We start from the raw sequence: 57671 nt of genomic DNA, 5'->3' as shown, positions 1-57671 counted from the left end.
GTAATCTTTTTTGCCGGGGGCGCTGCGCTTACGCGCGCCTTCGGAGTCATCATATTGCCCGGCGGCGCTGCGCTTGCACGGGCCTACGGTTTTGTAGGCCGGGTAAGCGAAGCGCCACCCGGCGTTTTTTTGAAGTAGCCAAAACTATGTCCGAAACCAAAAACGAATTAGAAACCCTGCTGGAGCAGGCGGCGACCGAACCCGCCCATCGTCCGGCATTTTTCCGCACGCTGCTGGAATCCACCGTCTGGGTGCCGGGCACCGCGGCGGAAGGTGAGCAGGTCGTAGAAGACAGCGCGCTGGATCTGCTGCACTGGGAAAAAGACGACGGCACCTCGGTGATCCCGTTCTTTACCTCACTGGAAGCCCTGCAGGAAGCGGTAGAAGAAGAACAGGCGTTCGTGGTGATGCCGGTGCGCACGTTGTTTGAAATGACGCTGGGGCAGACGCTGTTCCTCAACGCTAAATTGCCGACCGGGAAAGAGTTTACTCCGCGCGAAATCAGCCATCTGATGGGTGACGAGGGCAACCCGCTCAGCACTCAGGAAGTGCTGGAAGGGGGCGAAACGCTGCTGCTGTCTGAAGTGGCTGAACCACCCGCGCAGATGATCGATTCGCTGACCACGCTGTTCAAAACGCTCAAGCCCGTCAGGCGCGCGTTCCTCTGCTCTATTAAAGAGCGCGCGGACGAGCATCCGGTACTGCTGATTGGTATTGAGGCGGACGGCGATATCGAGGATATCATTCAGGCGACGGGAAGCGTGGCGACCGACACGCTGCCGGGCGATGAGCCGATCGATATCTGCCAGGTGAAGAACGGTGAGAAGGGCATCAGCCACTTTATTACCGAGCACATCACGCCGTTCTACGAGCGTCGCTGGGGCGGCTTCCTGCGCGATCTCAAAACCAACCGCATCATCTGATTACAGCGGGGTGAATGTCACCCCGTTGCTTCCAGCAGCAGTAAATCCATCAGCAGCACCAGATTCGACTCAAACGACGTCACCCCCGCGGCTTCGGCGGCGTAGTGTACCGCTTCGTCATAGAGGGCAAAGTGCACGTCCGCCATCCCCGCCAGCGTATTGGCCGAGGCGCGGGTAAAGGCAACGATTGTCATGCCGACGTTTTTGGCAATCCGCGCTTTATCCAGCACCTGCTCCGTTTCGCCGCTGCGCGAGACGGCAATAAAAACCTGATAGCGTGCGGCATTGCTGAGAAAAATATTTCGGCTGTCTCCCGGCCCGGAGATAAACGCCGTTTTGCCCAGAACTTGCAGCTTCTTGGTCAGATACTCCGCAAAAAGATAGGAAAACCCGGCGCCGTAGAGAAAGAAGCTCTCTTTCTGGCGCAGCAGGTCGGCAAACTGCTGGCGTTTGTCGTGGGTGACCCACTGAAAGGTGTGCTGATAGTTGGCGATAAACTGATTAAACAGCGCCGGGAGTTCTGGAAGGGATTGCCCCTGGGCGGCAATATGCGGCGTGTCGGAAAGCAACTGCTTGCAGTGCCAGATAAACTCGCTAAAGCCGCTGAACCCCAGCTTTTGGCTCAGCCGCATGATGGTGGCGGTCGAAACAAACGTCGCCTGCGCCAGCTCGCGCACCGTGATGTTGCCCACCAGCAGCGGATGCTCCGTGAGGTGGGCGAGGACGCGATACTCCGCGCGGGTCAGCGATGCCCCGCGCGTTAACAGCGTGGCCAGGCGGTTATCCATTATTTCGCGGGTTCGACAGGCAGATCGTCCCGCGCACCCCATTCGCTCCAGGCACCGTCGTAAAGCGTGACGTCGTTCGCGCCGAGCGTGGCGAGTGCCAGGATCACTACGCAGGCCGTTACGCCGGAGCCACAGCTGGCAATAATCGGACGATGTAAATCCACGCCTGCACGGTCAAAAATGGCGCGCAGCTCGTCGGTGGTTTTCAGCTCGCTCTCAAACACCAGATCGCCCCACGGCACGTTCAGCGCGCCCGGAATATGTCCGCGCTTCAGCCCCGGACGCGGTTCATCCGCTTCGGCATTAAAGCGCGGAGCAGGACGGGCATCGACGATTTGCGCCGTTTTTTCATGGCTCACGACCAGCACGTCGGTCAGGCGTTTCACCACGTGCGCGTCGAACGTGGCATCGAATTCGCCTTCCGGCAGTGTCACGTCGCCCTGCTGAAGCGGCAGCTCGTCGCGCTTCCAGCCCGCAAGCCCGCCCGCCAGAATCGACACTTTTTCCACGCCGAAGTTTTTCAGCATCCACCACGCCCGCGGGGCGGAGAAGAGGTTACCCTCATCGTAAACAACGAGGTGTTTGTCTTTGCTGACGCCCAGCTCGCGCATCGCCACGGAAAATGCTTCCGGGCGCGGCAGCATGTGCGGCAGGGGAGAGGTGTGGTCGGAGAGGGCTTCGATATCAAAAAATACCGCGCCAGGCAGATGTCCGGCACGGTATTCACCGGGCACGTCGCGATGCTCTTGCCCCGGCGGGGCCATACGTGCGTCAATAATCTGGACTTCCGGATCGTCGCCGTGCTCAATCAGCCAGTCGGCAGCGACGAAATATGAGGTGGACATAGGTTGCCTCCGTTCTTTTCCGTAAAAAAGGATTGTCGGTGTTTTTTCTGACACCGACAAGCAAACCACGTTCAACTCGCGAGCAAGCCCCTATTTTTTCACCGGTTCGCCGTCCTGCCAGGCTTTTTGCAGCGCAGGCCAGTAGTCGCGGTTGGCTTCAATCATCTCATCCAGAATCGCTTTCGCGTGCTCCATGGTCGGCACGGTGCGGTTGAGGGTGAACGCCTGCAGCGCTTTCTCATAGCTGCCCTCGATAGTTGCCTCCACCAGCAGCTGTTCCGAGGCGAGCTGCTGTTGCAAAAGGGTCTGATGGAACAGCGGCACCTGACCGACGCGAATCGGTTCCGGGCCTTCGGAGGTGATATAAGCGGGCACTTCCACCACGGCATCGTAAGGCAGGTTGGTAATCGCACCGCGGTTTTCCACCATCACCAGATGGCGGCTCCGCAGGTTAAAGGCCAGTGAGCAGGCGACGTCAACGATAAATTCACCGTGGACGCCCACGTGGAAGGCATCCGGCAGGATCCCGGTGCGCTTATACTCTTCGGCTGCGGCGAACAGTTTTTTCTCGCGCCCGTCCATCACTTCATTGGCGCGGGTATAGTCCGGGTTCTGATGCTCCACAATCTGGTTTGGCATCAGGTAGTACTGCAGATACGGGTTCGGCAGATACTCCGGGAAGTTGTCCATGATCGGCTTAATGTTGCGCCAGGTTTTTACCCACGACGGATCCGAATGCTGCGGGTCGGTTTTGGCCGCATCTTCCGTCAGCAGGCCAAACTTCGCGATATGTTTGCGCAGCTCCGGCAGCATGTCCTCGCCGTCCACCAGCACGCGGGTAAACCAGCCGAAGTGGTTCAGACCGAAGTAGTCGACTTCGAGCTTGCGGCGATCGACACCCAGAATGGCGCCCATATTGCGCATGGCAGCCACCGGCATATCGCAGATGTTCAGCACCCGCGCATTTGGCCGCAGGCGACGCACGCCCTCCGCGACGATCGCCGCCGGGTTGGAGTAGTTCACGATCCAGGCTTTCTCATGCGCGTAGCGATCGACCAGATCGATAAGCTCGACCATCGGCAGGATCGTGCGCAGCCCGTACGCCAGCCCGCCGGGTCCGCAGGTCTCCTGCCCGACCACGCCGTGACGCAGCGGGATCTTTTCATCCTGCTCGCGCATCTTGTACTGGCCGACGCGCATCTGGGCGAAGACAAAATGTGCGCCGCTGAAGGCCACTTCCGGGTCACTGGTGACGGTAAATTTGATGCTCTGGCTGTGGTCGCGAATAACCTTCTCTACGACGGGTGCAATGGTGTTCTGACGCGCCTCGTCGATATCGTAAAGGCGAATTTCGGCCAGCGGGAAATCCTGCAGGCGCACCATCAGGCTTTTCACAATACCCGGCGTGTAGGTGCTACCGCCGCCGGCAATCGACAGGATAAATGGGGGTGTAAACATCTTTAGCTCCTTTCAGAGAAACGTCTCAACGGCTTCTCGCATTTTTTTGACGTGCAGCCCGTAGACCACCTGAACGTTGTTACCTTGTTTGATAATCCCTTTCGCGCCAGTCGCCTTCAGGCGCGGCTCGTCGATGATGGCGACATCCTTCACCGTGACGCGCAAGCGGGTGTAGCAGTTATCCACCACTTCAATGTTTTCCCGGCCGCCCAGCCCCACCACGATGGACTCGCCCAGCCCGTCGTTATTGCCTTTGGCCTGGTACTCCTGCTTGCTGTACAGGCGCGTCTCCTTATCGTCATCCTCACGGCCGGGCGTCTTCATGTTGAAGCGCAGGATCAGGAAGCGGAACACCACAAAGTAGAGGGCGAACATGATCAGCCCGACCAGGAGGTACATCGGCCAGTTGGACTTCTCCGTGCCGAGCGGCAGGTTGTAGAGGATGAAATCGATAATCCCGTTGGCGCCGATGGCGTGAACGCCCAGCAGCGAGAACAGCATCATGCCGATGCCGGTCAGCACCGCGTGCACCACGAAGAGCAGTGGGGCGACAAACAGGAAGGAGAACTCAATCGGCTCGGTCACGCCGACCAGCAGCGAAGTTAGCGCCGCCGGGATCAAAATGGCTTTCGCAATGGCTTTACGCTCCGGCTTCGCGGTCATGTACATCGCCAGCGCGGCGGCAGGCAGGCCGAACATTTTGCTGATGCCACGCGCATCCCACACCACGGTGCTGCTGAGCTGCTTCACGTCCGGGCAGGCCATCTCGGCGAAGTAGATATTGCGCGCGCCCTGATAGGTTGCGCCGCATACCTCCTGCGTACCTCCAAGTTCGGTATAAAGGAATGGGGTATAAACCAGATGGTGCAGGCCGGTGGGGACCAGAATGCGTTCCAGGAAACCGTAGATTGCTACGCCAAACGGCCCGGAGCCTTTAATGGCCAGCGCCAGGGCGCTAATGCCGTGTTGGGCAAATGGCCACAGTTCACTCATCACCACGCCGAGCAGCATGGAGACGGGGAGCATGACGATAGCGACAAAACAGTGGCCGGAGTAAATCGCCATCGCGCCGTTAAACTGCACGCCGGAGTATTTGTTGTAGAGATACCCGGAGAGCGCGCCGGTCAGGATCCCGGCGAACACGCCCATCTCCAGCACCTGCACGCCCAGCACCATGGTCTGTCCAGCCGCTTTCATCTGCTCGGCAGGCGCAAGCGCGCCCTGTAGCTGCAGCGTGACGTTCATGGCGTTGATGAACACCACAAAGGTCACCAGCCCAATCAGCGCGGCATAGCCTTTATCGCGCGTCGCCAGACCAATCGGGATACCGACGGCAAATACCAGTGCCAGGTTAACCAGTACCGATACGGCAGATTTCGCGATGAGCTGGCCGATATTCTGAATCAGAGGATGGCCAAGAAACGGCAGGTACTCGGCAAGATTGCCGTTACCCAGCACGTTACCAAAGGCGATAAAAAGACCGACAATCGGTAAGATAAGTACCGGTCCGTACAATGATTTTCCGAAATTTTGTAGGGCGTTCACGGCTCGTTTCATGGCTTTCTCTCTTATTGAACCGCGCACTCGGGGTGCGTCATGGTCATAAAACTAGCAGTCTTCAGCCGTGCTTATCCAGCTATCTTCTTGTTTTAAAAACAAATGACGTGAAAGGTAACATGTGACGTTATGTGCTGTGATCGCGGTTCCATCACGGCGTAGCGGCGTGATGCCATTCTGCGAGGCGCTTTCCAGATTCTAAAATTGGACTTTTTGTATTAACGAAACTTGCGGATAATACTTATCCGGACGACGACCAACAGGCTCCATGGGCCAGGGACAAAGGATGAAACCGTTTCGCTTAGCCGCGATATCTCTCGCGCTGCTCACCACGTTTACGCTTGTCGGTTGTGATAACAGCGACGATAAGTCTCAGGCTGCGGCTCCCGCGGCATCCACCGCATCAACACCGAAAGCCGCGGAAAAGCCCAATGCTGAAACGCTGGCTAAACTCGCCGCCCAGAGCCAGGGAAAAGCGCTGACGTTGCTGGATACCTCTGAAGTTCAGCTCGACGGTGCCGCCACACTGGTGCTGACCTTTTCTGTTCCGCTGAATCCCGATCAGGATTTCGCGAAAACAGTGCATGTTGTGGATAAGAAAAGCGGCAAGGTTGACGGGGCGTGGGAACTTGCGCCTAACCTGAAAGAGCTTCGACTGCGCCATCTGGAGCCTAACCGCAGCCTGGTCGTCACCATTGAACGCGACCTGCAGGCGCTGAATAAAGCGACCTTTGGCATCGATTATGAAAAAGCCTTAACCACCCGGGATGTCGAACCGACGGTCGGTTTTGCCAGCCGCGGCTCACTGCTGCCGGGTAAAGTGGTGGAAGGCCTGCCGGTGATGGCGCTCAACGTTAATAACGTGGACGTGAACTTCTACCGCGTGAAGCCGGAGTCGTTGGCTTCCTTTGTCAGCCAGTGGGAATACCGCAATTCTCTGACCAACTGGGAATCCGATAACCTGCTGAAGATGGCGGAGCTGGTTTACACAGGTCGATTCGACCTTAATCCGGCGCGCAATACGCGCGAAAAATTGCTGTTGCCCCTGAAGGATATTAAACCACTCCAGCAGTCTGGCGTTTATATCGCGGTCATGAACCAGGCAGGGCACTACAACTACAGCAACGCCGCAACGCTCTTTACCCTGAGCGATATCGGCTTATCCGCTCACCGCTATCACAACCGCCTGGACATCTTCACTCAGAGCCTGGAAAACGGTGCGGCGCAGTCCGGCGTGTCCGTTACGCTGCTGAATGACAAAGGCCAGACGCTTGCCGAGGCGAACAGCGATGCCGACGGTCATGCGAAGCTTGAAACCGACAAAGAAGCCGCGCTGATCCTGGCCAGCAAAGATGGCCAGACCACGCTGCTTGACCTCAAGCTGCCTGCGCTCGACCTGGCGGAGTTCGACATCGCAGGGAGCCCTGGCTACAGCAAGCAATTCTTTATGTTTGGCCCACGCGATCTTTATCGCCCGGGCGAAACGGTGATCCTCAACGGCCTGCTTCGCGACAGCGACGGAAAACCGCTTCCCGATCAGCCTGTGAAACTTGACGTGCTGCGTCCGGATGGACAGGTCGCGCGTACGATTGTCGTCAAGCCAGAAAACGGACTCTATCGTTTTAACTATCCGCTGGACAGCGGGGCACAGACCGGTATGTGGCATATTCGCGCTAACACCGGCGACAACCTGCAGCGGCTGTGGGACTTCAACGTTGAAGACTTTATGCCGGAGCGTATGGCGCTCAACCTGACCGGGCAAAAAGCCCCGGTATCACAGCAGGATAATGTCGATTTTAACGTGGTGGGGTACTACCTGTACGGCGCGCCAGCTAATGGCAATTCGCTGCAGGGCCAGCTGTACCTGCGTCCGCTGCGTGAGGCGGTGGCTACGCTGCCGGGCTTCCAGTTTGGCGATATCGCCGAGGAAAACCTGAGCCGCAGTCTGGATGAAGTTCAGCTTACGCTTGATGAGCAGGGGCGTGGACAGGTTTCTACCGAAAGCCAGTGGAAAGAGGTGCATTCTCCGCTGCAGCTGATCCTGCAGGCCAGCCTGCTGGAGTCCGGCGGCCGTCCGGTAACGCGTCGTGCTGAACAGGCTATCTGGCCGGCGGCTGAACTTCCGGGGATTCGTCCGCAGTTCGCCAGCAAGGCCGTTTACGACTACCGCACCGACACCACCGTCAACCAGCCGATTGTGGATGAAAACGGCAACGCCAGCTTCGATATCGTTTACGCTGATGCCAGCGGAGCGAAAAAGGCCGTTTCCGGGTTACAGGTTCGTCTCATTCGCGAGCGTCGGGACTACTTCTGGAACTGGTCTGAGAGCGAAGGCTGGCAGTCTCAGTTCGATCAGAAAGACCTGGTTGAAGGTGAGCAGGAGCTGACCCTCAAGGCCGACGAGACGGGTAAAGTCACCTTCCCGGTGGAGTGGGGCTCATACCGTCTGGAAGTTAAAGCGCCTGATGAGATGGTCAGCAGCGTACGTTTCTGGGCAGGGTATAGCTGGCAGGATAACAGCGACGGCACCGGTGCTGCGCGCCCTGACCGCGTGACGCTGAAACTGGATAAGCCAGCCTATCAGCCTGGCGACACCATCAACCTGCACATTGCCGCGCCGGCCGCAGGTAAGGGTTATGCGATGATCGAGTCCAGCGAAGGACCGCTGTGGTGGAAAGAGATCGACGTACCGGCAAACGGGCTGGATCTCTCCATTCCGGTAGATAAAGCCTGGAAACGTCACGATCTCTACCTCAGCACGCTGGTGGTTCGTCCTGGCGATAAATCCAAATCCGCCACGCCGAAACGCGCGGTTGGTCTGCTGCATCTGCCGATGGGTGACGAAAATCGCCGTCTGAATATTGCGCTGGATACTCCGCAGAAAATGCGTCCGAACCAGACGCTCTCTGTGAAAGTGAAAGCCAGCGTGAAAGAGGGGGCTGTGCCGCAGAAAGTGAACGTCCTGGTCTCGGCGGTGGATAGCGGCGTGTTGAACATCACCGATTACGTTACGCCCGATCCGTGGCAGGCTTTCTTCGGCCAGAAGCGCTACGGCGCGGATATCTACGATATCTACGGCCAGGTCATTGAAGGGCAGGGCCGCCTGGCCGCGCTGCGCTTCGGTGGCGATGGAGATGAACTCAAGCGCGGCGGCAAACCGCCGGTGAACCACGTCACCATTATTGCCCAGCAGGCACAGCCGGTCACGCTGGATGCCAACGGGGAGGGCACTGTTACGCTGCCGATTGGGGACTTCAACGGTGAGCTACGCCTGATGGCGCAAGCCTGGACGGAAGACGATTTCGGCAGCAGTGAAAGTAAGGTGGTTGTCGCCGCGCCGGTCATTACCGAGCTGAACACGCCACGCTTCCTGGCAAGCGGCGATACCTCGCGGCTGACGCTGGATCTGACTAACCTGACCGACCAACCGCAAACGCTGAACGTGGCCTTAACCACAACGGGTAAAGTGTCGCTGGAAGGCTCGCAGCCGCAGCCGGTTCAACTGCCTCCAGGGGCGCGCAGTACGATGTTTATTCCGGTGCGTGCGCTGGAGGGCTATGGTGACGGAGAGGTGACGGCTCAGGTGACCGGTCTGCAGCTTCCGGGGGAAACTTTCGCACCGCAGCAGAAGAGCTGGAAAATCGGCGTGCGTCCTGCATTCCCGGCGCAGACGGTAAACACTGGCGCGATGTTGAACCCAGGTGAGTCCTGGATTGCACCGGCGCAACATAGCAACGGTTTCTCGCCTGCAACGTTGCAGGGGCAACTGCTGCTGAGCGGCAAACCGCCATTGAACCTGGCGCGCTACATTCGCGAACTGCAGGCGTATCCGTATGGCTGCCTGGAACAGACCACCAGTGGCCTCTTCCCGTCGCTCTATACCAACGCGGCGCAGCTTACTGCACTGGGAATCAAGGGCGACACCGATGACAAGCGCCGTGCAGCGATCGATATTGGTATTTCCCGTCTGCTGCAAATGCAGCGTGACGACGGTGGTTTCGCCCTGTGGGATAAAAATGGTCCGGAAGAGTACTGGCTGACGGCCTACGTGACCGACTTCCTGGTGCGTGCGGGCGAGCAGGGTTACAGCGTACCCGCCGATGCAGTGAATAACGCCAATAGCCGCCTGCTGCGCTATCTGCAGGATCCGGGCATGATGTCCATTCGCTATAGCGACGATACTCAGGCCAGCAAATTCGCCGTGCAGGCCTATGCTTCGCTGGTACTGGCGCGTCAGCAAAAAGCACCGCTCGGCGCGCTGCGCGAAATCTGGGATCGCCACGGTCAGGCGGCTTCCGGGCTGCCGTTGATGCAGCTGGGCATGGCGCTCAAACTGATGGGCGACGCCCCACGCAGCCAGCAAGCGCTGGATCTGGCGCTTAAAATACCGCGCAACGACAGCAAAAACTGGATGGCCGATTACGGCAGCCAGCTTCGCGATAACGCGCTGATGCTCTCCCTGCTGGAAGAGTACAAATTGCTGCCGGAAGCACAAAACGCTCTGCTCAATACTTTATCTGAAGAAGCGTTTAGCCAGCGCTGGCTGTCAACCCAGGAGAGCAATGCGTTGTTCCTGGCAGGACGTTCGCTGCAAACCTTGTCTGGTGCGTGGCAGGCAACGACCAGTCTTTCAGAACAAGCGCTGAGCGGTGATAAATCGCAGGTGCAAAACGTCAACGGTGACCAGCTTGGCGCGCTGCAGGTGACTAACACCGGTACAGCGCCGCTGTGGGTGCGCCTCGACAGCACCGGTTACCCGGAATATGCGCCTCAGCCAACGTCTAACGTGCTGCAGGTTGAACGCCATATCCTGGCAACCGACGGCAGCAGCAAGTCACACTCTTCACTGAAGAGCGGTGAGCTGGTGCTGGTGTGGCTGGAAGTGAAGGCCAGCCAGAACGTGCCGGATGCGCTGGTGGTCGATCTGCTCCCGGCAGGTCTGGAGCTGGAAAACCAAAACCTGGCGAGCAGCAGTGCCAGCCTGCAGGACAGCGGCAGTGAGGTCCAGAACCTGCTCAGTCAGATGCAGCAGGCGGATATTCAGCATATGGAATTCCGCGATGACCGCTTTGTGGCTGCCGTGCCGGTAAATGAAGGTCAGCCGGTCACGCTGGTCTATCTGGCGCGTGCCGTGACGCCGGGTACCTACCAGGTGCCGGTACCGATGGTGGAGTCTATGTACGTTCCGCAGTGGCGGGCAACGGGTGCAGCCAGCGGCCCGCTGATTGTTGTTCCGTAATATGCAGATAGCTCGTCTGACACGCTCCCGCTGGCTTTGGCTGGCGGGAGCGCTTCTCGTTTTATGGGGGCTGATTATCGTCGCCGACCGCCTGTGGCCGTTGCCTCTGAAAGAGGTTAACCCCGCCCGGGTGGTGGTGGATGAGAAGGGCACCCCGCTGTGGCGCTTTGCGGACAGCGACGGGATCTGGCGCTACCCGGTTACGATTGAAGAGGTCTCTCCCCGTTATCTTGAGGCGCTGATCCAGTACGAAGATCGCTGGTTCTGGGATCATCCTGGCGTAAACCCGCTCTCTGTCCTGCGTGCCGCCTGGCAGGATCTCAGTTCTGGCAAAGTCGTCTCTGGCGGCAGTACGCTCACCATGCAGGTAGCACGCCTGCTGGATCCGCATCCGCGCACCTTTGGCGGTAAAATTCGTCAGCTCTGGCGGGCGATGCAGCTGGAGTGGCATCTTTCCAAGCGCGACATTCTCACGCTCTATCTCAACCGCGCCCCCTTTGGCGGTACGCTGCAGGGCGTAGGGGCTGCAAGCTGGACCTATCTGGGAAAACCACCATCGCAGCTCAGCTATTCCGAAGCGGCGCTGCTGGCGGTGCTGCCACAGGCACCGAGTCGATTACGTCCGGACCGCTGGCCTGAACGGGCTGAAGCGGCGCGAAATAAAGTGCTCGACCGTATGGTCACGCAGGGCGTCTGGTCTGCGAAGCAGGTCAAGGAATCGCGGGAAGAGTCGGTATGGCTGGCGCCCCGACAGATGCCGCAGCTGGCACCGCTCTTTGCACGCATGATGCTCGGCAAAAGCCGCGACACTAAAATTGTCACCACGCTGGATGCCGGGCTACAGCGGCAGCTGGAAGAGCTAGCAATGAACTGGAAGTCCCGACTTCCTGCGCGCAGCTCGCTGGCGATGATCGTCGTGGATCATACGGATATGAAGGTGCGCGGCTGGGTCGGATCGGTGGATATTAACGATGACAGTCGTTTCAGCCATGTGGATATGGTCAATGCGATCCGATCCCCGGGATCGGTGTTAAAGCCCTTTATCTACGGTATGGCGCTGGACGATGGCCTGATCCATCCCGCCTCTCTGCTCCAGGACGTTCCCAGAAAAACCGGTGATTATCGGCCAGGGAATTTTGACAGTGGGTTTCACGGACCGGTTAGCATGAGTGAAGCGCTGGTGCGCTCTCTCAACCTCCCCGCGGTACAGGTGCTGGAAGCCTACGGGCCAAAACGTTTTGCCGGGATGCTCAGTAACGCGGGGTTGCCGCTGATCCTGCCCGCGGGGGCTCAGCCGAATCTCTCCCTGATCCTCGGCGGTGCAGGCGCGCGGCTGGCCAATATCGCCGCGGCCTACAGCGCCTTTGCCCGACACGGTAAAGCGGGAAGGCTGCGGTTACAGCCGGGCGATCCGCTGACTGAACGTCCGCTATTGTCACAAGGTTCGGCGTGGATCATTCGCCGTATTCTGGCGAACGAGGCGCAGCCGCTGCCGGATAATGCGTTACCGCAAATCGCGCCGCTGGCGTGGAAAACCGGCACCAGCTACGGCTACCGTGATGCCTGGGCTATCGGTCTGAATGCTCGTTACGTGATTGGCATCTGGACCGGACGGCCGGACGGTACGCCGGTGGCGGGGCAGTTTGGTTTTGCCAGCGCGGTTCCGCTATTAAACCAGGTAAATAACCTGCTTCAGTCACGCTCAACGGTAGACGAAGCCCGTCTGCCGCGTGACCCTCGCCCGACAAGCGTGGGGCGCGGGGTCATCTGCTGGCCGGGCGGTCAGTCGCTGCCAGAAGGCAGTGAAAACTGCCGACGTCGTCTTTCGACCTGGCTGCTGGAAGGGAGTGAACCGCCCACGCTGCTCCTGCCCGAACAGGAAGGCATACGCGGCATTCGCTTCCCGGTCTGGCTGGATAAAACGGGTAAACGTGTAGCAGCAGATTGCCCTGATGCAACTGAAAAAGTCCTGGATGTCTGGCCGCTGCCGCTGGAGCCCTGGCTGCCAGCAACCGAGCGTCGCGCGGTACGGGTCCCTCCGTCATCAACAACCTGTCCTCCGCTGTCGCAGGATGCACCAGCGCCACTCATCTTGACAGGCTTGCGCGAAGGGGCCGTCATTAAACGTCTGCCGGGCGAATCCCGCGTTTCGCTGCCGCTTCAGGCGACCGGCAACAGCGGTGAGCGCTGGTGGTTTTTGAACGGTGAACCGCTGAGTGTGAAGGGAAGAGTTTACACATTACAGCTTGATAAATCTGGCGATTATCAGTTACTCGTTATGGATGAGACCGGGCAGGTCGCGACGGTGAATTTTACGTTGCAGTGATCTGAAAACAGCTTTCAGATGTGAGCTGTTGCTAAAACTCGTCTTATTTTAAAAAAATGTTACCTGAATCCATAGGCAATGGCGCTATTGCTCATTATAATCCGCGCCACACCATACTCAGGTATGCAAAACAACAGAACATTGACAGAGGTTATCATGGCTATTGAACGTACTTTTTCCATCATCAAGCCAAACGCGGTGGCAAAAAACGTTATTGGCAGCATCTTCGCTCGCTTTGAATCAGCAGGGTTTAAGATCGTTGGCACCAAAATGCTGCACCTGACCGTTGAACAGGCTCGCGGTTTCTACGCTGAGCACGAAGGTCGCCCATTCTTTGACGGCCTGGTCGAGTTCATGACCTCCGGCCCAATCGTGGTATCCGTACTGGAAGGCGAAAACGCAGTTCAGCGTCACCGCGATCTGCTGGGTGCAACCAACCCGGACAACGCGCTGGCGGGTACGCTGCGCGCTGATTACGCAGACAGCTTCACCGAGAACGGCACCCACGGTTCTGATTCCGTTGAATCTGCCGCGCGTGAAATCGCATTCTTCTTCGCAGAAGGCGAAGTGTGCGCTCGCACTCGTTAATATTTTCGTAAATGCCGCGTGCAAACGTGGCATCCCTGCGTCAGACTTTGTACAATGCAACGCCCCGGACGAGCAGACCGCTTTCCGGGGCGTTTCTTTTCAACCCTCCACGGGCCATAACGTGTAACAACGAGGCCGGATAAAATTATGTCTGAATTAGTGAATACCTCCGAAGTCGCCATTCCTGCGGTTCCAAATAAAAATGGAAAAATCAACCTGCTGGATCTGAACCGTCAGCAGATGCGCGAGTTCTTCAAAGATATGGGTGAGAAACCGTTTCGTGCCGACCAGGTGATGAAATGGATGTACCACTATTGCAGCGACAACTTTGATGACATGACAGACATCAACAAGGTCCTGCGCAACAAGCTCAAAGAAGTGGCTGAAATCCGCGCACCGGAAGTGGTGGAAGAGCAGCGTTCGTCTGATGGCACCATCAAATGGGCGATTGCCGTCGGCGATCAGCGCGTTGAGACTGTCTATATTCCTGAAGATGACCGCGCCACGCTGTGCGTCTCTTCTCAGGTAGGATGTGCGCTGGAGTGCAAATTCTGCTCTACCGCGCAGCAAGGCTTTAACCGTAACCTGCGCGTGTCTGAAATTATCGGCCAGGTGTGGCGTGCGGCAAAAATCGTGGGTGCAGCGAAAGTGACCGGTACCCGCCCAATCACCAACGTGGTGATGATGGGGATGGGTGAGCCACTGCTGAACCTGACCAACGTGGTTCCGGCGATGGAAATCATGCTCGACGACTTCGGTTTTGGTCTGTCTAAACGCCGCGTCACGCTGTCTACTTCAGGCGTAGTGCCTGCGCTGGACAAGCTGGGCGACATGATTGACGTTGCGCTGGCGATCTCCCTGCACGCGCCAAACGATGCGATCCGTGACGAAATTGTGCCGATCAACAAAAAGTATAATATCGAAACCTTCCTGGCTGGCGTGCGCCGCTACCTGGAGAAATCCAATGCCAACCAGGGCCGCGTCACCATCGAGTATGTGATGCTTGATCACGTCAACGACGGTACCGAGCATGCGCATGAGCTGGCAGAATTGCTGAAAGATACGCCGTGCAAGATTAACCTGATCCCATGGAACCCGTTCCCGGGCGCGCCTTATGGCCGTAGCTCGAACAGCCGTATCGATCGTTTCTCGAAAGTGCTGATGGAGTATGGATTCACCACTATCGTGCGTAAAACGCGTGGTGATGATATCGATGCCGCATGCGGACAACTGGCGGGTGATGTGATTGACCGTACCAAACGTACGCTGCGTAAACGCATGCAGGGTGAGACAATCGCGGTCAAAGCTGTTTGATTATTATGCAGTCACGGCGCATGATCTGCGCCGTGAAGCATAATCTTACTGAATAATCAGTCAGATTCGTGATGTTTGATTAATAATTACGGTGCGTTTCATATGACTTTCGGGCAGTATGTAACGACGTAACAACAGTTTAGCCAGGCGGGCAGAGCTGCACTGTCATCTACCGGCTGACAGTCTTATACTGTCTGTTCAAGGTTAACTGACCAGAAGTTTCGCGGTGCGGGTGGCATTGTGACTCACCGGCACCTGAACCCTTATTTTTCACGTACCAGTAGTTGTAGCGAATGAATACTGAAGCCACTCACGACCAAAATGAAGCACTCTCCACTGGCGTTCGTCTTCGCAACGCCCGTGAACAACTCGGACTCAGCCAGCAAGCCGTTGCAGAACGCTTGTGCCTGAAGGTTTCCACGGTTCGCGATATTGAAGAAGATAAGGCACCTGCCGATCTGGCTTCAACATTTTTGCGCGGCTATATCCGCTCTTACGCAAAACTGGTGCATATCCCCGAAGAAGAATTACTGCCAATGATGGAGAAGCAGGCACCGGTCCGTGCAGCAAAAGTTGCGCCGATGCAGACCTTCTCCCTGGGGAAACGCCGTAAAAAACGTGACGGCTGGCTGATGAGCTTTACCTGGCTGGTGCTGTTTGTGGTGATTGGCCTGACGGGCGCATGGTGGTGGCAAAACCACAAGGCGCAGCAGGAAGAGATCACTACGATGGCCGATCAGTCTTCTGCCGAGCTTAATCAATCCGGTAATGACAACGCGCAGAGCGTGCCGTTGAACACGGACAGCGCGGCACCGTCCAGTGAACCGCAAACAGCTGCGACCGATACCGCTCAGGCTCCGGCCACCACGCCTGACGCCGCGCCAGCCACGCAGCCGCAGGATCAGAACGCGGTTGTTTCTCCTTCACAGGCCAATGTGGATACCGCCCCTGGGGCGACGGCGCCAGCGGATAATACTGCTGCGGCACCACTGCCTACCGACCCGGCAGCCACTGCGACACCAGCAGTCGATCCTAACGCGCTGGTGATGAACTTCACCGCAGATTGCTGGCTGGAAGTGACTGACGCAACAGGCAAAAAGCTGTTCAGCGGCCTGCAGCGTAAAGATGGCACGTTAAACCTAACGGGTCAGGCACCTTACAAACTTAAAATCGGCGCTCCGGCAGCGGTACAGATCCAGTATCAAGGAAAACCTGTCGACCTGAGCCGCTTTATCAGAACTAACCAGGTTGCGCGTCTTACCGTTAATGCCGAACAATCAGCAGCACAGTAACAGACGGGCAACGCGGGAGATTTTTCATGCATAACCAGGCTCCGATTCAACGTAGAAAATCGAAACGGATTTACGTTGGGAATGTGCCAATCGGGGACGGGGCACCCATCGCCGTCCAGTCGATGACCAATACGCGCACCACGGATGTGGAAGCAACGGTCAATCAGATCAAAGCATTAGAACGCGTAGGCGCGGACATTGTTCGTGTCTCCGTCCCGACGATGGATGCTGCCGAAGCGTTCAAACTCATCAAGCAGCAGGTCAGCGTTCCGCTGGTGGCTGATATTCACTTCGACTACCGCATTGCACTGAAAGTCGCTGAATATGGCGTCGACTGCCTGCGTATTAACCCGGGCAACATCGGTAACGAAGAGCGCATCCGCATGGTCGTGGACTGCGCCCGCGATAAAAATATTCCTATCCGTATCGGTGTGAATGCCGGTTCTCTGGAAAAAGACCTGCAGGAAAAATACGGTGAGCCAACGCCGCAGGCGCTGCTCGAATCCGCTATGCGTCACGTCGATCATCTCGATCGTCTTAACTTCGATCAGTTCAAAGTTAGCGTGAAAGCGTCCGACGTGTTCCTTGCGGTAGAGTCTTATCGCCTGCTGGCAAAGCAGATTGACCAGCCTCTGCACCTCGGGATCACCGAAGCGGGCGGCCTGCGCAGCGGTTCTGTGAAGTCTGCGATCGGCCTGGGCCTGCTGCTCTCTGAAGGGATCGGCGATACGCTGCGCGTCTCGCTGGCGGCCGATCCGGTGGAAGAGATCAAAGTCGGTTTCGATATCCTGAAGTCACTGCGCATCCGCGCCCGTGGGATCAACTTCATTGCCTGCCCAACCTGCTCACGTCAGGAGTTCGACGTGATTGGTACGGTGAATGCGCTGGAGCAGCGCCTGGAAGACATCATTACCCCGATGGACGTCTCCATCATCGGCTGCGTGGTGAACGGTCCGGGTGAAGCGCTGGTGTCAACACTGGGCGTGACCGGCGGTAACAAGAAAAGTGGTCTCTATGAAGATGGCGTTCGTAAAGATCGTCTGGATAATAGCGACATGATCGACCAGCTAGAAGCGCGCATTCGTGCCAAAGCCGCAATGATGGACGAGACGCAGCGCATCAACGTTCAGCAGGTTGAAAAATAACGTGATGGGAAGCGTGCCGCTTCCCATGTATGATTGAACCCATTCTTTGGGTTTTTTTTGTATATAGAAAGAGAATAAACGTGGCAAAAAACATTCAAGCCATCCGCGGCATGAACGATTATCTGCCTGGCGAAACCGCCATCTGGCAGCGCATTGAAGGCACACTGAAGCAGGTGCTCGGCAGCTACGGTTACAGCGAAATCCGTTTGCCGATTGTAGAGCAGACCCCGTTATTCAAACGCGCGATCGGCGAAGTCACCGACGTGGTTGAAAAAGAGATGTATACCTTTGAGGACCGCAACGGTGACAGTCTGACCCTGCGTCCGGAAGGTACGGCGGGCTGCGTACGCGCCGGCATCGAACATGGTCTTCTGTACAATCAGGAGCAGCGCCTGTGGTATATCGGCCCGATGTTCCGCCACGAACGTCCGCAGAAAGGTCGTTATCGCCAGTTTAATCAGCTGGGTGTGGAAGTCTTTGGTCTGCAGGGCCCGGACATTGACGCCGAACTGATTATGCTGACCGCCCGCTGGTGGCGCGCCCTCGGTATCGCCGATCACGTTTCCCTTGAGCTGAACTCTATCGGCTCTCTGGAAGCTCGCGCTAACTACCGCGATGCGCTGGTGGCGTTCCTGGAACAGCATAAAGAGAAGCTGGACGAAGACTGCAAACGTCGCATGTACAGCAACCCGCTGCGCGTTCTGGATTCCAAAAACGCGGATGTTCAGGCACTGCTGAACGATGCGCCTGCGCTGGGTGACTACCTGGATGAAGAATCTCGCGAACACTTCGCGGGCCTGTGCAAGCTGCTTGAAGCAGCAGGCATCGCCTATACCGTGAACCAGCGCCTGGTGCGCGGTCTGGACTATTACAACCGCACCGTGTTTGAGTGGGTAACGACCAGCCTTGGTTCGCAGGGCACCGTATGTGCGGGCGGCCGTTATGATGGCCTGGTTGAGCAACTGGGTGGCCGTGCGGCACCTGCTGTTGGCTTCGCAATGGGTCTTGAGCGACTTGTTTTGCTGGTTCAGGCAGTTAATCCGGAATTTAAAGCAGATTCCGTTGTCGATATATACCTGGTGGCCTCAGGTGCGGATACGCAGTCTGCGGCGATGCAGCTTGCCGAACGCGTGCGCGATGCGCTGCCGGGCGTTAAGCTGATGACCAACCATGGCGGCGGCAACTTCAAAAAACAGTTTGCTCGTGCCGATAAGTGGGGCGCAAGTATTGCACTGGTGCTGGGCGAGTCCGAAGTGGCTAACGGCGAAGTGGTAGTGAAAGATCTGCGCTCTGGTGAGCAAACAACGGTAACGCAGGACGGCGTTGCGGCGCACTTGCGCACTCTATTGGGCTAAGGAGAAAGACTGCGTGGAAATGTACGAGAACGAACACGACCAGGTCGACGCGATTAAACGCTTCTTTGCTGAAAACGGCAAAGCATTGGTTGTTGGGGTTATTTTGGGTGTAGGTGCGCTGATAGGCTGGCGCTACTGGAACAACCATCAGGCTGATGCCGCTCGCGGTTCGTCTTTGAGCTACGAAAACACCGTTAGCGCCATTCGTGCCGACCAGCCGCAAACGCTGACGGCAGCGGAGATATTTGCGGCTGACAACAAAAACACCTACGGCGCGCTGGCCGCGCTGGAAGTGGCTCAGCAGTACGTTGATAAAAACGAACTGGATAAAGCCGCTGCACAACTGTCACAGGGTCTTGCTGCTGCAAGCGATGAAAACCTGATAGCAGTGATCAACCTGCGTCTGGCACGTATCCAGGTTCAGCAGAAAAAAGTCGATGACGCGCTGAAAACGCTCGATACCATCAAAGGCGACGGTTTTGCTGCCATCGTTGCTGATTTGCGCGGTGAAGCACTGCTGAGCAAAGGTGACAAAGCGGGCGCGCGTAAAGCGTGGCAAGCTGGCGTAGATAGCAAAGCTTCACCTGCGCTGAGCGAAATGATGCAGATGAAAATAAATAATTTGTCCGTCTGAGAGGGACCCGATGCAATTGCGTAAATTACTTCTGCCAGGACTGCTTTCTGTTACGTTATTGAGTGGTTGTTCACTGTTCAGTGGCGAAGAAGATGTTGTAAAAATGTCCCCGCTGCCAACGGTTGAAAACCAGTTTACCCCATCCACCGCGTGGGACGTCTCCGTGGGCAGTGGGATTGGCGATTTCTACTCCAACCTGCATCCTGCGTATGCGGACAGCGTTGTCTATGCCGCTGACCGCAAAGGTACCGTGAAAGCGGTGAATGCCGATGACGGGAAAGAAGTATGGTCCGTTAACCTGGCGGAAAAAGACGGTTGGTTCTCCCGTAAACCTGCGCTGCTTTCCGGCGGCCTGACCGTCGCTGGCGGTCACGTTTACGTGGGAAGCGAAAAAGCGCAGGTTTATGCGCTGAACACCAGTGACGGTTCTGTTGCATGGCAAACGACCGTTGCCGGTGAGTCTCTGTCTCGTCCTGTGGTGAGTGATGGTCTGGTGCTGATCCATACCAGCAACGGCCAGCTGCAGGCGCTGAACGAAGCGGACGGCCTGGTGAAATGGACCGTTAACCTGGATATGCCAGCGCTGTCTCTGCGTGGCGAATCCGCCCCGGCAACGGCTTTCGGTGCTGCGATTGTTGGCGGTGATAACGGTCGTGTGAGCGCGGTACTGATGCAGCAGGGCCAGATGATTTGGCAGCAGCGTATCTCCCAGGCGACCGGTTCAACAGAAATCGACCGTCTGAGCGACGTGGACACCACCCCGGTCATTGTTGACGGTGTTGTTTATACGCTGGCGTATAACGGCAACCTGACCGCGCTGGATCTGCGCAGCGGCCAGATCATGTGGAAACGTGAACTGGGCTCCGTGAATGACTTCATCGTTGACGGTAACCGCATCTATATGGTTGACCAGAACGATCGCCTGCTGGCGCTGAGCACTGAAGGCGGCGTAACGCTGTGGACGCAGAGCGATCTGCTGCACCGCCTGCTGACCGCGCCAGCCCTGTACAACGGCACCTTGGTGGTCGGTGACAGCGAAGGGTATATGCACTGGATCGATCCAGAAAACGGTCGCTTTGTTGCACAGCAAAAAGTTGACGGTTCTGGTTTCCTGACCGATCCGGTAGTCGCTGACGGTAAACTGCTGATTCAGGCAAAAGACGGCACGCTGTACGCGATCACGCGTTAATTACCCGGCGGTTGTAGTATACTAAACGGCTCCTGTTCACTCAGGAGCCGTTTTGACATTTTTAAAAACGCCGCAAAAGCGACGTTTATTTGAATTTTATGAGGCTTCAAACATGGTACCTGTGGTCGCGCTTGTCGGGCGCCCTAACGTTGGAAAATCCACTCTTTTTAACCGTTTAACACGCACCCGTGATGCGCTGGTTGCGGATTTCCCGGGGCTGACGCGTGACCGTAAGTACGGTCGTGCAGAGGTGGAAGGACGCGAGTTCATTTGTATCGATACCGGCGGTATTGACGGCACAGAAGACGGCGTTGAAACCCGCATGGCGGAACAGTCTCTGCTGGCGATTGAAGAAGCAGACGTGGTGCTGTTTATGGTGGATGCGCGCGCTGGCCTGATGCCCGCAGACTCCGCTATTGCCAAACACCTGCGTTCACGCGAAAAGCCGACTTTCCTGGTGGCGAACAAAACTGACGGTATCGATGCCGATCAGGCCGTCGCGGATTTCTGGTCTCTGGGCCTGGGTGAAATCTACCCGATTGCGGCATCGCATGGCCGTGGCGTCACCAGCCTGCTGGAAACCGTGCTGCTGCCGTGGGTTGACGAAGTGAACCCGCCGGAAGAAGTGGACGAAGACGCTGAGTATTGGGCGCAGTTCGAAGAGAGTGAAGAGGGCGAAGAAGAGCCTGAAGACACCTTCAACCCGCAGGACCTGCCGATCAAGCTGGCCATCGTCGGTCGTCCAAACGTAGGTAAGTCTACGCTTACTAACCGTATTCTGGGTGAAGAGCGCGTCGTCGTTTACGACATGCCGGGCACCACACGTGACAGTATCTACATCCCGATGCAGCGCGATGAACGTGAGTTTGTCCTCATCGACACCGCGGGCGTGCGTAAGCGTGGGAAAATCACCGACGTGGTGGAAAAATTCTCCGTTATCAAAACGCTGCAGGCGATTGAAGACGCCAACGTGGTGCTGCTGGTCATCGACGCGCGTGAAGGTATCTCCGACCAGGATCTCTCTCTGCTCGGCTTTATTCTGAACAGTGGGCGCTCACTGGTGATCGTGGTCAACAAGTGGGATGGCCTGAGCAACGAAGTGCGCGAGCAGGTGAAAGAGACCCTCGACTTCCGTCTGGGCTTTATCGACTTTGCGCGCGTGCACTTTATTTCTGCGCTGCACGGCAGCGGCGTGGGTAACCTGTTCGAATCCGTGCGTGAAGCCTACGACAGCTCCACCCGTCGTCAGAGCACCGCGATGCTGACGCGCATCATGAATATGGCAGCAGAAGACCATCAGCCGCCGCTGGTGCGCGGTCGTCGCGTGAAGCTGAAATATGCTCACGCCGGTGGTTATAATCCGCCAATCGTGGTGATCCACGGCAACCAGGTGAAAGACCTGCCGGATTCTTACAAACGCTATCTGATGAACTACTTCCGCAAATCGCTGGACGTGATGGGTACGCCTATCCGTATCCAGTTCAAGGAAGGTGAAAACCCGTTCGCCAACAAGCGTAACACCCTGACGCCAAACCAGATGCGTAAGCGTAAGCGTTTGATTAAGCACATTAAGAAAAGCAAATAAATATTGCCGATCTCACGAAAACCCGCCTCTGTCGCGGGTTTTTTTTCGCGCTTTCACAGCGATTGCTAACCCTGTGTGAAGTCAATCACTATTCACTCCCAACCATCTTTAAATCCAGAAAAGTAGACAATCATCGAATTTTCATCTTAAAGTCCGGGGTCCGGTACTGGACAAAACTAGCGTCTGGTTATCAAATGGTTAACTAATTTTTCGCCACATGTAAAAAATCGGTCGGATACGTAACTGACCGGCGTACATGCTGGTGTTTACAAGCACGACACATACCTTTCGGGAGAATTATGCAATCCTCTGTTAATCCAAAAGAGAGCCGAACGTTCTTCGGCCATCCGTATCCACTCGGTTCACTGTTCTTCACCGAGATGTGGGAACGTTTCTCGTTTTACGGCATTCGCCCGCTACTGATCCTGTTTATGGCTGCGACCGTTTATGACGGCGGCATGGGGCTGGCGCGTGAAAACGCCTCGGCGATTGTCGGTATCTTTGCCGGTACCATGTACCTGGCCGCGCTGCCGGGCGGCTGGCTGGCCGATAACTGGCTCGGTCAGCAGAGAGCCGTCTGGTACGGTTCGATCCTGATTGCGCTCGGTCACCTGTCGATTGCGCTCTCTGCAATCATGGGCAACAACCTGTTCTTTATCGGCCTGATGTTCATTGTGCTCGGTTCTGGCCTGTTCAAGACCTGTATTTCGGTGATGGTCGGCACCCTGTATAAAAAAGGCGATGCGCGTCGTGACGGCGGTTTCTCGCTGTTCTATATGGGCATCAACATGGGCTCGTTTATCGCACCGCTGATTTCCGGCTGGCTGATTAAAACTCACGGCTGGCACTGGGGCTTTGGTATCGGCGGTATCGGGATGCTGGTGGCGCTGATTATCTTCCGCGTGTTTGCCGTTCCGGCAATGAAACGCTATGACAGCGAAGTCGGTCTCGACTCCACCTGGAACAGCCCGGTGGTGAAGCGCAACGGCGTGGGCGCATGGCTGCTGGCGCTGGCCGTCGGCGTGGCAGTTATCGTGACGCTGATTGCTCAGGGCGTGATTGTGATTAACCCGGTGGCTGTTGCCAGCGTGCTGGTCTACGTGATTGCCGCGTCCGTTGCGCTGTACTTTATCTACCTGTTCCTTTTCGCGGGTCTGAATCGCAAAGAGCGCGCCAGGCTGCTGGTCTGCTTTATCCTGCTGGTCTCCGCCGCGTTCTTCTGGTCTGCGTTTGAGCAAAAGCCAACGTCGTTCAACCTGTTTGCCAACGACTACACTAACCGCATGATCGGTGATTTTGAAATTCCGGCGGTGTGGTTCCAGTCGATCAACGCCCTGTTTATTATCCTGCTGGCCCCGGTGTTCAGCTGGGCATGGCCGAAGCTCGCGAGCATGAACATTCGCCCGAGCAGCATCACCAAGTTTGTTATTGGTATTCTGTGCGCGGCGGCAGGCTTTGGCCTGATGATGCTGGCGGCACAGAACGTGCTGAGCAACGGTGGGGCGGGCGTGTCGCCGTTCTGGCTGGTGGGCAGCATTCTGATGCTAACCCTTGGCGAGCTGTGCCTGAGCCCGATTGGTCTGGCGACCATGACGCTGCTTGCGCCGGAAAGAATGCGCGGCCAGATGATGGGGCTGTGGTTCTGCGCCAGTGCGCTGGGTAACCTGGCTGCAGGCCTGATTGGCGGCCACGTGAAGGCCGATCAGCTGGATATGCTGCCGGATCTCTTTGCGCGCTGCTCCATCGCGCTGCTGATTTGTGCCGCGGTACTGATCGTCCTCATTGTTCCGGTTCGCCGCATGCTGGAAAATGCGCAGACTAAACCGGCAGCTGAAGCCTGATAATGTTCAGCCTACCGGGGCAGTTATCCTGTCCCGGTAAAACCTAACTGGAGAGAATATGTTGATTACCTGCCCGGAATGCCAGACACCGCTGGAGCCACAGAACGGCGTGGCGCACTGCGACAGCTGTAATAAGGACATCGCGCTTGAAGCCCGCTGCCCGGAGTGCCATCAGCCACTCCAGGTATTAAAAGCCTGCGGCGCGGTGGACTATTTCTGCCAGAACGGCCACGGTCTTATCTCTAAAAAACGCGTGGAGTTTGTTCGGGCCGAAGGTTAATCGCACACGCAGTCTTCGCCTTTCTGCCACAGCTCGACCAGCGACTCGGGCGCTTCCTGCTCGGGCACCAGCACGATGATATCGGCGTAGTGGGCCTGATTTTGCCCGGTCCAGATAATCTGGATGCGAAAATAGCGCTGGTCGCCGCTGCCGGGTGAAGAGGCTTGCCCCGGCGGCTGGCCGCGTGGAAAAGCCTGCTCCAGGATGCTCACCAGGCGCTGGCGCTGGGCCTCATTGAGCGAGGAGAGCGCGATGGTGCGCTGTCCACTCAGCTTGGGAATAAAAGCGACGCCGCCTTCCCGGGCCAGCTCAACTACGGCGTCATCCGTCAGTTCCGGAACCTGCATTTACAGCACTCCCACCTGTTCCCAGGCTTGTTTAATGGCCGCCCCAGCGTCGCCGCCGGAGCGTTTCTCTCCGTGCGCGATCGTCAGTTTTGCGAAGGCCTCAAAATCTGCATCCTGCGCCAGATTGCGATCGCAAACCGTGTCGTACCAGGCATATCCCGCTTTTTCCCAGGCGTAGCCGCCGATCGCCGTCGCAGCCAGATAAAATGCCCGGTTGGGGATGCCGGAGTTCAGGTGCACGCCGCCGTTATCCTCGCGCGTTTTAATGAAATCTTTCATGTGCGCAGGCTGCGGGTCTTTGCCGAGCAGAGGATCGTCATAGGCGGTGCCGGGTTCAGACATTGAGCGCAGCCCTTTGCCGTTGATCCCTTTCGCCAGCAGCCCTTCGCCAATCAGCCAGTCAGCGTTATCGGCGGTTTGCTTCAGATGGTACTGTTTGACCAGCGAGCCAAACACGTCCGACAGAGACTCGTTCAGCGCGCCCGACTGTTCAAAATAGATAAGCCCGGCTTCGGTCTCGGTCACACCGTGGCTCAGCTCGTGCGCCACCACGTCGATGGCGATGGTAAAGCGGTTAAATATTTCCCCGTCGCCGTCGCCGAATACCATCTGCTGACCGTTCCAGAAGGCGTTCTGATATTCCCGGCCGTAATGTACGGTGCCTGTCAAAATAAGCCCTTTATTATCGAGCGAATCACGCTGATATTCTTTCCAGAAGAAATCATGGGTAATACCCAAATAATCGTAGGCTTCATCCACCGCCACATCGCCGTTCGACGGCTGGCCTTCGTAACGCACCTGCGTACCCGGCAGCTCCTGGGTCTGCTTCGCGTCGTAAATATCGCGCTCCAGCTGTCCGGCTTTATTCACGTGCGGCGCGGCGGGTTTGCCGGGCATGTGGGCCATCAGCGTCTGGACATGGGTCAAGGTCTGACGGGCACAGCGCTGCTGCGGCTCGGAACCGCTTTCGATAATACGACGAAGAATATAAGGGGGAATAACGCTATGAAGATGGGGCATGCTGCTCTCCTTATTAAAAAAGGGAATAGCAGCAGTATAGTAAGTAACCGGCGAAGAATTATCCGGTTTTACGCTGACGCGTCTTTTTCACCGGTTTAATTGATTTTACTTCGCTTTCTACCCAGCCGTCTGAAAGACGCGTCGTCAGCACATCGCCGGCTTTCACCTGTTTGGTCTGCTTGAGCACTTTGCCGTCCGTCGCCGTCGTCACGCTATAGCCGCGTGCCAGCGTGGAGAGGGGGCTGACGGCTTCAAGGTGGGTCACCGCATTGCCAAAACGCTCGCGGGTGGTGCTCAGTCGGGCGCGGACAGTCTCCGCCAGACGATACTCCTGCTGCTGGATCCGCGTTTGCGCGCGATAAATTTTCGGCTGCGGGTTCTGCTGGTTCAGGCGCTGGGTTACACGCTGCTGGCGCGATACCGCGCGCTTAAGCTGCGCGTCTACCGCAACGTTCATGCGCTGACGCAGGCGCTCCAGCACGGTCTGCTGACGCGCCAGACGCAGCTGCGGATGCTGCTGCTGAAGTCGATGATGAAGCTGGGTAAAGCGGCGGGTACGGTTGGCAAGGAAGTAGTCCATCGCCATCTCAAGGCGCTGCTGGCCGTTCTGAATCTGACGCAGCAGCTCCAGCTGGTTGCGGCTGACCACTTCCGCCGCCGCAGACGGCGTAGGCGCGCGCAGATCCGCGACAAAATCCGCTATCGTTACGTCCGTTTCGTGGCCGACGGCGCTCACCACAGGGATCTGACTTGCAAAGATTGCCCGCGCCACGCGCTCGTCGTTAAAGCTCCACAGATCTTCCAGCGAACCGCCGCCGCGTCCGACAATTAACACGTCGCACTCCCGGCGCGCGTTCGCCAGCTCAATGGCGCGCACTATCTGGCCCGGCGCATCGTCACCCTGAACGGCGGTCGGGTAGATGATGACGGGCAGGGAAGGGTCACGACGCTTCAGCACGTGCAAAATATCGTGCAGCGCTGCACCGGTTTTCGAGGTGATCACCCCAACGCAGTGGGCAGGAGAGGGCAGCGGTTTCTTGAACTGCTGATCGAACAGTCCCTCGGCAGAGAGTTTGGCTTTAAGCTGCTCGTACTTCTGCTGCAGCAGACCTTCGCCCGCAGGCTGCATGCTCTCGACGATAATCTGATAATCACCGCGCGGTTCATACAGGGTGATATTGGCGCGAACCAGAACCTGCTGGCCGTGCTGAGGGCGGAACGTCACGCGGCGGTTGCTGTTGCGGAACATCGCGCAGCGCACCTGGGCGGTGTCGTCTTTTAAGGTAAAGTACCAGTGTCCGGAGGAGGGCTGCGTGAAGTTAGAGATCTCACCGCTGATCCAGACCTGCCCCATTTCCTGCTCAAGCAGCAAACGCACCGTCTGATTAAGGCGGCTGACAGTATAAATTGAGGGGGATTGAGAGGATAACATGTGAGCGGGATCAAATTCTAAATCAGCAAGTTATTCAGTCGATAGTAACCTGCTGAGGAGCGATCGCAAGCATTTTTTTCAAAAAAGTGTAGATGCAATCGGTTACGCTCTGTATAATGCCACGGCAATATTTAACCACCCAGGTCAGAGATATTGCCCATGCTACGTATCGCTAAAGAAGCACTGACGTTTGACGACGTCCTCCTCGTTCCCGCTCATTCCACCGTTCTGCCGAATACTGCCGATCTCAGCACGCAGTTGACGAAAACCATTCGCCTGAACATTCCTATGCTCTCTGCGGCAATGGACACCGTGACTGAAGCGCGCCTGGCTATCGCCCTGGCACAGGAAGGTGGCATTGGCTTTATTCACAAAAACATGTCAATCGAACGTCAGGCGGAAGAAGTTCGCCGCGTGAAGAAACATGAATCCGGCATCGTGTCTGACCCACAGACCGTTCTGCCAACCACCACGCTGCACGAAGTGAAGGCCCTGACCGAACGTAACGGCTTCGCCGGTTACCCGGTTGTGACCGAAGAAAACGAACTGGTTGGTATCATCACCGGCCGTGACGTGCGTTTCGTGACTGACCTGAATCAGCCTGTCAGCGTCTACATGACGCCAAAAGAGCGTCTGGTTACCGTTCGCGAAGGTGAAACTCGCGACGTGGTGCTGGCAAAAATGCACGAAAAACGCGTTGAAAAAGCGCTGGTTGTTGACAGCAGCTTCCACCTGCGCGGCATGATCACCGTTAAAGATTTCCAGAAAGCAGAACGTAAGCCTAACGCCTGTAAAGACGAGCATGGCCGTCTGCGCGTCGGCGCTGCGGTTGGCGCAGGTGCCGGTAACGAAGAGCGCGTTGACGCGCTGGTTGCTGCGGGCGTTGACGTCCTGCTGATTGACTCCTCTCACGGCCACTCTGAAGGCGTTCTGCAACGTATTCGTGATACCCGTGCCAAATACCCTGACCTGCAGATCATCGGCGGTAACGTGGCAACTGGCGCAGGCGCTCGCGCGCTGGCTGACGCCGGCTGCAGCGCGGTGAAAGTGGGTATCGGCCCTGGCTCCATCTGTACTACGCGTATCGTGACCGGCGTGGGCGTTCCGCAGATCACCGCGGTGTCTGACGCGGTTGAAGCGCTGGAAGGCACCGGTATTCCGGTTATCGCTGACGGTGGTATCCGCTTCTCTGGCGACATCGCTAAAGCGATCGCCGCGGGCGCCGCTGCCGTGATGGTCGGCTCTATGCTGGCCGGTACCGAAGAATCCCCGGGCGAAATCGAACTCTTCCAGGGCCGTTCTTACAAATCTTACCGCGGCATGGGCTCCCTGGGCGCGATGTCCAAAGGTTCCTCTGACCGTTACTTCCAGACCGATAACGCCGCTGACAAACTGGTGCCGGAAGGTATCGAAGGTCGCGTTGCCTATAAAGGCCGTCTGAAAGAGATCATTCACCAGCAGATGGGCGGCCTGCGCTCCTGTATGGGTCTGACTGGCTGTGGTACCATTGACCTGCTGCGTACCAAAGCGGAATTCGTACGCATCAGCGGTGCGGGTATCCAGGAGAGCCACGTTCACGACGTGACGATCACCAAAGAGTCCCCGAACTATCGTCTGGGCTCCTGATTTTTCTTCGCCCGACCTCGTGTCGGGCGATTTATTTAATCTGTTTCACTTGCCTCGGAATTAGCGTCAATGACGGAAAACATTCATAAACATCGCATTCTCATCCTGGACTTCGGTTCTCAGTACACTCAGCTGGTGGCGCGTCGCGTACGTGAACTGGGCGTTTACTGTGAGCTGTGGGCATGGGATGTCACGGAAGCACAGATTCGCGAATTCAATCCAAGCGGCATCATCCTGTCCGGCGGCCCGGAAAGCACCACCGAAGAGAACAGCCCGCGCGCGCCGCAGTACGTGTTCGAAGCGGGCGTGCCGGTATTCGGCGTTTGCTACGGTATGCAGACCATGGCAATGCAGCTGGGCGGCCACGTAGAAGGCTCTAACGAGCGCGAGTTTGGCTATGCACAGGTAGAAGTCGTCACCGACAGCGCGCTGGTGCGCGGTATCGAAGACTCCCTGACCGCAGACGGCAAACCGCTGCTGGACGTGTGGATGAGCCACGGTGACAAAGTTACCGCCATCCCGTCTGACTTCGTGACCGTTGCCAGCACCGAAAGCTGCCCGTTCGCCATCATGGCGAACGAAGAAAAACGCTTCTACGGCGTACAGTTCCACCCGGAAGTGACCCACACCCGTCAAGGTATGCGCATGCTGGAGCGCTTCGTGCGTGACATCTGCCAGTGTGAAGCCCTGTGGACCCCGGCAAAAATCATCGACGACGCCGTTGAGCGTATCCGCCAGCAGGTTGGCAATGACAAAGTGATCCTCGGCCTCTCCGGCGGCGTGGACTCCTCCGTAACCGCGATGCTGCTGCACCGCGCCATCGGCAAAAACCTGACCTGCGTCTTCGTGGACAACGGTCTGCTGCGTCTGAATGAAGCCCAGCAGGTCATGGACATGTTCGGCGACCACTTCGGTCTGAACATCGTTCACGTGGAAGGCGAGCAGCGCTTCCTGGACGCGCTGAAAGGCGAGAACGATCCGGAAGCCAAGCGTAAAATCATCGGTCGCGTGTTCGTAGAAGTGTTCGACGAAGAAGCGCTGAAGCTGGAAGACGTGAAGTGGCTGGCGCAGGGCACCATCTACCCTGACGTGATCGAGTCTGCGGCCTCCGCAACCGGTAAAGCACACGTCATCAAATCTCACCACAACGTGGGCGGCCTGCCGAAAGAGATGAAGATGGGGCTGGTTGAACCGCTGCGCGAGCTGTTTAAAGACGAAGTGCGTAAGATCGGTCTGGAACTGGGTCTGCCGTACGACATGCTCTACCGTCACCCGTTCCCGGGTCCGGGTCTGGGCGTGCGCGTGCTGGGCGAAGTGAAGAAAGAGTACTGCGACCTGCTGCGTCGCGCGGACGCGATCTTCATCGAAGAGCTGCACAAAGCTGACCTGTACAACAAAGTGAGCCAGGCGTTCACCGTGTTCCTGCCGGTTCGCTCCGTCGGTGTAATGGGCGATGGCCGTAAGTACGACTGGGTGGTTTCCCTGCGTGCGGTGGAAACCATCGACTTCATGACCGCGCACTGGGCGCATCTGCCGTATGACTTCTTAGGCCGCGTGTCTAACCGCATCATCAACGAAGTGAACGGTATTTCCCGCGTGGTGTATGACATCAGCGGTAAGCCACCGGCTACGATTGAGTGGGAATGATGTATAGCTAGTTCATAGCACATCAAATCTATTCACTTCCTCCTATAACCCTCTGCAAATGTAGAGGGTTTTTTGCTTGTACCTGCTCATTTCACTCTACACCACACTTTTATCGGTATATAACACGGTATAGAAGGCTGTTTCATCCAAAGGGACTCCGTTACCCCATAGCTGTTATTTCATCATCTGATCATGGCCTGAAATTGACGACCCATTTAGCTGGAAAGTAAGACCTCTTCTGATTCACTTATGACACAGGCGATGAATAATTACGTCATATTCTGGAAGGGTTAGATTGCCGATGTTAAGATGATATGTGTCATAGATGATACATTCCTGGATGAGGTGGTTATGCCTGAAGAAACTTATGTGAGCAAGCTTCGCCGGACAAAAGGTTCTACTGTACGGCCATCGACAGAAAGTGCTTTAGCCAAGCTTGGGAAAGATATCGAATTTGCACGTCGTGTGCGGGGTCTCTCTGCAGATAAGTTTGCGAAATCTGCAGGAATATCGCGTTCCACTTTATACCGGCTTGAGAGTGGCGACAGTGCGGGTATCTCACTCAACACGCTTGCGATGGTACTCACCATCCTTGGAAAACTTGATCTCCTGAGCAATTTGATCGATATGCGCAATGACGACATTGGTCTGTCTATGCTGCGCGAAAATGTTATGCAAAGCGCAAAGCCACTCCATAAAGACGTCAGCGTGAATATTAGCCTCAGAGGCAAAACAGATAAACGAGCGCCTGGTACTGCAGTCACGAAAAAACCGACCCAGACTAATGCAGAGACGAGGGCGACATTAGTGGTCAGTCCATCAGGACGTACATCTCCGCTGCTCTCTCGCTTAAAAGCGACGCGAGGTTCTTCCGGCTCATGATAAGAGATATTGTATGAGACAAAGGCTTTACGTCTGGATGGATAGTCAAGAATTCGTCGGGCAACTGGATTTTAACGTCGATGGTGCGCGTCAGAACTCCGTCTTCACTTATGCGCAGAGCTGGATTGATAATCCTGACGGTTTTGATCTTTCTCCCACCATGCCGCGTAGCCAGGTTGTCGCTTCGGCTAGTCTTCAGGGAAATTCATCACCTCTTGTGATGCCTGTCGCTGACAGTACTCCTGATTCATGGGGGCGCGCCATTATGCGTGCTGCATATGGTGGGCGTACTCTGAATGATTTTCAGTATCTTATCGGGGTTGATGACTTTCTGCGCTCAGGCGCACTTCGTTTTTACGAAAGCGAAGCACCCGACGCATTGCCTTTGGCTCAACCCCGCACAGGCGAAAATACATTTTCCATACCACGCCTCATCGAACTCGAAGCGATGGTTCATGAGGCGCGAGCCTTCGAAGCCGATCCCATTCATTATCGTGAAAACCGAGCGAAGCTTCTAGCGGGACAGTTACTACTTGACGCAGCAGGCTCGTTAGGCGGCGCACGGCCAAAAGTGAATATACGCGATGAACATGAGGTGCTCTGGATAGCGAAGCTATCGAAGATGGATGATGAGTACGATATGGCGCGTGCCGAAGTGCTCGCTCTCCGTCTCGCAGCAGAAATAGGAATGACGGTTGCTGAAGCTAAGCCGTTTGTTGTATCAGGGAAATTTCCTATTGCCTTGATCAAACGTTTTGATCGTTCTTACGAAGATGCAAGGGATCCTCATCGGATCCATTTTATAACTGCGCAGACTTTCATGGGATTACCTGGCACTGAGCCATCAGACTACGTCTCTATAGCAGAGCAGATGATGATAAATGGTGCTGGTGATGATGTGATCGAACTCTGGACGCGCATGGCCTATTCTGTGCTGATCCAAAATACAGATGACCATCTGCGTAACCATGGTTTTATCCGAACCGCCGAGCGGTGGGCTCTCTCGCCTGCCTATGATATTAATCCCGACCCGTCAACTGGTGGCACCCTCAAGACTGCAATTAGTGAGATTCATGGAAATGAACTCAACATTTTTGCTGTATTAGACGCAGCACCGCTCTTCAATATCGAACCCGATGAGGCTTGTGAAGCGCTTAAGGTTATGGCGGAAATTATCAGCGGAAGATGGCGTTTTCTTGCGGCTGAACTGGGAATGAATGCGAAAGATATCCGGGCACTTTCGCCAGCTTTTGAAAGTCAGCAGGTCAAGAATGCCCTAAATTTGTGATAGCCAGATTTCGTATCCTACTGAATAAGATCTGAGTCATCCTAGGCTTTACTTTCCCTCATTTCCCAACCTATACGCCAGCGCCACCACCAGCGACTGCACCAGACACAGCGTTGCCGACTGAGATCGGAACGCATCCACCTGCGCCTCTTTCACCACAAAGCAAAGATCGCTAAACGTCGCCAGGGGGCTTATCTGGCTGTCCGTAATCACAATCTGCCGCGCGCCGACGCTGGCGGCGGTTTCGCTGACCATCACCGTCTCTTCCGCGTACGGCGAGAAGCTGATCGACACCACGATGTCGCGCGCCTTAATGCGGCTGATCTGCTCGCGCAGCATCCCGCCCATGCCGTCGAGCAGGATAGGGCGACACTCGAGGTGGCTCAGGGCGTAGGTGAGGTAGGCCGCGACGCTAAAGGAGCGGCGCAGTCCGGCGATATAGATGGTGTCGGCGTCGGCCAGCAGCTGTACCGCGCGCTCCAGCATTTCCGGCTCGGCGCGGGCGGCCAGCTGCTGCAGCGCCTGCGCGTTCGAGCGGGCGAACTCCTGCAGGATATCGAGCGGCGTTTCCGGCACGGCCTCGCTCTCCATTTCGCGGAACAGCCGGGCGCGGTCGCTGTAGCTGGCGGTCTCCTCCACCAGGTTCATGCGAAACAGCTGTTTCATTTCGTTGAAGCCGGTGAAGTCAAAGGCGTTGGCAAAGCGGATCAGCGTCGACGGCGGCACGTCGGCGCGCTCGGCAATAACGGCAACCGTATCAAAGGCCACGCTGTTGGTGTTATCCAGCACGTAGCGGGAGACCTGCTGCAGCCTCTTGCTCAGGCTATCGTAGCGATCGCGGATTTGCTGCTGCAGTTCGTTCAGGCTGGTTGCTGTCGTCATGTTATCCCCCAAATACAGTCTTATGATTCTAAACGCAAAACCGCGTCTTTAAAATGTCGGCCATCCATCTGGCAGCAAAAATGAAACAGAAACTTCAGTCATTTCCTCGCCCGAAATTCCTTAATAGCGCACGCGGCGTCAGTGTTGTTGGCTGTTAACATAAAAATCCATCCTTGATCACAATAATCATCATTTATTTTATTTCAACTTAAAATGGAATATTTGTTTCATATATAGTGTTCTGTACACAGTGTTCAGTCACAGTCACGTATCAACAGCGAGAGGTTAAGGATGGAGACGGTAGCGAATTTTATTCACGGCGAATGTGTCACCGGTTCAGGCCAGCGCGTTCAGGCGATCTTCAACCCGGCCACCGGCGAGCAGATCCGCCAGGTGGTGATGAGTACGGCGCAGGAAACCGAACAGGCGATTGCCGCCGCGCAGCAAGCGTTTCCGGCGTGGGCGCGCCATGCTCCGCTTAAGCGCGCGCGCGTGATGTTCCGCTTCAAGGCGCTGCTGGAAGAGAATATGGATCGCCTGGCCCGCATCATCAGCGAAGAGCACGGCAAGGTCTTCTCCGACGCGGTGGGCGAACTGACGCGCGGCCTGGAAGTGGTGGAGTTTGCCTGCGGCATCCCGCACCTGCAAAAGGGTGAACACTCGGCGAACGTCGGAACCGGCGTCGACAGCCACTCGCTGATGCAGCCGCTCGGCGTCTGCGCCGGGATCACGCCGTTTAACTTCCCGGCGATGGTGCCGATGTGGATGTTCCCGATTGCGCTGGCAACCGGCAACACCTTCGTGCTGAAGCCGTCGGAAAAAGATCCTTCTCTCGCGCTCGCGCTGGCGCAGCTGCTGAAAGAGGCCGGCCTGCCGGACGGCGTGTTCAACGTGGTGCAGGGCGATAAGGAGTCCGTTGACGTGCTCCTGACCGACCCGCGCGTGCAGGCGGTGAGCTTTGTCGGCTCCACGCCGATTGCGGAATACATTTACCAGACCGCGTCCGCCCACGGTAAGCGCTGTCAGGCGCTGGGCGGCGCGAAAAACCACTGCATTTTAATGCCGGACGCCGATATGGAGATGGCGACCAACGCCATCATGGGCGCGGCCTACGGCGCGGCGGGCGAGCGCTGCATGGCGCTCTCGGTGGTGCTGGCGGTGGGGGATAAAACCGCCGATGACCTCTGCGCCCGGCTGGAAAAACAGATTGCCGCGCTGCGCGTCGGGCCGGGCCTGGACCAGTCGCCGGAAAATGAAATGGGGCCACTCATCTCCTCAGTGCACCGCAGCAAGGTGCTGGGCTATATCGACAGCGGGGAAGCGCAGGGAGCGAAACTTCGCGTGGACGGTCGCGGCTTCAGCGTGAAGGGCCACGAGCAGGGCTACTTCGTCGGGCCGACGCTGTTCGATAACGTCACCCCGGAGATGACCATCTATAAAGAAGAAATTTTCGGCCCGGTGCTTTCTGTGGTGCGCGTAGCAGATTACGCCAGCGCGGTGGATCTGATTAACCGCCATGAATATGGTAATGGCTCGGCGATTTTCACCCGCGACGGCGGATGCGCGCGCCGCTTCTGCGAAGAGGTGCAGGCTGGCATGGTGGGTGTTAACGTGCCGATCCCGGTGCCGATGGCGTTCCACAGCTTCGGCGGCTGGAAGCGCTCGATTTTTGGCGCGCTCAACGTCCACGGCAGCGACGGCGTGCGCTTCTACACCCGAATGAAAACCATCACCGCGCGCTGGCCGGAAATGCAGCAGGAGACAGGCGCTGCGTTCTCCATGCCAACGCTGGGCTGACAGGAGGTTTTATGCAAACCGAACGTATGACCATGGCCCAGGCGCTGGTCCGGTTCCTTAATCAACAGTACGTCTGCGTGGATGGCAACGAAACGCCCTTCGTGGAGGGCGTCGCCACCATCTTTGGGCACGGCAACGTGCTGGGTATCGGCCAGGCGCTGGAGCAGGATCCGGGCCATCTGCAGGTGATGCAGGGCTGCAACGAGCAGGGCATTGCCCATATGGCGACGGGATTCGCCAAACAGCACCGCCGTCAGCGCATTTTTGCCGTCACCTCCTCCGTCGGGCCGGGTGCCGCCAATATGGTAACCGCCGCGGCCACCGCCACGGCGAACCGCATCCCGCTGCTGCTGCTGCCGGGCGATATCTACGCCAGCCGCCAGCCGGACCCGGTGCTGCAGCAGATCGAGCAGTATCACGATCTCAGCATCAGCACCAACGACTGCTTCCGTCCGGTCTCCCGCTACTGGGACCGCATTAACCGCCCCGAGCAACTGATGAGCGCCATGTTAAGCGCGATGCGAACGCTTACTGACCCCGCGAATACCGGCGCGGTGACCATCTGCCTGCCGCAGGACGTGCAGGGGGAGGCCTGGGATTATCCACTCAGCTTCTTCGCGCGTCGCGTGCACCATATCGAGCGCCGTCCGCCTGACCCGCAGCGTCTGGCGCAGGCGCGGGCGCTAATCGCTCGCAAGCGTCGTCCGCTGGTGGTGTGCGGCGGCGGCGTGCGCTATTCCGGCGCGCATGAGGCATTTCGCGACTTTGTCGAGACGCTGCAGCTGCCGTTTGCCGAAACCCAGGCCGGAAAGGGGGCGCTGGTAAGTGACCACCCACTTAACCTGGGCGGCGTAGGGGTGACGGGCGGGATGGCCGCCAACCAGCTCGCGCCACAGGCCGATTTAGTGATCGGCATCGGCACGCGCCTGACCGATTTTACCACCGGCTCCAAGGCGCTCTTTTCCCATCCGGACGTCGAATTCCTGCTGCTGAACGTGGCCGAATTTGACGCCCTGAAACTGGACGCGACCGCGCTGATTGCCGATGCCCAAACCGGGCTCCAGGCATTAACCCACTTGCTCAAGGAGTATCGCAGCGGCTGGGGAGAGGCGGTCGCTAATGCGAAATCCGCCTGGCGCGACGAGTGCCGCCGCCTGTGGGATCGCCAGTGGCGTCCTGACGACGCGCCCGAAGTGGCGGGGCACCTGGACGCGCAGCTGGCGGAGTACTGCGAGACGCTCAACACCCGCCTGACCCAGACGCGGGTACTGGGGCTGATCAACCAGCATATTGAAGATAACGCCATCGTGGTGGGCGCGGCCGGTTCGCTGCCAGGCGATTTACAGCGCCTCTGGCAGGTCAAAACGCCGGACAGCTATCACCTGGAGTACGGCTACTCCTGCATGGGCTACGAGATTGCGGCGGCCATCGGCGCGAAGCTCGCCAGACCCGAACAGCCGGTGTACGCCATGGTGGGGGATGGCTCCTACATGATGCTGCACTCCGAGCTGCAAACCGCCGTTCAGGAGGGGATTAAGGTCACCGTTCTGCTGTTTGATAACGCAAGCTTCGGCTGCATTAACAACCTGCAGATGGGGCACGGCATGGGCAGCTTTGGTACGGAAAACCGTCGGCGCAACCCGGAAACCGGGCGGCTTGACGGGCCGCTGGTGAAGGTCGACTTTGCGCAAAACGCACAAAGCTACGGCTGCCGCGCGTGGCGGGTGAACGATGAGCAAAGCCTGCTGGCGGCGCTGGAGGCGTCACGCGCGCATCCGGGCCCGACGCTGCTGGACATCAAGGTATTGCCGAAGACCATGACCCACGATTACGCCTCGTGGTGGCGAACCGGTGATGCGCAGGTGGCAGCGTCGTCTGCCGTGCGCGAAGCCGCCGAGCAAACCCAGGCGCAGGTGAAAAAAGCTCGCCAGTATTGAGTTTTCCTGCCGTAACGAAATTTTCATTTCATTTCCCCTCACCCTAACCCTCTCCCCAAAGGGGAGAGGGGATGGTTAGGTGCGGCCTTTTCTCCCTCGCCCCTTTGGGGAGAGGGCCGGGGTGAGGGGCGCTTCCGTACTTCCTCCCATGTTGTGAGATTGATAACAAAATTTATCTCATTCATCTCAAAAGTGTTAACCCACACTCAAAAACATAATTTTCACTATTTATAAAAATGAAATAAATGTTTTATTTATAGGGTCGTTAGTTCACAGCATTCACCAACACCGGGAGCCGTTATGTTTAACATTGCTTTACTGGGCGCTGGCCGAATTGGCCAGGTACATGCAGCTAACATCGCCAGCCACGGCGCGACCACGCTCTGGTCCGTGGTTGACCCGAATCAGGAATTTGCCACCCGTCTTGCCGCGCAGTATCAGGCCCGTCAGCAGAGCGTGGATGAGGCGATGACCGACCCTAACGTTCACGCCGTACTGATCGCCTCCGCCACCGATACCCACGCGGACCTCATTGAAATGGCTGCCCGCCACGGCAAGGCCATCTTCTGTGAAAAGCCGGTACACCTTGACCTTGCCCGCGTGCGCGACTGCCTGAAGGTGGTTAAAGAGTACGACGTGCCGCTGTTTATCGGCTTTAACCGCCGCTTTGACCCGCAGTTCCGCCGGGTGAAAACCGACGCGCAGGCCGGGCGCATCGGCAAACCGGAATCGCTGCTGATCATCTCCCGCGACCCGTCCCCGCCGCCTGCTGAGTACGTGCGCGTTTCCGGCGGCATGTTCCGCGATATGACCATCCACGACTTTGACATGGCGCGCTTCATCATGGGCGAAGAGCCGGTGTCGGTGTATGCCCAGGGGAGTAACCTGGTGGATCCGGCGATTGGCGAGGCGGGGGATATCGATACCGCGTTTATCGTTCTGAAATATGCCTCCGGGGCGATGGCGACCATCGTTAACAGCCGCCGTTCATCTTACGGCTACGACCAGCGCCTGGAGCTGCATGGCTCCGAAGGGCTGCTGTGCGCGGGCAACATCCTTGAAAACCAGGTGCAGCACTACGGCAAACAGGGCTGCACCAGCGCGCTGCCGGAACACTTCTTCCTGCAGCGCTACAAATCCGCTTACGCCGCGGAATGGGAACACTTTGTTGCGGTCCTGCGCGGCGAAGCGGTGCCTGACTGCAGCGGCGATGATGGTGAACGTGCGCTGTACCTTGCGGATAAAGCGCTGGAGTCACTGCGCAGCCAGCGCGAGATCGTCCTCTAAACACAACAACCCTACACAGAGAGACATAATAATGAAAAAACTGATCGTAGCCGCCCTCATCGCCATGACGTCCGGGGCCGCCCTCGCCGAAAACGAGCAAATTGTTTTCAGTACGCCAAACCTGGCCATGCCGTTTGAAGTTCACATGCAGCGCACGGCGGTGAAAGCCGCAAAAGAGATGGGCGTGAAGCTTCAGGTGCTGGACGGGCAGGGCAGCTCACCGAAGCAGGTGGCTGACCTGGAAAACGCCATCACCCGCGGGGCGCAGGGCTTTATCGTCTCCCCGAACGACGTGAACGCGGTCTCCAGCGCGGTGGATGAAATTCAGGATGCGAAACTGCCGATCGTCACCCTCGACCGCTCCGTTGATAGCCAGAAGAAAGTGCCGCACTTCGGCGCCAACAACTACAAGGGCGGCCAGGCGGTTGGCGACTTCGTTAAAACCAAATTCCCCAACGGCGCGGACATCATTCTCCTTACCGGTCAGCCGGGCTCCTCTTCCAATATTGAACGCACCAAAGGGATCCGCGACAGCCTGAAGGCGGGCGGGGATAAATACAAGATCGTCGCCGATCAGACCGGGAACTGGATGCGTTCGGAAGGGATGCGCATTGTTGAAAGCGTGCTGCCTTCGCTGCCGAAGCGCCCGCAGGTGATCCTCTCCGCCAACGACGATATGGCGCTGGGCGCGATTGAAGCGCTGCAGAGCCAGGGCGTGAAGCCGGGTGAAATCCTCGTGACTGGGTTTGATGCAGTGCCGGAAGCGCTCGCCCGCGTGCGCGACGGCTGGCTGGCGGTAACGGCGGATCAGCGTCCGGGCTTTGCGGTGCAGACGGCGATGAGCCAGCTGGTGGCCAACGTGCGCGAGAAGAAAGCCATCACCGGGGCCGACTATCCGCCGACGCTGATCACCAAAGAAAACCTGCAGCAGGCTGAGCGTATCGGTGAGGCCGGTAACTGATATGTCCCGAGCCGCCTCTGGCGGCTCATCATGAGGAGGAGCAGACCGATGTCGCAACCCTTACTGAAAGTGACCGACCTGGCAAAAAGCTTTTCCGGCGTCTGGGCGCTGAGCAGTGCTCAGCTGACCGTCGGCAGCGGAGAAATTCACGCCCTGCTGGGGGAAAACGGGGCGGGGAAATCCACGCTGCTGAAGGCGCTCGCGGGCGCGCAGCCGCAAACGCGCGGGGATATCTGGTTCAACGGCGAAACGTTGCCGGTGGATGACTCACCGGTGGCGCGCCAGAACAAGGGCATTATTACCATCTATCAGGAATTCAACCTGCTGCCCAACATGACCGTCGCGGAAAACATGTTTCTCGGGCGCGAGCCGCGTAAACGTAACCTGATCGTCGACGAAAAGGCGGTAAACCAGGAGGCGCAGGTCATTCTCGATTACCTGCAGCTGAACGTTGCACCGACAACGCCTGTCGCCCGTCTGAGCGTCGCCCAGCAGCAGATGGTGGAGATCGCCCGGGCGCTGACCCTCAACGCCCGGTTAATCATTATGGACGAACCGTCCGCCGCGCTGAGCGACAGCGAGGTGGAAAGCCTGCACCGCGTGGTGCGCGAGCTTAAAAACCGCGGCGTGAGCATTATTTACGTTACCCACCGTCTGCACGAAGTTTTCCAGCTCTGCGATCGGTTCACCGTTTTCCAGGACGGCCGCTTCACCGGCACCGGCGCGGTGGCGGAGACCAACGTCGAACAGCTGATTCGCCTGATGGTCGGACGCGACGTGGCCTTTAACCGCCGTCCCGCCAGCGAAACCCACCATGAGGATAAACCCATCCGTCTGGCGGTGAAGAGGCTGAGCCGCGAAAAGCCGCCGCTGGATCCGCACGGCATCGCCCTGCACGACATCAGCTTCCACGTCCACGCCGGGGAGGTCCTGGGCATTGCCGGGCTGGTAGGCGCGGGACGTACCGAAGTGGCCCGCTGCCTGTTTGGCGCTGATGCGTTTACCTCGGGGAGTTTTGAGCTGGACGGCGTGCCTTACCAGCCGCGCGATCCGCTGTATGCCCTCGACCACGGTGTGGCGCTAGTGCCGGAAGATCGTAAAAAAGAAGGGGCGGTGCTGGGGCTGTCGATTCGCGACAACCTGTCGCTCTCCTGCCTCTCCTCGCTGCTGCAGTGGCGCTGGTTTGTGAACACCCGCAAAGAGGACGATCTGATTGAGTCCTACCGCCAGGCGCTGCAGATCAAAATGGTCAACAGCGCGCAGGAGGTGCGCAAGCTCTCCGGCGGCAACCAGCAAAAAGTGATCCTCGCGCGCTGCATGGCGCTCAATCCACGGGTGCTGATCGTCGATGAGCCGACGCGCGGCATCGACGTGGGGACCAAATCGGAAGTGCACCAGGTGCTGTTTGACATGGCGAAAAAGGGCGTAGCGGTGATCGTGATCTCCTCCGATCTGCCTGAAGTGATGGCGGTGTCTGACCGGATCATCACCCTCAGCGAAGGCCGGGTGACCGGCGTGATCCACGGTGACGACGCTAACGAAGAACGGCTGATGACGATGATGGCCATCAACCACAACGCCCTGAACGCGGCATAACGGAGTTTCTCATGACGCAGATGATTTCTAAAACGCAGGCCCCGGTCAAACGCGCCGGACGCATCGATCCCATCGCCTTCTTCGAGCGCTTCGGGGTGCTGATTTTCATGATCCTGCTGCTGATCTTCTTCCAGTCGCAGAACAGCAACTTTTTCTCTGAACGCAATATTTTCAACATCCTGACCGAAGTCTCCATCTACGGGATCATGGCCGTGGGGATGACCTTCGTCATTCTGACCGCCGGGATCGACCTCTCCGTGGGCTCCATTCTGGCGGTGTGCGCCATGACCGCGGCGTACGTGATCAAAGGCGACAACTTCACCACCGTTGACCCGAACGCCTGGGGCGGCATGAGCTGGCTGATCGGGCTGGGGATTTGTCTGGCCATGGGCACGGCGATTGGCTTCCTGCACGGTCTGGGCGTCACCCGCCTGCGCCTGCCGCCGTTTATCGTCACCCTCGGTGGGATGACCATCTGGCGCGGCCTGACGCTGGTGATTAACGACGGTGCGCCGATCGCCGGTTTCGACCCTGGCTACCGCTGGTGGGGACGCGGGGAGCTGCTCGGCATCTCTATTCCGATCTGGATCTTCGCCATCGTCGCCGTTGGCGGTTATCTGGCGCTGCATAAAACCCGCTGGGGCCGCTTCGTCTACGCCATCGGCGGCAACCCGGAGGCGGCGCGCCTGGCGGGGGTGAACGTCAAGCGTGTGCTGGTCAGCGTCTACGTGCTGATTGGCTGTCTGGCGGGGCTGGCAGGCTTCATCCTGAGCGCGCGTCTGGGGAGCGCCGAGGCGGTCGCCGGGATCTCCTTTGAGCTGCGCGTCATCGCCTCGGTGGTGATTGGCGGCACCTCGCTGATGGGCGGCTACGGGCGCATCGGCGGCACCATTATCGGCTCCATCATCATGGGCATTCTGATTAACGGCCTGGTGCTGATGAACGTCTCGGCCTACTACCAGCAGATTATCACCGGATTAATTATCGTTCTGGCGGTGGCATTCGATACCTATGCCAAAAGCCGTCGCGGCGCACTGTGAGGATCACGATGAAAGAGGTTCGTATTGGATTGATTGGCACCGGGTATATCGGCAAGGCACATGCCATCGCCTATGCCCAGGCCCCGACGGTGTTCAACCTGCGCGGAAGGCTGGTGCGCGAGATGGTGGCGGAAGTCACGCCGGAGCTGGCGGCAGCGCGCGCGCAGGCGTTTGGCTTCAACCGTTCAACGGGCGACTGGCGGGCGCTGGTGGCCGACCCGGCCATTGACGTGGTGGATATTTGCTCACCCAACCACCTGCATAAGGAGATGGCGCTGGAGGCGATCCGCCACGGCAAGCACGTCTACTCGGAGAAGCCGCTGGCGCTGAACGCCCACGACGCGCGCGAAATGGTCGAGGCCGCGAAGCGGGCCGGAGTGAAAACGCTGGTGGGGTTCAACTACATGAAGAACCCGACGGCGCAGCTGGCGAAGGAGATTATCGCCCGCGGCGAGATTGGCGAGGTGATCCACTTCTACGGCACCCACAACGAAGACTATATGGCCGACCCGCTGTCGCCCATTCACTGGCACTGCTTTAAAGAGACCGCCGGGCTGGGGGCGCTGGGTGACCTCGCGGCGCACATCGTCAATATGGCCCAGTACCTGGTGGGGGATATCGAGCAGGTCTGCGGCGACCTGAAGATCGTGGTCCCTGAACGCCCGGCGAAGGCCGGATCGTCAGAGATGATTGCCGTTGAAAACGAGGATCAGGCCCACGCGATGGTGCGCTTCGCGGGCGGGGCGCTGGGCGTGATTGAAACCTCCCGCGTTGCCTGCGGCCGCAAGATGGGGTTGTCGTACGTCATTACCGGGACGAAAGGCACCATCAGCTTCACTCAGGAGCGCATGGCCGAGCTGAAGCTCTATCTGCATGACGATCCGGTGAACCGTCAGGGGTTTCGCACGCTGCTCGTTGGCCCGACGCACCCGGACTACGCCGCGTTCTGCATGGGCGCGGGACACGGGATCGGCTTTAACGATCAAAAAACGGTGGAGGTGCGCGACCTGGTGGACGGGATTGCCGCCGACGCGCCGATGTGGCCGGACTTCGAAGAGGGCTGGAAGGTGTCGCGCGTGCTGGACGCGATCGCGCTCTCGCACCGGGAAGGCCGCTGGCTGAACGTGAACGACATTGTCTGATGAGGTATCAACGTGGAAAAGCAGTTTGATGTGATATGCATGGGCCGCGTGGCGGTAGACCTCTACAGTCAGCAGATTGGTGCCCGTCTGGAGGATGCGTCGAGCTTCGCCAAATATCTCGGCGGGTCGTCCGGCAACGTGGCGTACGGCACCGCGCGTCAGGGTTTACGTTCGTCGATGCTGGCGCGCGTCGGCGATGAACATATGGGCCGCTTCCTGCGGGAAGAGCTCAACCAGGTGGGCTGCGATACCAGCCATCTGATTACCGATAAACAACGCCTTACGGCGCTGGTGCTGCTCGGCATTAAAGACCGGGACACCTTTCCACTGATTTTTTATCGCGATAACTGCGCGGATATGGCGATTACCGCCAGCGATGTGGACGAACGCTACATTGCCTCCGCACGTTGTCTTGCCATCACCGGGACGCATCTTTCTCATCCGCAGACCCGCGAGGCGGTGCTGACGGCGCTGGGCTATGCCCGCCGTCACGGCGTGCGCACGGTGCTGGACATCGATTACCGCCCGGTGCTGTGGGGGTTGACCGCCTTAGGCGACGGGGAAACGCGCTTTATCGCCGCCGATACGGTCACCCGCGAGCTGCAGGAGGTGCTTCACCTCTTCGACGTCATTGTCGGCACCGAAGAGGAGTTCCACATTGCGGGCGGCAGTACGGATACCCTGCAGGCGCTGGGGCAGGTACGCGCCGTCAGCAAGGCAACGCTGGTCTGCAAACGCGGCGCGCTCGGCTGCTCGGTCTATACCGACGCCATTCCGCCCCGGCTGGACGACGGCCTGACGGTGACCGGCGTGCGCGTGGAGGTGCTGAACGTTCTCGGCGCGGGGGACGCGTTTATGTCCGGCCTGCTGCGCGGCTACCTGAACGACGAGGGCTGGGAGCAGGCGTGCCGCTACGCCAACGCCTGCGGCGCGCTGGTGGTTTCGCGCCACGGCTGCGCCCCGGCGATGCCGAGCAAAATCGAGCTGGATGACTATCTCTCCCGCGCTGCGGATGTGCCGCGACCGGATCTCGACCCGCGTCTTAACCATCTCCACCGGGTGACCACCCGCCGCCGCGAATGGCCGGAGCTGTGCGTGATGGCCTTCGATCACCGCAGCCAGCTTGAGGATATGGCGATGCAGTGCGGCGCGTCGCTTAAGCGCATTCCGGCGCTGAAGCAGCTGATCCTGCAGGCCAGCCGCGAGGCGGCGAACCGCGCCGGGCTGGAGGGCAAAGCCGGTCTGCTGTGCGACGGCACCTTTGGTCAGGACGCGCTGAACGCCATCACCGGCGAAGGGTGGTGGATTGGCCGCCCCATTGAGCTGCCGGGCTCCCGGCCGCTGGAGATGGAGCACGGCAACATCGGCACCCAGCTTATCAGCTGGCCGCAGGAGCACGTGGTGAAGTGCCTGGTCTTCTTCCACCCGGAAGACGCCCACGGCCTGCGCCTGGAGCAGGAGCAGAAAATCGCCGAGGTGTACCACGCCTGCTGCCAGTCCGGGCACGAGCTGCTGCTGGAGGTGATCCTGCCCGCCAGCATGCCGCGCAGCGACGAGCTCTACCTGCGCGCCATTTCTCGCTTCTACAACCTCGGCATTTACCCGGACTGGTGGAAGCTGCCGCCGCTCTCCGCCGACGGCTGGGCGGCGCTGAGCGAGATTATCGAACGCCGGGATCCGCACTGCCGCGGGGTGGTGATCCTCGGCCTGGACGCCCCGGCGGAACAGCTGCGTGCCGACTTTAAAGCCGCAGCGGGGCAGACGGTAGTAAAAGGCTTCGCCGTGGGGCGCACGCTGTTTGGCGATGCCTCCCGCGCGTGGCTGAAACACGATATTGACGATGCGCAGCTGGTGGCGCGCATCCGGGACAACTACCTGCAGCTCATCGCCTGGTGGCGCGAGCGCGGACACGCATAATGGAGACGACAATGAGTGTGCAATTAGGCATTAACCCGCTGACGTGGACGAACGACGATCTGCCTTCTCTCGGCGCGGAGACGTCGCTGGAGACCTGTCTGAGCGAAGGGAAAGAGGCCGGTTTCGCCGGCTTCGAGCTGGGCAATAAATTCCCGCGTGAAGCGCGCCTGCTTGGTCCGATTTTGCAGCGCCACGACCTGCAGCTGGTCTCCGGCTGGTACTCCGGCCGCCTGCTGGAGCGCAGCGTGGAGGAGGAGATCGCCGCCGTGCAGTCGCACCTGACGCTGCTGCGCGAGCTGGGGGCGAAGGTGCTGGTCTTTGCGGAAGTGAGCGGCTGCATTCACGGCGAGCAGCAGACCCCGGTGCATCTGCGCCCGCGCTTCCCGCAGGCGCGCTGGAAGGAGTATGGCGAGAAGCTCACCGAATTTGCCCGCTACACCCAGCAGCAGGGCGTGCGGATTGCCTACCATCACCATATGGGCACGGTGATTGAGTCCGCCGACGACGTGGACAACCTGATGACTCACACCGGGGAGGCGGTTGGATTGCTGCTGGATACCGGTCATCTGACCTTTGCCGGAGCCGATCCGCTGGCGGTGGCGCAGCGCTGGGCGTCGCGCATCAACCACGTTCACTGTAAAGACGTGCGCGCCGACGTGCTGGCGGACGTGAAAAACCGCAAAACCAGCTTCCTCGATGCGGTGCTGAGCGGCGTGTTTACCGTGCCGGGCGACGGCTGCGTGGATTACCCGCCGATTATGCGGCTGCTGAAGGCGCAGGACTATCACGGCTGGCTGGTGGTCGAGGCGGAGCAGGATCCGGCGATAGCCCATCCGCTGACCTACGCCCGTCTGGGCTATAACAACCTGAGCCGTCTGGCCCGCGACGCCGGACTGATTTGAGGAGGGAACATGTCACGTCTGTTATCACGCTGGCATCAGCCGAATGCGGAGGGGCGCACCCAGTCCGTCACGCCGGAACGCGCGGGGTGGGGGTACGTCGGATTTGAGGCGTATGAGCTGCAGGAGGGGCAGACGCTGACGCTGCCCGCCGTCAGCGAAGAGCGCTGCCTGGTACTGGTCGCCGGGCGCGCCTCCATCAGCACGCCTTCCGCGCAGTTTAACGACATCGGCGAGCGTATGAGCCCGTTCGAGCGCATCAAGCCGTGGGCGGTTTACGTCACCCCGCAAGAGACGGTGCAGGTGAAGGCGCTGACGAAGCTGGAGCTGGCGGTCTGCTCCGCTCCGGGCAAAGGCACGTACCCGACGCGGCTGATTGCGCCGCAGGACATCGACGGCGAGGCGCGCGGCAAGGGCCACAACCAGCGCTACGTGCACAACATTCTGCCGGAAGACAAACCCGCCGACAGCCTGCTGGTGGTGGAGGTGTGGACCAGTGAGGGCTGCACCAGTTCGTACCCGAGCCATAAGCACGACACGGATTATCCGCCGCAGGAGACCTACCTGGAAGAGACCTACTACCATCGCCTCAACCCGGAGCAGGGGTTCTGCATGCAGCGCGTTTACACCGACGACAGAACGCTGGATGAGTGCATGGCGGTCTACAACCGCGATGTGGTGATGGTGCCGAAGGGCTACCACCCGGTGGCGACGATGGCCGGGTATGACAGCTACTACCTCAACGTGATGGCCGGGCCGGTGCGCAAATGGATGTTCACCTGGGAGGAGGACCACGCGTGGATTAATCGGGATTATCCCGCGGAGAGGGGCGGCTGAGGCGGCCTTTCTTGTCGGGTGGCGCTGCGCTTACCCGACCTACGAAACCGTAGGCCCGCGCAAGCGCAGCGCCGCCGGGCGAATTGCCCTCAGCGCATCCGCCTCGCCTGCTCAATCGTGCGAGCGATGGCGTCCGGCTGGCTCACCATCGACACGTGGCTCGCCGCCACCTCGGTGGTTTTCGCGTGGATCGTCTTCGCCATCGCGCGTTCAAGCGCCGGGTTAATCATCCGGTCATTCTGACTCACCACATACCAGCTCGGTTTGTTGTGCCACGCGGCGCGCGTCACTTTTTCTGCGAAAGCGTCGCCCTTTATTGGCCCCTGCGTAGCCGCAATGGTCTGTTGTTCACCCGGTTTCACGTCAGGCGCGAAGTCCTTCCTGACGGCGTCCGTTGGCAGATATAAATAGCCGTCCGCCGTTTTGGCAATGCCCGCGCTGCCCGGCGGGGCAGGGAAGCGTCCTGCCAGATCCGCCGTCGACTGGCCGGAATCCGGCGCGAACGCCGCCACGTACACCAGCGATTTTACCCGCGCATCGTTACCCACCTCGCTAATCACGGTGCCGCCCCAGGAGTGGCCCACCAGCACCACGTCACCCCTGGCGCGGGCGATGGCCCGCCGTGTGGCCGCAACGTCATCCTTAAGCGAGGTGAGCGGCAGCTGCACGGCAATGACCTCTGCGTGCTGTTTCTGCAACAGGGTAATCACCTTATTCCAGCTGCTGCCGTCGGCAAACGCGCCGTGCACCAGCACCACGCTGGTTTTACTCTCCGCAAAGGCGCTGGCGGACAGCGCCAGCAGGCCTGCCGTCAGTACAGTCAGTGCTTTCATTCTGGGGCTCCTTAAAAATGATGGACCGCCGCGTGGGGCGGGACGGTGAATTCAATGGTTTTGTGGTCGAGCGGCTTATGCGTCGGGTCGGCCAGAATAATCGTCACCTTGTGCTTACCGGCGGGCAGCCCCACCAGGATCACCGGCTCTCCGCTGGCGTCAGCCCAGTGCCACGGCGCGCCGTCCACCACCACGTGAATGTGCCCGATGCGCGGGGTGACCTTGAGCGCGTCGGGGCCGAATACCGGCTCGATGCGCAGGTTTTCGGCCCGGTACTGGATAAACACCGCGCCTTTGCTTAGCGGCCCGGCAAGCGGCGGATCGACGATCAGTTTTGCGGGCGGTTGCGGCTGTGCCAGCGGGGCAACGGCGGCGGGGCCGTTAACGTCCGCGGCGCTCAGGTTGTCCAGCGGTGTGGCCCGGGCATGGGCTACAGATGCCAGGACAAGCAGGGGGATAAGTGCATAGCGACGAATCATCAGGTTCTCTCCTCATCGGTTCTGAATGGCGACAGGGAAAGAAAACCATTTTTATGTATCGGAGATATTTGCCGGAGGCGGCGTTTTGTACCCGTTTGTTAGCGCAGGGTTCTGGATACAGTGCGATACACTTTGGCTGCGTGGACAGCGCACAATCGCTATCGCCAGCCCGGCAATCACCAGCGTCAGCCCCGTTGATACCCACATTGCTCCCGCGATCCCCAGCGTTTTATTCAGCCACGCATAGGCAAACGGTGAGGCTGCCGCCATCAGCTGGCCGGGGATAAGCAGCATGCCGGTGCGGCGGGCATAGCTTTCGGTGCTAAACAGCTCCAGCGGCAGGGTGGCTTTCACGATGGTGACCAACCCGTTGATGGCACCGTAACCCAGCACAAACCCGGCTGCGCACCAGACAAACTGGGAACTGCTTAGCCCAACCATAAAGCAGAGCGGCATGGCGAGCGCGGTGAAAAGCGTGAGTTTGAAGGGGGTTAAGCGGGCACCCGCCAGCACTTCCAGCGAGCGAGCAGCCGTCTGGCCGATCCCCCACAGCATGCCGATGGCGACCGGCAGGCCGAAGTGGGTGATAAACTCCGGCAGATGGGTAGAGGTGCCGTTAGAGACAAAGGTGATAAGGGCAATGAAGGCGGCATAAAGCCAGCCGTTACGTCGTTCATTGCTCTGAAGCGGCGCGGTGGTTTTCGCGGTTACCGTCAACCGCTGGTGGGGAAGCGAGAGAATCAGCGTCGCGCTCAGCAGGCCGAAGAGAGCATAGACGTGTAGCGCTTCCTGCCAGCTCATCACCTGAAGCAGACCATCGCCCAGCGGCCAGAAGATAGCGGAGGCCAGCCCGCCCGCCAGCGTGACGCGTGAGATTGTTCTTCGCGCCTGCTGTCCGTAGAGATTCACCAGCGCGGCGAATAGCGCATCGTACAGCGACAGGCGCATCCCGACGCCGCACAGTAGCCAGGCGCAGTACCAGCCAGACAGCGTCTGGGTATACGCCATACCCGCGCAGCTAGCGGCAATCAGTAGCGTGCCGCTCATGACTACCTTCTGACCGCCAAAGCGCGCCAGCAGGCGGGCAACAAACGGCGAAACCGCCGCCATCACCAGCATCGCCAGCGTCAGGCCAAGGTAAATCTGCGGTGACGACCAGCCCCGGTCGGCTGAAATCGCCAGCGCTAAAGTGCCGGGCATATAAAACGAGATCCCCCAGTTGATGAGTTGATTGCACCCGGCAGCGAGGGCAAGGTGGCGAGGCAGGGCAGGTGTTTCCATTGTCTTTCATTCCGTTATGCAGTTGTCCAGAGCATAGCGAGCGCGGTATTGTGCTGGCAGGTCAGCAACCTTATGCGCGGTATAAGAGAAACTTTGAATGACGACGCTTAATCTGGGCTATCTCGCCACGTTCCGTCTGGTGATCCAGCGCGGCAGCTTTTCAGCGGCGGCGGATGTGCTGGGCATTTCCCAGCCCGCCGTCAGTCTGCAAATACGCCAGCTGGAGCAGTTTCTGCAAACGCGTCTGGTGGAGCGTACCGGGCGGGGGATTAAAGCAACGGCTGCCGGGCAGGCATTGCTGGTACACGGTGAGCGCATTGAACAGGCAGTCGATGAAACCCTTCGTTCCGTTAGCGCGTTCAATCACGACGTCAGCGGCACCATTACGCTTGGCACGGGTGCGACCGCCTGTATTCATCTTCTGCCGCCATTGCTGCAGCAACTGCGGAGTGACTATCCGCTTTTACGCGTAGGCGTGACGACGGGCAATACGCTCGATATTGTTCGCGCTATTGAAGAAAATCGACTCGATATGGGACTGGTGACGCTGCCCGTCAGCGGGAGAGCGCTGGACGTGATGCCGGTGATGGACGAAGAATTCGTGTTTATCGCGTCGCAGGCGCAGCAGGCGATGTTTACAGACTTAAGGCCTGATGCACTCCATACGCTACCGCTGATTGCCTTTGAGTCGGGCAGCGGAACCCGGGCATTGATTGACGGCTGGTTTGAGGCAAGTGGCTTAACGATTGCACCGGCTATGCAGCTCGGCAGCATTGAGGCTATCAAACGGATGGTGCGTTCGGGGCTTGGCTACAGCATCGTGCCGAAAATGGCGGTGGAGCAGAAGGCAGACCGTGAAGGATTATGCGTCAGTTCTCTCTCGCCCGTACTGCAACGGCAGCTGGCTGTGGTGATGCGTCAGGATAAGATCCTTAGCAAAGGGATTTCAGGCATTATTCGGATCCTGCAACAGCATCCGGAACGCTAGCGTTCGGGCGTTTCGACGGTCAGGCTGGTTTGCTGCGACTGGATTTTGTCCTGGTGGTGATACCAGGCGCCGATGGAGGAGTAAACAAAGCGGCCAAAGAAAAACAGGAAGCTGATGAGCAGTATGATGCGGGTCATCCGGGTGTTAAATCGGTGTCGTTTGTGCATACGCGTGGCCTGACTCACTGTGTTTTTCCTGGGTATACCCTTCCGGGCGATGCGGATATTAAGGCACAGCGGGAAGAAAGGGTCAATTCTGCAATGTGTAAATAACCGTCAATGTTTACATTAATTCATGTTATTAAAAATAATATATCTATTTATCGTATTGATAAGTTCAGGAAAAAGAGCCTAAAAAATCATAAGAAAGGTTTATTTGAATAAATTAGTTTGATTTATGTCAACGGTTTCCCTGCGCCGATAATTAAAATCCTTCCTCCACTGCGTCCGTTCCGTACATTGCCGGACGACGAGTATGTCAGGTTGGATGCCTGTCTTCCTATACCCTCTGGAGCGAAAGGGTTTTAAACGGGCATCTATGAACATTCTCCCTATCCTGAAAAAAAATAAAGATCGCTGGTGGGCTCTGCCGTTTATATTACCCATCGCGCTGTTGCCTGTTCTCAGTGTGGTAAATACCTTCGCGCAACTGGGCGACGGTATTGTGACGCTCTACTATCTGCCTCTCTTTTTTCTGCTTTCACTGATGATGTTTTTTGGTCTGGAAGCCCTTCCCGGGATCGTGCTGGCGCTGTTTTTCCGTTACTACGCGTCTGTTGGGATGTTTGAAACGGTCGCCGGGATTTTCCATTTTATCATCCCTTTAGTGCTCAGCTGGGGCGGTTACCGCGTGTTTGCCCCACGACGCAATATGACGGCCTATGGGGATATACGGCTGATGGCGCAGCGCATTTTCTGGCAGGCTTTCTGCCCGGCAACACTGTTTTTGCTGCTGTTTCAGTTTGCGGTTTACCTTGGCATCTATGAGAGCCGTCAGAGTCTTGCGGGATTAAATCCCCTTAACATACGAACGCTCATTAACTATCAGGCGCTGCTGGTCAGCGGACTGACCGGCGTTCCGCTGAGCTATCTGCTCATTCGCCTGATACGCCATCCTCGCTACATTCACGGGCTTATGTCCCAAATCCGCGCCCAGATAGACAAAAAAGTGACGACCGTTGAGCTGGTGATTTGGGCTATAGCACTGGCTGGACTGCTTTCGCTGCTGCTGCAGCCGATGAATGAAAACAGCTCAATTTTCAGCACCAACTACACCTTATCGCTACTGATGCCGGTGATGCTCTGGGGAGCAATGCGTTTTGGCTATAAGCTGATGTCGATAATCTGGACGCCGGTGCTGCTGGTGTCGATTCACTTTTTCTACCGCTACATTCCGCTGCACCAGGCCTATGACATTCAGCTGGCCATCACCTCATCCAGCTATCTGGTCTTTTCGTTTGTGGTGATTTATATGTCGATGCTGGCGACACGCCAGCGTGCCGTGAATACGCGATCCCGCAGGCTGGCGCTGCTCGACCCGGTGGTGCACATGCCCAACCTGCGCGCGTTGTCGCGCGAGCTTGCTAAAAACCCCTGGTCGGCGCTGTGCTTACTGCGCATCCCGGAACTGGAAGTGCTGGGGCGCAACTACGGTGTGCTGCTGCGCATTCAGTACAAACAGCAGCTGGCACACTGGATTAATGGCACGCTTCAGCACAATGAGCGGGTCTATCATCTGACTGGTTGCGACCTGGCGGTGAGGCTCAACGCCGAGTCGCATCAGCAGCGTATTGATACTCTGGATGAACATATCAAGCAGTTCCGCTTTCTCTGGGACGGCATGCCCTTGCAGCCTCAGGTGGGCGTCAGCTACTGCTATGTCCGCTCTCCGGTTAACCATCTTTATCTGGTTCTGGGGGAATTGGGCGTTGTTGCCGATCTGTCGCTCTCGACTAACCACCCTGAGAATCTCCAGCAGCGTGGTGCCGTACATTTACAGCGCAGCCTGAAAGATAAAGTCGCGATGATGAGCCGCCTGCAAAGTGCGCTCGATAAAAACGCGTTCACTCTGATGGTTCAGCCCGTTCGCGGCCTGCGTGGCGATTGCTATCATGAAGTGCTGCTCAGGATGCCAGACGAGAACGGGGAATTAATTTCTCCCGATCGGTTCCTGCCCGTCGCGCAGGAGTTTGGGCTGTCATCACGCGTCGACCTGTGGGTACTGGAACATACGCTACGCTTCCTGGCAGAGCATCGTGACAGGCTGCCCGGTCAACGCTTTGCCATTAATCTGGCCCCTCCAACCGTGTGCAGGGCGCAGTTTCCGCTCGAGGTGAGCCGCCTGCTGACACAATACGCCGTGGAGGCGTGGCAACTGATCGTTGAAGTGACAGAGTGCAGCACTTTCGGCAGCGCGCAGCAGGCGGAACAGACCCTCAGACAGCTGCAAAAAATGGGGGTGCGCATTGCAATTGATGATTTTGGAACCGGCTACGCGAGCTATGCGCGGCTGAAAAGCGTGGACGCCGACATTCTCAAAATCGATGGCAGCTTCATTCGCAACATCGTCAACAACAGTCTGGATTATCAGATAGTGGCGTCGATTTGCCATCTGGCGCGAATGAAGAACATGCTGGTGGTGGCGGAGTATGTGGAAACTGAAGAGATACGTAGCGCGGTGCACGCGCTAGGTATCGATTATGTACAGGGCTATCTGATCGGCAAGCCGGTTGCACTTGAATCCTTGTCTGAAGAAGAGGCGTCTCAGGCAGACGCCTGAGACATTACGCCGCGACGTCGGCGCTCTCTTCTTCAATTTTGAGCAGCCAGCCGGTGACCGCTTCCCAGTATTGCTGCTCTTTTTCCAGATCCAGCAGTACCAGCGCGTTCTGGCTAAACCAGTCGTGCGGGAAGCTCAGCGTCCAGTGGTGGTCGTCTGTTTTCAGTTTTAACGTTGGGGGCGTCGTCGTCGCCTGACGCTGGTTATTGAGCAGCACGCCCAGACGCAGCAACTGAATAAGCGGCAGGAACTGCTTTTTCTTGAACAGCGTGAAGCGCGGCAGGTCGTCGAGCTTGATGGCTTTACGGTGGTAGCGCACCAGGGTGGCCATCATGGTCTGCTGCTCCTGGTTGAAACCCGGCAGATCGCTGTTTTGCAGAATATAGGCCGAATGGCGATGCATCCCGCTGTGGTTGATGTTCAGCCCCACTTCGTGCAGCATCGCGGCCCATTTCAGCAGGGCGGCAAGCTGCGGATGCGCCAGCTTCGGATTCTGCTCCTGCCACTGATCGTAAATCTGCTCCGTGGTTTCCAGTACGCGCTTCGCCTGCTCGCGGTCGATGTTGTACTGGTTCGCCAGGCTCTGCGCGGTGCGGCTGCGAATGTCCTGATGGCGGAAGCGGCCCTCCATCTCGTACAGCACGCCTTCACGCAGCGCGCCGTCAGAAAGACGCAGCTCCTTAATCGCCAGCGCATCAAACACGCCGCACAGGATCGCAAGCCCCGGTACGAAGACCGATTTCCGCTCATCGGACAGGCCCGGCAGGCTCAGGGCATCGAAGCTTTTATGCTTCAGCACCTCTTCGGTGAGCAGAACCAGACGCTCAGGGGTAATAATTCCGTCTTTTTCACCCATTGCCAGCAGCACTTCATGGGCGGCTTTAATCGAGCCGGATGCACCCAGCGCCACGTTCCAGCCCTGAATGCGATACTGCCACGCCAGGTTTTCCAGCTTCTGGACGGCGGCCATGCGCGCGCGCTGGAAGTTTTCGCGGGTAATAGTGCCGCCCGGGAAATACATCTGCGCGAAGCTGACGCAGCCCATGCGGCGGCTTTCCACCAGGCGCGGCTCAAAGTCTTCGCCGATCACCAGCTCCGTTGAGCCGCCGCCGATGTCGATCACCAGCTTGCGGCCTTTCTCCGGCTGCGTATGCTCCACGCCCATAAAAATCAGACGCGCTTCTTCGTTACCGGAAATAATCTCAATCGGGTAGGGGATAACCTTCTCTGCGCGCTTGAGAAACTCCGGCGCATTCAGCGCCTGACGCAGCGTATGCGTTCCCACGATGCAAACGCTGGAGGGTGAAAAACCCTGCAGGCGTTCCGCAAACAGCGACAGGCAGTTTAAGCCGCGCTCCATCGCCTCTTCGCTGAGCATGCTGCGCGCGTCCAGGCCATCGGCCAGATGCACGCGCTGCTTCAGACGACCGATGATCTGTAACGCACCATCTACCTCACGGGCGATGACCATGTGGAAACTGTTTGAACCAAGATCGACCGCGGCAAACTCCTGCGGTCGTGGCGTATTATCATTTATCGGCATAGGTTAATCGGGTTGCTCGAGTGATTTGATGTAATCGTAAATCGCCAGCTGCGACCGCACTTTTCGGCGATTGCCGCGCGGTACGTAGCGATTACTGAGTTCTTTGTCGATATAACGTGCTTTCACCGTATCGCTAAACAAAATCTCGATAATATCGAGGATCTGCTGTTTCAGGCGCGGGTCCAACAGCGGCGCCGCGACTTCAATTCTGTAATCAATATTGCGCGTCATCCAGTCTGCAGAAGAAAGATAAACCCGCTTGTCGCCTGCATTATCGAAAATGTAGATCCGGTCATGTTCCAGATAGCGGTCAACGATGCTGATCACGCGAATATTGTCGCTGATGCCTTCCAGTTCCGGGATCAACGAACACATACCGCGAATCAGCAGGTTAACCGGAACGCCGGAGCTGGATGCCGCATACAGCCTGTCCACCAGTCCTTTATCAACGAGGTTGTTGAGCTTCAGCGTGATGCCCGACGACAAGCCGTTCTGCGCGTTGGCGATCTCTTTGTCGATCATATCGTACAGCAGGCGGCGCGAGTTCTGCGGTGACACCAGCAGATAGTCGAAGTTGACCGGGCGGTACGGGTTCTCGATAAAGTTGAATACCCGACGCACTTCGTTGGTGATGCGCGCGTCGGCGGTTAAGAGCGAGTAGTCGGTGTAAATACGCGCGGTTTTCTCGTTAAAGTTCCCGGTACCGATGTGGGCGTAACGCACCACGTCGTCACCTTCTTTACGGGAGATCAGGAACAGCTTGGCGTGAATTTTCAGCCCCGGCGCGGAGAAGATAACGTGCACGCCCGCTTCCGTCAGACGACGCGCCCAGTGGATGTTCGCCTCTTCGTCAAATCGTGCCTGCAGCTCGACCACGACCGTCACTTTCTTGCCGTTGTGCGCCGCGTGGATCATCGCGTCAATGATGCGGGAATCTTTTGCTACGCGGTAAATGTTGATTTTGATCGCCAGCACGTTCGGGTCGAACGACGCCTGACGCAGCAGTTCCAGCACGTGTTCAAAGGTGTGGTACGGATAGTAAAGCAGGACATCGCGCTCGCGGATGGCGTCGAATCCGTTACGGAATTTATCGAACCAAAGATGGCGCAGGCGCGGCAGTGGTTTGTTCACCAGATTGGCTTTGCCGACGTTCGGGAAGCCAATAAAGTCTTTAAAGTTGTGGTAGCGCCCGCCGGGAATGATCGAGTCGTAGCGGGAGATGGTCAGCTTCTCGCGCAGCATTTCGACCATCGCGTCCGGCATGTCGCGCTGATAGACGAAGCGGACCGGCTCGGCCGTCAGACGTTGCTTGAGGCTCGAGGACATCAGCTCCATCAGGCTGGCTTCCATCTCGTGCACCAGGTCATATTCGGCGTCGCGGGTCATCTTCATGGAATAGGCATTTAACGCATCGTAATCGAAGAAACCTTTGAAGATGTCGTCCAGGCAGTAGCGCAGGATGTTATCCAGCAGGATCATCGGCTTGCGACGGCGCGGGGTTTCCGGCGGCAGGTTCACAAAGCGCGGGACCTTATCGGACGGGATCTCCAGCAGCGCGTAGCTGATATTCTCACCGCGAATAATTTCGACCGCCAGATAGGTGTAATCGTCCTTCAGGAACTGGACCAGATCGGTTTCGCGGTTAATCAGAATAGGGGTGATGTGCTGGCGCAGATAGTGTTTAAAGTAGTGGCGCAGCCAGGTCTGTTGGTTGGCGGAGAGCTGGCGTTCGTTAATCAGGAAGATTTGGTTGCGCGCCATTTCCAGCAGCAGCTCGTTGTAGAGGCCATCAAATTCCTGATCGGCTTTCATAACGCGAGACTGGATTTTTCCAAGCAGATGGCGCGAGTGGGAATTTAACCCCTGCTCTTCGCTGATGATGATCCGCCGCTTCAGTTCGGCAAAGCGAACCTTGTAGAACTCATCCAGGTTGTTGGAATAAATGCCCAAAAAACGCATACGCTCGATCAGCGGGTTACTTTTGTCTGCCGCTTCCTGGAGTACACGCTCGTTGAATGCTAACCAGCTTAGCTCTTTCTCGATATATAACTTTTCCTGACCCATTACAGCTCACACTCCAGTTCAATCACAGGACGTGGTAAATCCGTCTCGTCCTTATTATGGCGAGCATTTCCACGATATGTCCAACAGTGCCAGAAAAGTATGACAGTTATTTTTTTTGTTGGGGAATTTAGAGGGTTGGAGAAGGGAATATCGGGTAATGCAATGTACAGGTCGGGTAAGCACAGCAGCGCCACCCGACATAACAAACTACTCTTCGGCCGCATAACCCTGCGGGGGTAACTTCACGCCGTCCAGCCAGGCTGCGCCGTCGCGCATCTCCAGACGCCCCTCAACAAACCAGCTTACCACCAGCGGATAAATGGCATGTTCCTGGGTCTGTACGCGTTCGGTCACGTCGTCTTCGCTGTCGCCGTCAAAGACCGGCACTTTTGCCTGCAGGATCACCGGGCCGCCGTCCAGTTCGTCGGTCACGAAATGGACAGAGGTGCCGTGCTCCTCGTCACCGTTTTCCAGCACCTGACGATGGGTGTGCAGGCCGGGATATTTCGGCAGAAGAGAAGGGTGAATATTCAGCAGACGTCCGGCGAAGTGTTCGACAAATGCCGGGCTCAGGATACGCATGTAACCCGCCAGCACCACCACGTCCGGCGCGTAGGCATCGATCTCCTGCACCAGTTCGCGGTCAAAGGCCTCACGCCCGGCGAACTGGCTGGCTTCCAGCGCGTGCGCGGGAATGTTCGCTTCCCGCGCGCGCTCAAGGCCGAACGCGTCGGCCTTGTTGCTGAAGACTGCCCGAATGGTGCCATTGATTTTCTTCTGTTTGCAGGCGTCTATGATTGCCTGCAAAT

At 58.0% G+C, this 57671-nt stretch carries 45 protein-coding genes (2 of these 45 running past the window's edge); 30 read left to right on the top strand and 15 right to left on the bottom strand.

The window, feature by feature from the left end:
- Both pepB and sseB read left to right on the top strand, forming a co-directional pair.
- Positions 1–4, top strand: the end of a protein-coding gene (pepB, locus tag AC2T6E_RS19575) for an aminopeptidase PepB (RefSeq protein WP_058685879.1). 1283 nt of this gene lie to the left of the window's left edge; the window shows 4 of its 1287 coding nt (coding positions 1284–1287); the start codon falls outside the window, past its left edge; its stop codon occupies positions 2–4.
- A 142-nt stretch (positions 5–146) separates the two neighbouring features.
- A complete protein-coding gene (gene sseB, locus AC2T6E_RS19570) occupies positions 147–923 on the top strand; it encodes an enhanced serine sensitivity protein SseB (RefSeq protein ID WP_174340914.1) in 777 nt (258 codons plus the stop codon).
- Positions 924–940: 17 nt separating this feature from the next.
- On the opposite strand, the gene AC2T6E_RS19565 is transcribed toward sseB, so the two are convergent.
- From AC2T6E_RS19565 to AC2T6E_RS19550, 4 genes are all read right to left on the bottom strand, one after another.
- A complete protein-coding gene (locus AC2T6E_RS19565; RefSeq protein ID WP_174340913.1) occupies positions 941–1711 on the bottom strand; it encodes a MurR/RpiR family transcriptional regulator in 771 nt (256 codons plus the stop codon).
- Positions 1711–2556 carry a 3-mercaptopyruvate sulfurtransferase gene (gene sseA, locus AC2T6E_RS19560; protein ID WP_486692935.1) on the bottom strand — a complete coding sequence of 282 codons (846 nt, stop codon included), beginning with the start codon at positions 2554–2556 and terminating at the stop codon, positions 1711–1713. The genes AC2T6E_RS19565 and sseA overlap by 1 nt, the downstream gene beginning before the upstream one ends.
- Positions 2557–2646: 90 nt before the next feature.
- Complete coding sequence (locus AC2T6E_RS19555) at positions 2647–4014, bottom strand: 6-phospho-alpha-glucosidase (RefSeq protein ID WP_427353294.1); 1368 nt, start codon at positions 4012–4014, stop codon at positions 2647–2649.
- Positions 4015–4026: 12 nt separating this feature from the next.
- Positions 4027–5571 carry a PTS transporter subunit EIIC gene (locus AC2T6E_RS19550; protein WP_089597806.1) on the bottom strand — a complete coding sequence of 515 codons (1545 nt, stop codon included), beginning with the start codon at positions 5569–5571 and terminating at the stop codon, positions 4027–4029.
- Positions 5572–5857: 286 nt separating this feature from the next.
- On the opposite strand from AC2T6E_RS19550, the gene AC2T6E_RS19545 reads away from it, so the two are divergent.
- The 12 genes from AC2T6E_RS19545 to AC2T6E_RS19490 all read left to right on the top strand — a co-directional run bounded on the left by AC2T6E_RS19545 (position 5858) and on the right by AC2T6E_RS19490 (position 24359).
- Positions 5858–10810: an alpha-2-macroglobulin family protein gene (locus tag AC2T6E_RS19545; protein WP_486692934.1), complete on the top strand. Its 4953-nt coding sequence runs from the start codon at positions 5858–5860 to the stop codon at positions 10808–10810.
- Position 10811: 1 nt separating this feature from the next.
- Positions 10812–13136 (top strand): peptidoglycan glycosyltransferase PbpC, encoded by a 2325-nt coding sequence (gene pbpC / locus AC2T6E_RS19540; protein WP_486692932.1) that lies wholly within the window; start codon positions 10812–10814, stop codon positions 13134–13136.
- Between the two features lie 156 nt (positions 13137–13292).
- Positions 13293–13724, top strand: a complete 432-nt coding sequence (ndk, locus tag AC2T6E_RS19535; RefSeq protein WP_010433958.1) for a nucleoside-diphosphate kinase — start codon at positions 13293–13295, stop codon at positions 13722–13724.
- A gap of 147 nt (positions 13725–13871) precedes the next feature.
- Positions 13872–15038 carry a dual-specificity RNA methyltransferase RlmN gene (gene rlmN, locus AC2T6E_RS19530; RefSeq protein ID WP_089597809.1) on the top strand — a complete coding sequence of 389 codons (1167 nt, stop codon included), beginning with the start codon at positions 13872–13874 and terminating at the stop codon, positions 15036–15038.
- Between the two features lie 293 nt (positions 15039–15331).
- Positions 15332–16330, top strand: coding sequence for a cytoskeleton protein RodZ (gene rodZ / locus AC2T6E_RS19525; protein WP_486692931.1), 999 nt, complete (start codon positions 15332–15334; stop codon positions 16328–16330).
- 26 nt (positions 16331–16356) lie between these two features.
- Positions 16357–17475 carry a flavodoxin-dependent (E)-4-hydroxy-3-methylbut-2-enyl-diphosphate synthase gene (gene ispG, locus AC2T6E_RS19520; protein ID WP_008502138.1) on the top strand — a complete coding sequence of 373 codons (1119 nt, stop codon included), beginning with the start codon at positions 16357–16359 and terminating at the stop codon, positions 17473–17475.
- Between the two features lie 80 nt (positions 17476–17555).
- The gene (gene hisS / locus AC2T6E_RS19515) at positions 17556–18830 is read left to right on the top strand and encodes a histidine--tRNA ligase (protein ID WP_089597811.1); all 1275 of its coding nucleotides are present in this window, start codon (positions 17556–17558) and stop codon (positions 18828–18830) included.
- Between the two features lie 13 nt (positions 18831–18843).
- Positions 18844–19464: a YfgM family protein gene (locus AC2T6E_RS19510; protein ID WP_486692928.1), complete on the top strand. Its 621-nt coding sequence runs from the start codon at positions 18844–18846 to the stop codon at positions 19462–19464.
- A 10-nt stretch (positions 19465–19474) separates the two neighbouring features.
- A complete protein-coding gene (gene bamB, locus AC2T6E_RS19505) occupies positions 19475–20653 on the top strand; it encodes an outer membrane protein assembly factor BamB (protein ID WP_174340907.1) in 1179 nt (392 codons plus the stop codon).
- Positions 20654–20765: 112 nt separating this feature from the next.
- Positions 20766–22238, top strand: coding sequence for a ribosome biogenesis GTPase Der (gene der / locus AC2T6E_RS19500; RefSeq protein ID WP_108416722.1), 1473 nt, complete (start codon positions 20766–20768; stop codon positions 22236–22238).
- Positions 22239–22537: 299 nt separating this feature from the next.
- Positions 22538–24079 carry a peptide MFS transporter gene (locus AC2T6E_RS19495; protein WP_486692926.1) on the top strand — a complete coding sequence of 514 codons (1542 nt, stop codon included), beginning with the start codon at positions 22538–22540 and terminating at the stop codon, positions 24077–24079.
- 58 nt (positions 24080–24137) lie between these two features.
- On the top strand, positions 24138–24359 hold the full coding sequence (locus AC2T6E_RS19490; RefSeq protein WP_486692924.1) for a zinc ribbon domain-containing protein: 222 nt from the start codon (positions 24138–24140) through the stop codon (positions 24357–24359).
- Here the strand turns inward: AC2T6E_RS19490 and AC2T6E_RS19485 are convergent.
- From AC2T6E_RS19485 to xseA, 3 genes are read right to left on the bottom strand one after another with little or no spacing between them, the layout of a single operon-like run.
- Positions 24356–24706: a protealysin inhibitor emfourin gene (locus AC2T6E_RS19485; protein WP_369396522.1), complete on the bottom strand. Its 351-nt coding sequence runs from the start codon at positions 24704–24706 to the stop codon at positions 24356–24358. The genes AC2T6E_RS19490 and AC2T6E_RS19485 overlap by 4 nt on opposite strands.
- On the bottom strand, positions 24707–25726 hold the full coding sequence (locus AC2T6E_RS19480) for a M4 family metallopeptidase (protein WP_126816166.1): 1020 nt from the start codon (positions 25724–25726) through the stop codon (positions 24707–24709).
- Between the two features lie 58 nt (positions 25727–25784).
- The gene (gene xseA, locus AC2T6E_RS19475; protein ID WP_486692923.1) at positions 25785–27158 is read right to left on the bottom strand and encodes an exodeoxyribonuclease VII large subunit; all 1374 of its coding nucleotides are present in this window, start codon (positions 27156–27158) and stop codon (positions 25785–25787) included.
- A 159-nt stretch (positions 27159–27317) separates the two neighbouring features.
- Here xseA and guaB point away from each other — a divergent pair, with 159 nt between their 5' ends.
- From guaB to AC2T6E_RS19455, 4 genes are all read left to right on the top strand, one after another.
- Positions 27318–28784 (top strand): IMP dehydrogenase, encoded by a 1467-nt coding sequence (gene guaB, locus AC2T6E_RS19470; protein WP_010433923.1) that lies wholly within the window; start codon positions 27318–27320, stop codon positions 28782–28784.
- Positions 28785–28853: 69 nt separating this feature from the next.
- Complete coding sequence (gene guaA / locus AC2T6E_RS19465) at positions 28854–30431, top strand: glutamine-hydrolyzing GMP synthase (protein ID WP_063427885.1); 1578 nt, start codon at positions 28854–28856, stop codon at positions 30429–30431.
- Between the two features lie 351 nt (positions 30432–30782).
- The gene (locus AC2T6E_RS19460) at positions 30783–31313 is read left to right on the top strand and encodes a helix-turn-helix domain-containing protein (protein WP_454539842.1); all 531 of its coding nucleotides are present in this window, start codon (positions 30783–30785) and stop codon (positions 31311–31313) included.
- Positions 31314–31350: 37 nt separating this feature from the next.
- Positions 31351–32601 carry a type II toxin-antitoxin system HipA family toxin gene (locus AC2T6E_RS19455; protein WP_454539843.1) on the top strand — a complete coding sequence of 417 codons (1251 nt, stop codon included), beginning with the start codon at positions 31351–31353 and terminating at the stop codon, positions 32599–32601.
- 48 nt (positions 32602–32649) lie between these two features.
- Here AC2T6E_RS19455 and AC2T6E_RS19450 read toward each other — a convergent pair whose 3' ends face one another.
- Positions 32650–33483 (bottom strand): MurR/RpiR family transcriptional regulator, encoded by an 834-nt coding sequence (locus tag AC2T6E_RS19450; protein ID WP_486692921.1) that lies wholly within the window; start codon positions 33481–33483, stop codon positions 32650–32652.
- A 291-nt stretch (positions 33484–33774) separates the two neighbouring features.
- Between AC2T6E_RS19450 and AC2T6E_RS19445 the strand changes: the two genes are divergently transcribed.
- From AC2T6E_RS19445 to iolB, 10 genes are all read left to right on the top strand, one after another.
- Complete coding sequence (locus AC2T6E_RS19445) at positions 33775–35280, top strand: CoA-acylating methylmalonate-semialdehyde dehydrogenase (protein ID WP_213822835.1); 1506 nt, start codon at positions 33775–33777, stop codon at positions 35278–35280.
- A gap of 11 nt (positions 35281–35291) precedes the next feature.
- Entirely contained in the window at positions 35292–37217 is a 1926-nt protein-coding gene (gene iolD / locus AC2T6E_RS19440) for a 3D-(3,5/4)-trihydroxycyclohexane-1,2-dione acylhydrolase (decyclizing) (RefSeq protein ID WP_486692919.1), read from the top strand.
- A gap of 300 nt (positions 37218–37517) precedes the next feature.
- Positions 37518–38504, top strand: a complete 987-nt coding sequence (gene iolG, locus AC2T6E_RS19435; RefSeq protein ID WP_047368086.1) for an inositol 2-dehydrogenase — start codon at positions 37518–37520, stop codon at positions 38502–38504.
- A 31-nt stretch (positions 38505–38535) separates the two neighbouring features.
- Positions 38536–39465: a sugar ABC transporter substrate-binding protein gene (locus AC2T6E_RS19430; RefSeq protein ID WP_023333011.1), complete on the top strand. Its 930-nt coding sequence runs from the start codon at positions 38536–38538 to the stop codon at positions 39463–39465.
- Between the two features lie 48 nt (positions 39466–39513).
- A complete protein-coding gene (locus tag AC2T6E_RS19425) occupies positions 39514–41061 on the top strand; it encodes a sugar ABC transporter ATP-binding protein (protein ID WP_486692916.1) in 1548 nt (515 codons plus the stop codon).
- Positions 41062–41072: 11 nt separating this feature from the next.
- Complete coding sequence (locus tag AC2T6E_RS19420; protein ID WP_028014045.1) at positions 41073–42101, top strand: ABC transporter permease; 1029 nt, start codon at positions 41073–41075, stop codon at positions 42099–42101.
- A gap of 8 nt (positions 42102–42109) precedes the next feature.
- On the top strand, positions 42110–43243 hold the full coding sequence (locus tag AC2T6E_RS19415) for a Gfo/Idh/MocA family protein (protein ID WP_486692913.1): 1134 nt from the start codon (positions 42110–42112) through the stop codon (positions 43241–43243).
- Positions 43244–43255: 12 nt separating this feature from the next.
- Positions 43256–45160: a bifunctional 5-dehydro-2-deoxygluconokinase/5-dehydro-2-deoxyphosphogluconate aldolase gene (locus AC2T6E_RS19410; RefSeq protein ID WP_486692911.1), complete on the top strand. Its 1905-nt coding sequence runs from the start codon at positions 43256–43258 to the stop codon at positions 45158–45160.
- An 11-nt stretch (positions 45161–45171) separates the two neighbouring features.
- Positions 45172–46062: a myo-inosose-2 dehydratase gene (gene iolE / locus AC2T6E_RS19405; protein ID WP_486692909.1), complete on the top strand. Its 891-nt coding sequence runs from the start codon at positions 45172–45174 to the stop codon at positions 46060–46062.
- Positions 46063–46071: 9 nt separating this feature from the next.
- Positions 46072–46896, top strand: a complete 825-nt coding sequence (gene iolB / locus AC2T6E_RS19400) for a 5-deoxy-glucuronate isomerase (RefSeq protein WP_486692907.1) — start codon at positions 46072–46074, stop codon at positions 46894–46896.
- 89 nt (positions 46897–46985) lie between these two features.
- On the opposite strand, the gene AC2T6E_RS19395 is transcribed toward iolB, so the two are convergent.
- From AC2T6E_RS19395 to AC2T6E_RS19385, 3 genes are read right to left on the bottom strand one after another with little or no spacing between them, the layout of a single operon-like run.
- Positions 46986–47729: an alpha/beta fold hydrolase gene (locus tag AC2T6E_RS19395; protein ID WP_312958583.1), complete on the bottom strand. Its 744-nt coding sequence runs from the start codon at positions 47727–47729 to the stop codon at positions 46986–46988.
- Between the two features lie 11 nt (positions 47730–47740).
- Positions 47741–48208, bottom strand: coding sequence for a DUF6130 family protein (locus AC2T6E_RS19390; RefSeq protein ID WP_126816156.1), 468 nt, complete (start codon positions 48206–48208; stop codon positions 47741–47743).
- 51 nt (positions 48209–48259) lie between these two features.
- Positions 48260–49489, bottom strand: a complete 1230-nt coding sequence (locus tag AC2T6E_RS19385) for an MFS transporter (RefSeq protein WP_458668013.1) — start codon at positions 49487–49489, stop codon at positions 48260–48262.
- A gap of 97 nt (positions 49490–49586) precedes the next feature.
- Here AC2T6E_RS19385 and AC2T6E_RS19380 point away from each other — a divergent pair, with 97 nt between their 5' ends.
- The gene (locus tag AC2T6E_RS19380; protein WP_108416704.1) at positions 49587–50477 is read left to right on the top strand and encodes a LysR family transcriptional regulator; all 891 of its coding nucleotides are present in this window, start codon (positions 49587–49589) and stop codon (positions 50475–50477) included.
- Here AC2T6E_RS19380 and AC2T6E_RS19375 read toward each other — a convergent pair.
- Positions 50474–50662: a YfgG family protein gene (locus AC2T6E_RS19375; protein ID WP_042717858.1), complete on the bottom strand. Its 189-nt coding sequence runs from the start codon at positions 50660–50662 to the stop codon at positions 50474–50476. The two genes, AC2T6E_RS19380 and AC2T6E_RS19375, sit on opposite strands and share 4 nt — an antisense overlap.
- Before the next feature lie 352 nt (positions 50663–51014).
- Here AC2T6E_RS19375 and AC2T6E_RS19370 point away from each other — a divergent pair, with 352 nt between their 5' ends.
- Positions 51015–53255, top strand: a complete 2241-nt coding sequence (locus AC2T6E_RS19370) for a bifunctional diguanylate cyclase/phosphodiesterase (protein WP_486692901.1) — start codon at positions 51015–51017, stop codon at positions 53253–53255.
- Between the two features lie 4 nt (positions 53256–53259).
- Here AC2T6E_RS19370 and ppx read toward each other — a convergent pair whose 3' ends face one another.
- The 3 genes from ppx to purN form a co-directional block, all read right to left on the bottom strand.
- Complete coding sequence (ppx, locus tag AC2T6E_RS19365; protein WP_108416702.1) at positions 53260–54798, bottom strand: exopolyphosphatase; 1539 nt, start codon at positions 54796–54798, stop codon at positions 53260–53262.
- A gap of 3 nt (positions 54799–54801) precedes the next feature.
- Positions 54802–56862, bottom strand: a complete 2061-nt coding sequence (gene ppk1 / locus AC2T6E_RS19360; protein WP_010433862.1) for a polyphosphate kinase 1 — start codon at positions 56860–56862, stop codon at positions 54802–54804.
- A gap of 207 nt (positions 56863–57069) precedes the next feature.
- Positions 57070–57671, bottom strand: partial view of a phosphoribosylglycinamide formyltransferase gene (gene purN, locus AC2T6E_RS19355; RefSeq protein ID WP_182401083.1) — the 3' portion only. It continues 40 nt past the right edge of the window; only the last 602 of its 642 coding nucleotides appear in the window; its start codon lies beyond the right edge, outside the window; its stop codon occupies positions 57070–57072.

The sequence above is a fragment of the Enterobacter sp. B79-1 genome (assembly GCF_057444735.1).
The sequence above is the reverse complement of the archived record's forward strand: the minus strand, read 5'-3'. Positions and strand labels throughout refer to the sequence as shown.

What these genes read in the sequence shown, in the direction of transcription:
- AC2T6E_RS19445 (WP_213822835.1), top strand. Translation starts at nt 33,775, where the DNA reads ATGGAGACGGTAGCGAATTTTATTCACGGCGAATGTGTCACCGGTTCA.
- rlmN (WP_089597809.1), top strand. Translation starts at nt 13,872, where the DNA reads ATGTCTGAATTAGTGAATACCTCCGAAGTCGCCATTCCTGCGGTTCCA.
- guaB (WP_010433923.1), top strand. Translation starts at nt 27,318, where the DNA reads ATGCTACGTATCGCTAAAGAAGCACTGACGTTTGACGACGTCCTCCTC.
- AC2T6E_RS19480 (WP_126816166.1), bottom strand. Translation starts at nt 25,726, where the DNA reads ATGCCCCATCTTCATAGCGTTATTCCCCCTTATATTCTTCGTCGTATT.
- AC2T6E_RS19555 (WP_427353294.1), bottom strand. Translation starts at nt 4,014, where the DNA reads ATGTTTACACCCCCATTTATCCTGTCGATTGCCGGCGGCGGTAGCACC.
- AC2T6E_RS19550 (WP_089597806.1), bottom strand. Translation starts at nt 5,571, where the DNA reads ATGAAACGAGCCGTGAACGCCCTACAAAATTTCGGAAAATCATTGTAC.
- AC2T6E_RS19430 (WP_023333011.1), top strand. Translation starts at nt 38,536, where the DNA reads ATGAAAAAACTGATCGTAGCCGCCCTCATCGCCATGACGTCCGGGGCC.
- ppk1 (WP_010433862.1), bottom strand. Translation starts at nt 56,862, where the DNA reads ATGGGTCAGGAAAAGTTATATATCGAGAAAGAGCTAAGCTGGTTAGCA.
- AC2T6E_RS19460 (WP_454539842.1), top strand. Translation starts at nt 30,783, where the DNA reads ATGCCTGAAGAAACTTATGTGAGCAAGCTTCGCCGGACAAAAGGTTCT.
- ndk (WP_010433958.1), top strand. Translation starts at nt 13,293, where the DNA reads ATGGCTATTGAACGTACTTTTTCCATCATCAAGCCAAACGCGGTGGCA.
- AC2T6E_RS19390 (WP_126816156.1), bottom strand. Translation starts at nt 48,208, where the DNA reads ATGATTCGTCGCTATGCACTTATCCCCCTGCTTGTCCTGGCATCTGTA.
- AC2T6E_RS19455 (WP_454539843.1), top strand. Translation starts at nt 31,351, where the DNA reads ATGGATAGTCAAGAATTCGTCGGGCAACTGGATTTTAACGTCGATGGT.
- pbpC (WP_486692932.1), top strand. Translation starts at nt 10,812, where the DNA reads ATGCAGATAGCTCGTCTGACACGCTCCCGCTGGCTTTGGCTGGCGGGA.
- der (WP_108416722.1), top strand. Translation starts at nt 20,766, where the DNA reads ATGGTACCTGTGGTCGCGCTTGTCGGGCGCCCTAACGTTGGAAAATCC.
- ppx (WP_108416702.1), bottom strand. Translation starts at nt 54,798, where the DNA reads ATGCCGATAAATGATAATACGCCACGACCGCAGGAGTTTGCCGCGGTC.
- iolB (WP_486692907.1), top strand. Translation starts at nt 46,072, where the DNA reads ATGTCACGTCTGTTATCACGCTGGCATCAGCCGAATGCGGAGGGGCGC.
- sseB (WP_174340914.1), top strand. Translation starts at nt 147, where the DNA reads ATGTCCGAAACCAAAAACGAATTAGAAACCCTGCTGGAGCAGGCGGCG.
- AC2T6E_RS19415 (WP_486692913.1), top strand. Translation starts at nt 42,110, where the DNA reads ATGAAAGAGGTTCGTATTGGATTGATTGGCACCGGGTATATCGGCAAG.
- AC2T6E_RS19495 (WP_486692926.1), top strand. Translation starts at nt 22,538, where the DNA reads ATGCAATCCTCTGTTAATCCAAAAGAGAGCCGAACGTTCTTCGGCCAT.
- AC2T6E_RS19385 (WP_458668013.1), bottom strand. Translation starts at nt 49,489, where the DNA reads ATGGAAACACCTGCCCTGCCTCGCCACCTTGCCCTCGCTGCCGGGTGC.
- xseA (WP_486692923.1), bottom strand. Translation starts at nt 27,158, where the DNA reads ATGTTATCCTCTCAATCCCCCTCAATTTATACTGTCAGCCGCCTTAAT.
- AC2T6E_RS19395 (WP_312958583.1), bottom strand. Translation starts at nt 47,729, where the DNA reads ATGAAAGCACTGACTGTACTGACGGCAGGCCTGCTGGCGCTGTCCGCC.
- bamB (WP_174340907.1), top strand. Translation starts at nt 19,475, where the DNA reads ATGCAATTGCGTAAATTACTTCTGCCAGGACTGCTTTCTGTTACGTTA.
- AC2T6E_RS19380 (WP_108416704.1), top strand. Translation starts at nt 49,587, where the DNA reads ATGACGACGCTTAATCTGGGCTATCTCGCCACGTTCCGTCTGGTGATC.
- AC2T6E_RS19545 (WP_486692934.1), top strand. Translation starts at nt 5,858, where the DNA reads ATGAAACCGTTTCGCTTAGCCGCGATATCTCTCGCGCTGCTCACCACG.
- AC2T6E_RS19420 (WP_028014045.1), top strand. Translation starts at nt 41,073, where the DNA reads ATGACGCAGATGATTTCTAAAACGCAGGCCCCGGTCAAACGCGCCGGA.
- iolD (WP_486692919.1), top strand. Translation starts at nt 35,292, where the DNA reads ATGCAAACCGAACGTATGACCATGGCCCAGGCGCTGGTCCGGTTCCTT.
- guaA (WP_063427885.1), top strand. Translation starts at nt 28,854, where the DNA reads ATGACGGAAAACATTCATAAACATCGCATTCTCATCCTGGACTTCGGT.
- iolG (WP_047368086.1), top strand. Translation starts at nt 37,518, where the DNA reads ATGTTTAACATTGCTTTACTGGGCGCTGGCCGAATTGGCCAGGTACAT.
- rodZ (WP_486692931.1), top strand. Translation starts at nt 15,332, where the DNA reads ATGAATACTGAAGCCACTCACGACCAAAATGAAGCACTCTCCACTGGC.
- AC2T6E_RS19490 (WP_486692924.1), top strand. Translation starts at nt 24,138, where the DNA reads ATGTTGATTACCTGCCCGGAATGCCAGACACCGCTGGAGCCACAGAAC.
- AC2T6E_RS19450 (WP_486692921.1), bottom strand. Translation starts at nt 33,483, where the DNA reads ATGACGACAGCAACCAGCCTGAACGAACTGCAGCAGCAAATCCGCGAT.
- AC2T6E_RS19425 (WP_486692916.1), top strand. Translation starts at nt 39,514, where the DNA reads ATGTCGCAACCCTTACTGAAAGTGACCGACCTGGCAAAAAGCTTTTCC.
- AC2T6E_RS19370 (WP_486692901.1), top strand. Translation starts at nt 51,015, where the DNA reads ATGAACATTCTCCCTATCCTGAAAAAAAATAAAGATCGCTGGTGGGCT.
- AC2T6E_RS19565 (WP_174340913.1), bottom strand. Translation starts at nt 1,711, where the DNA reads ATGGATAACCGCCTGGCCACGCTGTTAACGCGCGGGGCATCGCTGACC.
- iolE (WP_486692909.1), top strand. Translation starts at nt 45,172, where the DNA reads ATGAGTGTGCAATTAGGCATTAACCCGCTGACGTGGACGAACGACGAT.
- sseA (WP_486692935.1), bottom strand. Translation starts at nt 2,556, where the DNA reads ATGTCCACCTCATATTTCGTCGCTGCCGACTGGCTGATTGAGCACGGC.
- AC2T6E_RS19485 (WP_369396522.1), bottom strand. Translation starts at nt 24,706, where the DNA reads ATGCAGGTTCCGGAACTGACGGATGACGCCGTAGTTGAGCTGGCCCGG.
- ispG (WP_008502138.1), top strand. Translation starts at nt 16,357, where the DNA reads ATGCATAACCAGGCTCCGATTCAACGTAGAAAATCGAAACGGATTTAC.